Raw genomic sequence first — 42,388 nt, forward strand, 5'->3', positions numbered from 1 at the left:
CAACCGTTTATTTTCGCGGTCATCATCATTTTTAATTCTTTCCGACTCGTTCACACCGCGTTGCTGCTGCGTTGTCCCCTGTCGATGGAGCGGCATTATAGGGAGTTTCTGAGGAGCCGCAACCCTTTATTTTAAAAAACTTTCTGACCGTCTCTTTTTTCGACAAATGCGCCATAAACGCACAATAAAACGACGTTTTTACCCGTAAACTCCCCCTTTACTCTGTAATTACTGGAGTAAACTAGTTTGAATAATGAAGACTTTAAATCGCACAGGACGTAATTCATGTCACTCAACGCGCAACAACAGGCTGCTCAGCGAAACCTTTCTTATGTTCTGGCGGAGAATATCGCTCAAAGAGTGTTATCCGGCGAGTATGCCGAGGGAAGTATCCTGCCCGGAGAGATTGAATTGGGTGAATTGTTCGGTGTGAGCCGCACCGCGGTAAGGGAAGCGGTAAAAACGTTAACCGCAAAAGGCATGCTTCTCCCACGCCCTAGAATTGGTACGCGGGTCATGCCGCAGAGCAACTGGAACTTTCTCGACAGCGAACTGCTGACCTGGTGGATGACGCGAGATAACTTTGACGAGGTGATGTCACACTTTGTTCTGCTGCGTAAGGCACTAGAACCCCAGGCCTGTTCGCTCGCCGCCGTTCAGGCAAGCACAGAGCAGAAGCAACAGCTCTCTCTATATATGTCGGAGATGCGCGAGCTGCATGAGAACTTCGATCGCGAACGTTGGATAAACGTCGATGCCCAGTTTCATCAGCTTATCTACGAGGCCGGCAAAAACCCGTTCCTGACCTCTTTCGCTAATTTGTTCAGCTCGGTTTACCAGAGCTACTTCCGCGCAATTACCAATAATGAGGTGATCAAGCTCGAGCACCACCAGCGAATCGTTGATGCGATTCTGGCAAGCGACGCGGATGCGGCGCTTGAGGCCTGTACCATTTTACTGCGCGACCCGATTTGAGATTCTCTTCTTCTATATAAAGAAGGAGAGAATTAAGGTTTTCTCCCCACAGAACCTCGAACCACCAGCTCAGGCGTTAGCACCAGAACCTGGGCTTCGGCCTCAGGGTCTTTTAGTCGATGCAACAAGGTATCGATGGCCAGCTCTCCCAGCTCGTCCTTCGGCTGATGAATGGTCGTCAGTGGCGGGGTGAGATACTGCGCCAGTTGAATATCATCGTATCCCATGACGGCGATGTCCTGCGGGATACGCAGACCCTGCTGGTAAATCGCCTGATAAACGCCAACCGCCATTGCATCGTTTCCGGCAAAGACCGCGTCTGGCCGCTGCGGTAGCGCCAGCAGTTGCTGCATTGCCGTTAATCCGCCAGAAAATTCGAAATCCCCAGTCACCTCATAACCTTCGGGAATGACCAACCCCGCCTCTTTCATTGCCTGCCGATAACCGTCCTGGCGCTGAGTCGAGGTCGTTTTATCCGTCGGACCGATAATACAGGCGATACGCCGATAGCCTTGCTCAATCAGATGCTCCGTCGCCATCTTGCCGCCGATGAATGCGTTATCCTGAATAATGTCGTTTAGACCGGCGAAAGGGGCCCAGTCCATCATCACCGCGGGAATAGAGGGATAACGGCTCAGCGTATCCTGCGACGGACAATGATGTTCGGTAAACATCATGATTAGCCCATCGACCCGCTTTTGCAGCAGCGTTTCGATGCTGCGATTCATCCGCTCTTCGTCGCCGTCGGTATTGCAGAGAATAAGGCTGTAACCACGTTCGTAGCAGCTGCGTTCCACGCCTTGTACGACCTCGGAATAAAACGGGTTGCTGCTCGAGGTAATCAACATGCCAATTGTGCGGGTTTGATTTATCTTGAGGCTGCGGGCCAACGCGGAAGGGGCGTAGTTAAGCTCGCCTATTGCCGCGTTGACTTTTTCACGGATAGAGTCGCTCACGAAGCGATTATTGTTAATCACGTGTGAGACGGTCGAGGTGGAGACGCCCGCGAGGCGGGCGACATCTTTCATGGTCGGCAACTAGGACTCCTGATGCGCGAGGAAATCATCAATTTCATGACGCCATGGAACGGAAGACTGCGCGCCAGCACGTGTAACGGCAATAGCCGCGGCGGCATGAGCAAAGCGCACGGACTGGTCCATCGGTGTGCCCTCGAGTAATGCCGTCACTAATGCACCATTAAAGGTATCACCGGCGGCGATGGTGTCGACCGCTTTCACCTTGAATCCAGGCACATTCTTGCCTTGACCCTGTTGGCTCAGCCAGACGCCTTTGCTGCCGAGCGTAATGATAACGGTCGCAATACCCTTGTCGTGCAGAACCTGTGCGGCGCGTGCGGCGTCCTCGCTGCTACTGACCTTCACACCGGTCAGCTTTTCCGCCTCGGTTTCGTTAGGCGTAATCATATCCACCAGCGAAAGCAGCTCATCGGGCAACTCACAGGCCGGCGCGGGATTGAGGATAACCTGAGTTTGATGGTCTTTAGCAATGCGGGCGGCAGCGATCACCGATTCAAGCGGTGATTCGAGCTGCATTAAGAGAGCCGAAGCCTCAATTATCTGCTGCTTATAACGTTCGAGATATTCAGGCGTCAACGCCTTGTTGGCTCCCGCATCGATGCCAATCACATTTTCCGCCTCTTCATTGACGAAGATAAGCGCCACGCCCGTGGTGGTATCGGCGATAGCCTCAATCGGACGCGTATCGATCTGGTCGCTGGCTAACTGTTTACGCACGCGTTCGCCAATATCGTCACTTCCCACACAGGCAATAAATGAAACATCGGCTCCGCTTCTTCCCGCTGCAACGGCCTGATTTGCCCCCTTGCCGCCGAAGGCCACGTTATAGTGCGACCCCATCACGGTTTCGCCCGGCTGCGGGAATTGCCTGATATTCAGGACGTGGTCAGCGTTGATGCTGCCCAGTACCACCAGTTTACCTTTATCCATTGCATTTATTCCTGAGTCTGTTGCGCCACCCGTCGCGGTGGCGCCGTGTCCATTAAGGTTGTGCGACCAGATTGAGAGCAACCGGGTTAATGGCTGGAACGGTCTGACCTTTCAGCACCTTGTCCGCCGTCTCTACGCCGATAATACCAATTTGATCAGGACGTTGAGCGACTGTAGCACCCAGCTTGCCGCCTTTCACCGCTTTGATACCGTCTTCAGTGCCGTCAAAGCCCACCACCAGCACGCCGGTTTTGCCTGCGGTCTGCAACGCACGCAGCGCGCCCAGCGCCATTTCGTCATTTTGGGCAAACACGGCCTGAACGTCTGGGTGTGCGGTCAGCAGGTTCTGCATCACGTTAAGACCTTTGGTGCGGTCGAAGTCAGCCGGCTGGCTCGCCAGTACGTTGAAGTGATGGGCATCAACGGCCTCTTTGAAGCCGGCGCCGCGCTCACGGGCCACCGAGGTACCCGCTATTCCTTCCAGTTCGATAACTTTGGCGTTATCACTCAATTTTTTGGCGATATAGTCACCGGCCATTTTACCACCGACCTTGTTGTCCGAGGCAACGTGGCTGACCACCTGTCCCTTGCTCGCCTGACGGTCCAGCGTAATAACCGGGATTTTCGCCTGATTGGCCATTGCGACGGCGTTGCCCACCGCGTCGGAGTCGGTCGGGTTAATTAACAATACCTTGGTGCCACGCACCATCAGGTCCTGAACGTTGGCCAGCTCTTTGGCCGGGTTATTCTGTGAATCCAGCACCACCAGGTTGTAACCCAGCTTGTCGGCTTCCTGCTGAGCACCTTGTTTCATCGAAACGAAGAACGGATTATTCAGCGTGGAAACCACCAGTGCGATAGTGTCTTTCGCCAGCACGTTGGCACTGAATGACGCGGTAAGCGCGGCGGCAGAAACCCATAATGCAACTTTCTTCATAGACATTGTCATTGTATTTATTCCTGTAGGGGAGGTTATTTATTGCTTTTGTTATCGACCAGAACGGCGAGCAGTATCACGACCGCCTTCACAATCATCTGGTAATAGGAAGAAACGCCCAGCAGATTCAGACCGTTATTCAGGAAACCGAGGATCAGCGCACCAATAAGCGTGCCGATGATGCGTCCCTTGCCGCCTGAAAGGCTGGTTCCGCCCAGCACGACGGCGGCAATAGCGTCTAACTCATAGCCGGTACCGGCAGTTGGCTGGGCCGATGACAGACGTGCAACCTCAATAATTCCCGCCAGCGCCGCCAACAGTCCGCACAGCGAGTAAACGATGATTTTGACCTTATCAACGCTGATGCCCGAAAGGCGCGTTGCCGCTTCGTTGCCGCCCAGCGCATAGATATAACGGCCCAGACGGGTGTGATGCAGCATGTACCAGGCGGCAATAAACACGATAGCCATGATCCAGACTGGCGTCGGTACGCCGAGCGGGCGGCCAATCCCGAACCAGCCGAAGGCGTCAGCGACGTCGTTAAATCCGGTACTGATCGGGCTGCCGTCGGTATAGACCATCGTCACGCCGCGCAGCAGCAGCATCATGACCAGTGTGGCAATAAACGCCTGTACTTTACCTTTCGCCACAATCGCCCCGGTAATACCGCCCACCGCTGCGCCAAGCGCCAGTGAGGCCACGACGGCCAGCAACGCGCTGGACTCGTGCCCAACCACGGAAGCGGCAACCGCACCGGTCAACGCCAGCAGAGAACCGACCGACAGGTCGATACCCGCCGTCAGGATAACCAGCGTCATCCCGACCGCCATAATGGCGTTCACCGAGGTTTGCTGCAGGATATTGAACAGGTTATTCAGGGTGAAGAAGTTCGGGCTCATCGAAGACACCACCGCAATCAGCACCAGCAGCGCAATGAGCGACTTCTGCTCTAATAACCACTCTTTACTGATCCAGCGTTTTTTATTGGCCGGTAAAATTTGAGAACTCATCGTTGTTTACTCCTGCTTTACGCCGTATTGCTTGCCAACGGCGGCAGCCATCAGTGCTTCTTGCGTCGCCTGTTCAATGGGGAATTCAGCGCTTAGCTGTCCTTCGTGCATCACCAGAATGCGGTCACTCATTCCAATAACTTCCGGCATCTCGGAAGAGACCAGAATGATGCTCAGACCTTCGCGCTTGAACTGATTAATTAACTGGTAAATCTCTTTCTTGGCCCCGACGTCGACGCCGCGCGTCGGCTCATCGAGGATCAATACTTTCGGACGCGTCATCAGCCCACGGGCAATGGCGACTTTCTGTTGATTACCGCCGGAGAGCAGGCCGATCGGCTGCATCATCGACGGTGTCTTGATATTGAACAGGCGGATAAAGTCGCCCACCGTCTGCTGCTCTTCGCCGTGTTTGAGGCCGCCGCCCAAACGGCTGAAATAGCGCAGCGCGGTCAACGACATGTTTTCCTTCACCGACATGCCGAGCACCAGGCCGTCGCGCTTACGGTCCTCTGAGATATAAACGATGCCGTTGGCCAGACCGTCCTGCGGCGTGCGCGGATTGATCTCTTTGCCATCGAGAGTGATAGTACCGGCGGTTTTCTTGCACGCACCGTAGAGGATCTTCATCAGTTCGGTGCGTCCAGCGCCCATCAGCCCGGAAACGCCCAGGATCTCACCGGCATACAGATTGAAGCTGGCATGCTTCACCCCCGGTCCAGAAACCTGGTTCACCGAGAGACGCAGCGCACCGCTGTCGTGATTAATGCGGGGATATTGCTCATCGAGGCGACGACCAACCATCATCTCGATCAGCGTGTCTTCCTGTAGCTCGCTAACGGGGCGCTCAGCGATAAACTGCCCGTCGCGAAATACCGTTACGTCGTCGCAAATCTCGAAGATCTCTTTCAGGCGATGCGAGATATATACCACGCCGCAGCCGGCGGCCTTCAGTTCGCGGATCACGCTAAATAAGGAGGCCGTTTCGGTATCGGTCAGCGCATCGGTCGGTTCGTCCATGATGATGACGCGCGATTCGAAGCTCAGCACCTTGGCGATTTCGACCATCTGCTGGTCACCAATGGAAAGGTCACCCACCAGGCGCTGACTGCTGTAACGCAAATTAAGGCGCGCCAACAGTTTGTCGGCTTCGGCGATGGTTTTTTTCCACTGAATGCGGCCTATCCCGTTGACGAACTCACGCCCCAGGAAAATATTCTCGGCGATGGTCAACTGCGGGATCAGGTTTAGCTCCTGATGGATAATGCCGATCCCGGCTTCCTGCGAATCTTTCGGGCCGCTGAAGCTGGCTTCCTTACCCAAAAATTGCAGCTGACCGGCGTCTTTTTGATAGATGCCGGTCAGCACTTTCATCATCGTGGACTTGCCTGCACCGTTTTCACCGACCAGCGCCATGACTTTTCCCGGATACACGCTGAGCGCAGCGCCAGACAGCGCTTTTACGCCGGGAAAGGCTTTATCAATCCCTGAGAGTTGCAGCAAAGGTTGCATAGAGACCTCAGAAGGTGACGCCAGCGAACAGGATGATGTTGGCGTATGGCGAACATTCCCCGCTGCGGATCACTGCACGAGTGGTTTGAGTCTGTTGTTTGAAAGCCTGATGGCTGACATATTCCAGCGTAATGGTGTTTCCCTGCTGTTGCTCAAGCTGTTTCAACTGACCGATCAGCGTTTCATGCAGCGCAGGGTTCTGCCGCTTAATCTCTTCGGCAAGCACGGCACGCTCTACCTGCATTTCGTCGGTAACCACCGAGAACACCTGCAAAAAACTCGGTACACCCTGAGTCAACGCAAGGTCGATGCGCCGGGAGGTAGCGGGAATAGGTAAACCGGCATCGGCAATCGTCAGGCTGTCGGTATGACCCAGACTGGCAATAACCTGTGAAACTTCGGCGTTCAACAACTTGGCTTTTTTCATTATCAGCTCCGACAGCGAAACGTTTCGCTCGCGGTTGATTCTAGAAAATTCGTACGCGCTGGCAATGAGCAGAAGGTGAATTTGTGATCGCCGTCGAAACGTTTCGATGGCAGGTAAACAGCGGTTTAACTTAAGTGGAATAAAACAGATGGGCGAGCGTAACGCGGAGGAAAACAAAAACGCCGCAGGTTTGTGGACTGCGGCGTTTTCTCTTTATTTGATGATGAAACCCTATATCTCGACCTGAGTTCCGAGCTCAATCACGCGGTTAGGGGGGATTTCGAACTGGTCCGGTGCACGCAGGGCGTTACGGCTCAGGGCGATAAACAGTTTGCCGCGGAAGTAGAGATACCAGGGACGCTTGGTCAGAATCAGCGACTCATGCGACATGAAAAACGAGGTTTCCATCATGCGGCACGACAGGCCTTCGAGGCCACAGCGGTGGAACACTTCTTCAACGTTCGGGGTCTCTTTGAAGCCGTAGCTTGCCACCACGCGCCAGAAGGTCGGCGACATCTGCTCGATGGTCACGCGGCGAACGTTATGCACATAGGGCGCATCTTCAGTGCGCAGCGTCAGCAACACCACGCGCTCGTGCAACACTTTGTTATGCTTGAGGTTGTGCAACAGCGCAAAAGGAATGACGTTTATAGCGCGAGACATATAAACCGCAGTCCCCGGCACACGTACCGGCGGCGATTTCTCGAGTGAGGCTATCATCGCCTCGAGAGAGTTACCGTGCTCATGCATGCGGCGCATAAGGCGGAAACGCTCGCTCTTCCAGGTGGTCATCACCACAAACATCATCAGCGCCAGCACCAGCGGCAGCCAACCACCGGAGAGGATCTTGGTAGCGTTGGCGGCGAACAGCGGCACGTCGATAAACAGAAGCACCACGGCCAGCACGGCCACGATGAAGCCTTTCCAATGCCAGTTTTTGTACGCCACGGTGCACGACAAGATAGTGGTCAGTACCATGGTTCCAGTTACCGCGATACCGTAGGCCGCGGCCAGATTACTCGAATGTTCGAAGCCGAGGATAACCACCACCACAGCGAAATAGAGCATCCAGTTGATGACCGGCACGTAAATCTGACCGGCTTCCATTTCGGAGGTGTGGATGATGCGCATCGGCGGCAGATAACCCAGGCGAACCGCCTGACGCGTCAGTGAGAACACGCCTGAGATAACGGCCTGCGAAGCGATGATGGTAGCCAAGGTCGCCAGGATAAGCATCGGCAGCAGCGCCCAGTCTGGCGCCAAAAGGAAGAACGGGTTTTTAATCGCTTCGGGATTCTTGAGCAATAGCGCGCCCTGACCGAAGTAATTCAATACCAGCGAAGGCAGAACGACGCTAAACCACGCCAGGCGAATCGGCATTTTTCCGAAGTGGCCCATATCGGCATACAGCGCTTCAACCCCGGTAATCGACAGTACCACCGCTCCCAGTGCCAGGAAGGCGAAAGACTTATGGTCCAGGAAGAAGTTGAACGCCCACACAGGATTGATGGCGCGCAGGACTTCAGGGTTATGAATGATGCTGTTAAGGCCGAGTACGGCCAGCACCATGAACCACAGCAGCATAACGGGCGCAAAAAGCTTGCCCACCAGCCCGGTACCGTGTTTTTGAATACAGAACAGCAGGGTCAGAACGGCGATAGACAGGGGAACGATATAGGCATCAAGATTGGGCGCGGCAATTTCGAGACCTTCCATCGCGGAAAGCACCGACATCGCAGGGGTAATCACCACCTCGCCGTAGAAGAAACTGCCGCCTATCAGGCCTAGAATAACCAGTATCGCCGTGGCTCTTGCCGAGGTATTTCTACCGGCCAAAGACATCAGGGTAAGGATACCGCCTTCACCGGCGTTGTCTGCACGTAAAACGAAAGAGAGATACTTGGCCGATACGACAATGACCAGCAGCCAGAAAATCAGGGAGAGGAAACCATAAACCACGCTGGGTTCGACACTAAATCCGTAGTGACCCGAAAAACACTCTCGCAGTGTATAAAGAGGGCTGGTACCTATGTCACCGTAAACCACACCGATAGCGGCCAAGGTTACTGCGGGGAGTGACCGTTTATGTTCTGTGCTCATAATTGGTTTCTTTTATGCTTTGTCATTTGGCTGACTTGAGTATTTGGCTAAAAATCCGTTGCCCAAAATTCGTAAGCTACGTGGGTTGGCAGTTCCTTTAAACCCACCAAAAGGCGCACAGTATGCACGAATAAATAAGATTGCCTACCCTTTAATACAAAGACAAGTGAACAATTCATCCGAGACGATCACATTTCAGCAAATAGAAAGATTTTAAGAATCAACAAGCTATATCGCCAAAAAAAATCATGGTTTATTATCGGCTTGCAGTCCACTATTCCATCACTTAAGTCACTATTTGGGGCAGTTCAAAACACATTATGGCGCAATCACCTCTCTTGGCAGAACGAATCACCCGACTGGCTAATGCGTTAGAAAACGGCCTTTACGAGCGGCAGGAAGCTATACGACTTTGCCTGCTGGCTGCGCTGTGTGGTGAAAGCGTATTTTTACTGGGTCCGCCCGGGATAGCAAAAAGCCTGATAGCTCGCCGCCTGAAATATGCGTTTCGTGACGCTCGCGCATTCGAATACCTGATGACCCGCTTTTCCACCCCTGAAGAGGTGTTCGGCCCGCTTTCCATCCAAGCATTAAAGGATGAAGGCCGCTACCTGCGCCTCACGCAGGGCTATCTACCCGAAGCAGAAATTGTGTTTCTCGACGAAATCTGGAAAGCCGGACCGGCTATCCTCAACACGCTGCTGACCGCCATCAATGAAAGGCGTTTTCGCAACGGCGATATAGAAGAAGCTATCCCGATGCGTTTGCTGATAAGCGCCTCCAACGAACTGCCTGAAGCGGATGGCGGTCTTGAGGCCTTGTATGACCGCATGCTCATCCGCCTGTGGCTCGACCGCGTTCAGGACAAACAGAACTTCCGTTCCTTGCTGACCAGCCGCCATTCTGAAAACACGCATCCCGTTGCCGAAGGTCTCAGCATCAGCAACGAAGAGTACCAACAATGGCAGCATGAGATTGAAAAAGTCAATTTGACTGAACACGGCTTTGAACTGATTTTCCAACTGCGTCAACGGCTCGGTGCACTCGATTCTGCCCCCTACGTTTCGGACCGTCGTTGGAAGAAAGCCCTGAGATTGCTACAGGCGTGCGCGTTTTTCAGCGGCAGGCAGTCGGTGTCGCCGGTAGACCTTATCTTGCTCAAAGATTGCCTGTGGCATGACATGAGTACTTATCATTTGTTACAAACGCAGATAGAACAAAGCATTACCGAACAGGCCTATCAGCAGCAAACCTTAAGTTTGAAAATTCAGCAACTCAATCAGCAGTGGAACCAGTATCAACAGCAGCAGAGCACGCGTCAGGCGCTAAAAGTCAGTAAAAAATCAGGTATGTTCAGCCGCAGGCCTCAGTATCAACTTCCTGAAGCGCTTTCCGCCACCAGCCTGACGCTGTTCCTGCAACAGCCGCTGCATCTGCATGATATTCAGGTGACCCACGTGCTGGTGGAGCGAGACATGATTGCTGAATGGCTTAATAAAGGAGGCCAATTAAAAGCCAAGCTCAACGGCATCGGTTTTGCTCAGGCAGTAGACGTAGAGGTTGATGAGAAGCTGCAGCTGGTGATTTTCGACAGGAGCCGCCAGGCAAGCTTCCTGACGCTGCCGGGCAACGAGCACATCAGCGTACCCCAAGAGATGAAGAATACGCTGTCGGCGATAGGCGAGATGCTGACTCAACAGCGCCAGCAGTTTAACCAGCATCATCCGTGCCTGTTTGTGCCGCTAGAATGGACGGCAAAAATCGAGGCCAGCCTGATTCGCGTCAACGAGCAACTGATGCAGCAGCAGCAGTTGTTTAGCAGAGGGTAAATATGTTTACTCTCGAAACGCTGGACGTGATGCTGGCTATCCAGGAAGCCGAGATAATAGATGAACTGATCATCGCGCTGCTGGCAACGCCTGAGCTGCAGATTTTCTTCGAGAAATTCCCGCGCCTCAAACGAGCGCTGACCAAAGATCTTCCCGAGTGGCGCTTTCGACTCCAGCAAAGGATCCACGAAACGGAAGTGCCTAACGATCTGGCGAAAGAGTTCTACCTTTATCAGCACTGTCAGCAGAGCAGCCAGTCCACCTTTCACACCGAGCTGGAAGAGACCGTAAGTCAGCTCGAGCAGCTCAATTCTCCCTTTGCCACCGAGGCGCGTTCGCTCGCAGGCAACGTGTCTTCCTCCGATAGCGTCAGCTTTCAAGGGCTGTTTATGCAGCGCTGGCGGCTGAATATCACCTTCCAGACCGTCACGCTGCATCATCACCTTCTGGAGCAGGAACAGGAACAGCTACAAAACGAACTCGAGCAGCGGCTGGAGCTCAGCGGCGAACTCTCCCCTTTATTAGCAGAAAACGACGCGGCGGCGGGGCGTCTTTGGGACATGAGTAAAGGAAGGCGCCAGCGCGGCGATTATCAGTCGCTGGTACGCTATGGCACCTTTTTGCAGCAGCAGCCGGAACTGCAACAGCTGGCCGAACAGCTGGGCCGCAGTCAGACCGCGAAAGCCAATCCCCATGAGGAAACGATCCTCGAGCCACATCGTTTAATGGTGCGCGAACCGGCGACGGTGCCGGAAGAGGTCAACGGCATTCATCAGAGCGACGACATTCTTCGCCTATTGCCGCCTGAATTGGCCACCCTCGGCATTCCCGAGCTTGAGATAGAGTTCTACCGCCGCCTGCTGGAGAAACGGCTGATGACCTATCGGCTGCAGGGCGACGTGTGGCGAGAGAAGGTGGTCATGAAGCCGGTGGTTTATCAACAGGTCGAACCCCAGCCGCGTGGGCCGTTTGTGGTCTGCGTCGATACCTCAGGGTCGATGGGTGGATTCAACGAGCAGTGCGCAAAAGCCTTCTGTCTGGCATTGCTGCGCATAGCGCTGGCCGATAACCGCCGCTGCTACATCATGTTATTCGCCAGCGAAGTTATCCACTATGAGCTGACCTCCTCCAGCGGACTCGATCAGGCGATGCGTTTCCTGGGGCAGCATTTCCGCGGCGGCACCGATCTTTCAGCCTGCCTGAGCGCAACGCTAGACAAACTGGCCACGCCGGAGTGGCACGATGCCGATGCGGTGATAATCTCTGACTTTATTGCCCAGCGTTTACCGGATGACATTCAGCAGCGGGTCAGGAAACAGCAAACCGACCATCGTCATCGTTTTCATGCGCTGGCGATGTCACACTATGGTAAACCGGCAATTATGCGTATCTTTGACCATATTTGGCGCTTTGATACTGGAATGAAAAGCCGTGTACAACGACGATGGAAGCGTCCTTAATTGAGAAACTAATCGATGTCCGAAACCTATCTGATAGACGCCCTAGACCGTGGGATACTCAACGCGTTGATGGAAAACGCCCGCATAGCCTATGCCGAACTGGCAAAATCGTTCAACGTCAGCCCCGGCACCATTCACGTTCGCGTCGAGAAGATGAAGCAGGCGGGGATCATCACGGGGACCCGCGTTAACGTCGATCCCAAGCGTCTGGGCTACGACGTATGTTGTTTTATCGGTATTATTCTTAAGAGCGCCAAAGACTATCCCTCGGCCCTCAAACGCCTGGAAAGCCTCGAAGAAGTGGTGGAAGCCTACTACACCACCGGCCATTACAGCATTTTTATCAAGGTCATGTGCCGATCGATAGATGCGCTGCAACAGGTACTTATCAACAAGATCCAGACGATTGAAGAGATTCAGTCAACCGAAACCTTAATCTCCTTACAGAACCCGATCATGCGTACGATCCAGCCCTGAGTAATAAATTTTAATACCTTATTATCCACAGGTAGATCCCAGCTGATTCACAGCGTACAATAGCCATTCTTTTTTCGGGTAAGAGCCTTATGTCTGACATCACCCTGATCAGTGGCAGTACGCTTGGCAGCGCTGAATATGTCGCTGAACATGTAGAAGAGAAGCTTAAAGAAGCGGGGTTTTCTACTGAACTGTTCCACGGACCTGAGCTGTATGAACTTCCAACCGAAGGTATTTGGCTGGTGGTCTGTTCAACGCACGGTGCCGGAGAGCTTCCTGACAATCTTCAGCCTCTTCTTGAGCAAATAGAAGAACAGCAGCCCGATCTTTCTAATGTCCGCTTTGGCGCGCTCGGTTTAGGCAGCAGTGAATATGACACTTTCTGTGGTGCTATCCGTACTCTGGATCAAAAATTGACGGCATTAGGTGCTCAAAGAATTGGCGATCGCCTTGAGATCGACGTCACTCAGCACGAAATTCCTGAAGATCCGGCTGAGGTTTGGGCACTAAATTGGATTAATTTGCTCAGATAAGTGTAAATTTTACGCGATCAGATGTGGATAACTAGGCTTTAAACCGGTGTAAAACCGGTAGTTATCCCTCTAACAACCCTAGACCGCTTTCGGTGCTGTGCATAACTTGCCATTTAGATCCCAGCTTATACTGGCTAGGATCACCGATCATTCACAGCATTAGATCCTCTATAGCATATTGATCTAAATAGACAATAATGACTTATACACAGAGGATCGCGATCCTAATAAGAGTTAGTAGTAAGAGATCTTTAAATAAAAAGATCTTCTTTTAATTAGTGACGATCCCCTGGGGCTTGTGGAACCTCTAAACTCGCGTAGAATCCGTTTTCCCAACGCAATACGATCGTTCGTTGAACTTCGAGGTGCAGTACCATGTTTTATCCGGATCAATTTGACGTCATCATCATCGGTGGCGGCCATGCAGGCACTGAAGCGGCCATGGCTTCAGCCAGAATGGGACGTCAAACTCTGTTATTGACCCATAATATCGACACGCTGGGACAGATGTCGTGTAACCCTGCCATTGGCGGGATCGGGAAAGGACATCTGGTTAAAGAAGTGGACGCACTCGGTGGTTTGATGGCAACGGCAATCGATCACGCAGGCATCCAGTTTAGGATACTAAACGCGAGCAAAGGACCCGCTGTTCGAGCCACTCGTGCTCAGGCAGACCGCGTACTTTACCGCCAAGCCGTGCGTACCGCGCTTGAAAACCAGCCTAATCTGATGATCTTCCAGCAGCCTGTTGAAGACCTGATCGTCGAAAACGATCGTGTGGTCGGCGCTGTGACCCAGATGGGCCTTAAATTCCGTGCCAAAGCCGTGGTGTTGACCGTGGGTACCTTCCTTGACGGGAAAATCCACATCGGTCTCGAAAACTACAGCGGTGGCCGTGCTGGCGATCCGCCGGCAATCTCACTTTCACAACGTCTGCGTGAACTGCCTTTGCGCGTTAATCGCCTGAAAACCGGGACTCCGCCGCGTATCGACGCGCGTACCATCGATTTCAGCGTACTTGGTCAGCAGCACGGCGACGACGTGGCACCGGTGTTCTCGTTCATGGGTAATGCGGCGCAACATCCACGCCAAATACCTTGCTATATCACGCACACTAACGAAAAAACGCATGACGTGATCCGCAATAATCTGGATCGCAGCCCGATGTATGCCGGGATCATCGAAGGGATCGGCCCACGCTATTGCCCATCTATCGAAGACAAAGTCATGCGCTTTGCAGATCGGAACGCACACCAGATCTTCCTTGAACCTGAAGGCCTGACCAGCAACGAAATTTATCCTAACGGCATCTCCACCAGCCTGCCGTTTGACGTTCAGATGCAGATCGTTCGTTCAATGCAGGGGATGGAAAACGCGGTTATCGTTCGTCCTGGCTACGCCATCGAGTACGATTTCTTCGACCCGCGTGATTTGAAACCGACGCTGGAAAGCAAATTTATCCCTGGTCTGTTCTTTGCTGGACAAATCAATGGCACGACCGGTTACGAAGAAGCTGCGGCGCAGGGCCTGCTTGCGGGTCTCAATGCGGCACGCCACGCGACCGAACAGGAAGGTTGGGCACCACGTCGTGACCAGGCCTATCTGGGCGTGCTGGTCGACGACCTGTGCACGCTGGGTACCAAAGAACCGTACCGCATGTTTACCTCACGTGCCGAATACCGTCTGATGCTGCGCGAAGACAACGCCGACCTGCGCCTGACCGAAAAAGGCCGCGAACTGGGTCTGGTTGATGACGCACGTTGGGCACGCTTCAGCGAAAAACTCGAAATGATTGAGCTTGAGCGCCAACGCCTGCGCGGGATCTGGGTCAACCCAAATCACGCACAGGTTGCAGAGATCAACGCCAACCTGTCTGCGCCATTGTCCAAAGAAGCCAGCGCGGAAGAGCTGCTGCGTCGCCCAGAGATGACGTACGACCTGCTGACCCGTCTTGAAGCCTTTGCTCCAGCGGTAAGCGACCCTCAGGCAGCCGAACAGGTCGAGATTCAGGTCAAGTACGAAGGCTACATCGCGCGTCAGCAGGAAGAGATCGAAAAGCAACAGCGTAACGAAAACACGCTGCTGCCTGAAACACTGGATTATCGTCAGGTTAACGGCCTGTCGAACGAAGTTATTGCCAAGCTGAACGATCATCGCCCAACCTCGATCGGGCAGGCTACTCGCATTTCGGGTATTACCCCGGCTGCAATCTCGATACTTCTTGTTTGGCTGAAGAAACAGGGGCTGCTGCGTCGCAGCGCCTGATTTGGCCACGCCGCAGGTCCTGTCATTGCGACAGGGCCTGCGGGTTTTGATTTCGTCAAGGATAACCCATGCAAAAGAAATTGGACTCGCTGCTTGCCGCGGCAGGAATAGCGCTACCCGATCAACAAAAACATCAGCTGATTGGCTATGTCGAGTTACTGCATAAGTGGAACAAAGCCTACAATCTCACCTCGGTACGTGACCCGATGCAAATGCTGGTGCGTCATATCCTCGATAGCATCGTGGTGAACCCGCATCTGGAAGGCTCACGCTTCATCGACGTGGGAACCGGTCCAGGACTGCCAGGCATTCCGTTGGCGATTATCCGTCCAGACTCTCATTTCACATTGCTCGATAGCCTGGGAAAGCGCGTGCGCTTCCTGCGTCAGGTACAGCACGAGCTTGGCCTGAAAAACGTCGAGCCGGTGCAGAGCAGGGTGGAGGAGTTCATTCCTGAGCCTGCTTTTGACGGTGTCATCAGCCGTGCGTTTGCGTCGCTGCAGGACATGTTGTCCTGGTGCCATCATTTGCCGGTGAAAGGGGAGGGCCGTTTTTATGCGCTGAAGGGGCTGCGTCCTGATGACGAATTAGCCACGCTACCGCAGGGTATCCAGCTGCAAGAGATTATAAAACTGCGTGTGCCGGAATTGGATGGCGAAAGGCATCTGGTGATTTTGAAGGCAAACTAAGTTTGTTTTACGTCAATAAAATCTTCAAAAGTCAGATGTTTAATAAAGGTAAAAATAAGCAAGCTAAGTAGTTTGTACATTTATTCGCTTTTTACCTGTGTTTTACAGACTAGCATCAGCTGATTGACGTTTTAGCTTTAATCCAAGGCGAAATAATCACTTTTGAAATTGAATTTGTCTTAAGTGGTCAATATTCGAATTGTGATCAAATTGTTGTTATTTGTTGTGGGTATGTATAAAAAGCAAACTTTTAATTTAGATTTGATTTTTTATGAAAAGCTGAATCAATTAAGCTACTGTTTTTAATGATTTTTTAAAATATCTATTAGATAATAGCAATCCCAACGCGGCAGAGAAAATGGCGTGGAAAACGGTTTTTTGTGATCCCGCGCACGCTTCTTTGTCGGTTAATGGAATAACTCGACAGCCGATTTGTAGTTAATTAGCGCTATAGTTTCCTTATGAAAATAGCTCTAAAAAGGTCAATTTAAATAATTGTTCACCTTTTCGCTACTTATCCATTGAATTCGTTTGAGTGGCCCGTATAATTTGCACGTTTTTTGCTGCTTGACTCCTTTGGGTAAAGGCAGTGTTATACGGCATTCAGCATACCTCCAGTTAGGTACGAGAGAATAAACGTCATGTCTGTGTCTTACTCCTTATACGATAAGAACGGCGGGAAAGTAGCGAGAAAGCTGTTAATACTGCAGCTATTGACGTTTGTCCTTCTCAGTGCAGCGTTGGGTTTTAAAAGCCTGTCGTGGTCGACTTCTGCTCTTATGGGGGGAATGGCCGCCTGGTTACCTAATGCACTGTTTATGCTGTATGCGTGGCGCCAACAGGCGCAAACAACGGTCTCTGGACGAGTTGCCTGGTCTTTTGCCATTGGAGAAGCGCTGAAAGTTGTGGTTACCATAACTTTGCTGGTTATCGCGCTGGGCCTGTTCAAGGCTGCTTTTGCTCCGTTGGGTTTGGCCTATTTATCTGTGCTAATCACGCAGATAGTAGCTCCGGCCGTAATTAATCGGTCGTAACCGTAGATAACCGTACTTAACTACTAAAGGGTAAGAGGCATCATGTCTGCATCAGGAGAAATCTCTACTCCACAAGAGTATATCGGTCACCATCTGACACAGCTTCAGGTTGGGACGGGATTCTGGTCGATTAACATCGATTCGATGTTTTTCTCCGTGGTCCTCGGGGTACTCTTTTTGGTTATTTTCCATCGCGTCGCCAAAAACGCCACCAGTGGTGTTCCCGGTAAACTGCAAACGGCTGTAGAGCTGGTTGTTGGTTTCGTCGACGGCAGCGTGCGTGACATGTATCACGGCAAAAGCAAAGTGATCGCGCCTCTCGCACTGACTGTGTTCGTCTGGGTGTTCTTGATGAACCTGATGGATTTGCTGCCTATCGACTTGCTGCCATACATTGGCGAGCATGTTCTCGGTTTGCCAGCTCTGCGAGTTGTGCCTACCGCCGACGTAAACATTACGTTGTCGATGGCTCTTGGCGTATTCATTTTGATTCTTTTCTATAGCATTAAGATGAAAGGCGTTGGCGGTTTCGTTAAGGAACTAACAATGCAACCCTTCAATCATCCGGTTTTCATTCCGATTAACCTGATTCTTGAGGGCGTCAGCCTGCTGTCCAAACCAGTTTCACTGGGTCTGCGACTGTTTGGCAATATGTATGCGGGTGAGTTGATCTTCATCCTTATTGCTGGCCTGCTGCCGTGGTGGTCACAGTGGATTCTAAGTGTGCCTTGGGCCATTTTCCACATCCTGATCATTACACTGCAAGCCTTTATCTTCATGGTTCTGACGATTGTCTATCTGTCGATGGCATCTGAAAAACACTGATTTTTCTTTCAACAATACTGCGTTTTAACTGAAACAAACTGGAGACTGTCATGGAAAACCTGAGTATGGATCTGCTGTACATGGCTGCCGCTGTGATGATGGGCCTGGCGGCAATCGGTGCTGCGATCGGTATCGGCATCCTGGGTGGTAAATTCTTGGAAGGCGCTGCTCGTCAGCCTGACCTGATTCCTCTGCTGCGTACACAGTTCTTTATCGTTATGGGTCTGGTCGACGCCATCCCGATGATCGCTGTTGGTCTGGGTCTGTACGTGATGTTTGCTGTCGCCTAACACAGAGTTCGCTCTGAGTTAAACGACTGACATCAACTAATTCACTTTGAAAGAGGCATTGTGCTGTGAATCTTAACGCAACAATCCTCGGCCAGGCTATCGCGTTCGTCCTGTTTGTCTGGTTCTGCATGAAGTACGTATGGCCGCCAATTATGGCTGCCATCGAAAAGCGTCAGAAAGAAATTGCTGACGGTTTATCTTCCGCAGAACAAGCCAAAAAAGAGCTGGATTTAGCGCAAGCCGATGCGACCGACCAACTGATTAAAGCCAAAGCGGAAGCCCAGGTGATCATTGAGCAAGCCAACAAGCGCAGAACTCAGATCATCGACGAAGCTAAAACTGAAGCTGAGCAGGAACGTAACAGAATCGTGACGCAAGCGAAGGCAGAGATCGACGCAGAACGTCAACGTGCTCGTGAAGAGTTACGTAAACAAGTCGGTATTTTGGCCATTGCTGGCGCCGAGAAAATCATCGAACGTTCCGTGGATGAAGCTGCTAACAGCGACATCGTTGATAAACTGGTCGCTGAACTGTAAGGAGGGAGGGGCTGATGTCACAATTTACTACGGTAGCTCGCCCCTACGCCAAAGCAGCTTTTGACTTTGCCGTTGAGCACCAAAGCTTGGATCGCTGGCAGTCAATGCTCGCGTTCACGGCTGAAGTCACACGCGATAAACAGATTGCAGAATTGCTTACCGGTGCATTAGCGCCTGAAGCTCTTTCTAAAACGTTTATCGGCGTATGTGGTGAACAACTCGACGAAGCGGGTCAGAACCTGATTAAGGTTATGGCTGACAACAAACGTTTACGCGTTCTTCCTGAAGTGCTGGAACAGTTCATCGAACTGCGTGCAGCACTGGAGTCGACCGTTGAAGTAGAAGTCACTTCTGCCAACGTTCTGTCTGAAGAACAGCAGGCGAAAATCGCTGCTGCGATGGAAAAACGTTTGTCTCGCAAAGTTAAGCTGAATTGCAAAATTGACAAGTCTGTTCTTGCCGGGATCGTAATCCGTGCAGGTGATATGGTGATTGATGGCAGCGTTCGCAGTCGTCTTGAACGCCTGGCAGACGTCTTGCAGTCTTAAGGGGACTGGAGCATGCAACTGAATTCCACCGAAATCAGCGAACTGATCAAGCAGCGCATTGCTCAGTTCAATGTGGTGAGCGAAGCTCACAATGAAGGTACTATCGTTTCCGTCTCTGACGGGATCATCCGCGTGAACGGCCTGGCCGAAGTCATGCAAGGCGAAATGATTGCGCTGCCGGGTAACCGCTACGCTATCGCCCTGAACCTGGAGCGCGACTCCGTAGGTGCCGTTGTAATGGGCCCTTACGCTGACCTCGCCGAAGGCATGAAAGTAAAATGTACGGGTCGTATCCTGGAAGTTCCAGTTGGCCGTGGCCTGCTGGGCCGTGTGGTTAACACCCTGGGTGCCCCAATTGATGGTAAAGGTCCGGTTGATAACGACGGTTTCTCTCCTGTAGAAGCTATCGCACCGGGCGTTATCGATCGTCAATCCGTTGACGAACCTGTTCAGACTGGCTACAAGTCAGTAGATGCCATGATCCCAATCGGTCGTGGCCAGCGTGAACTGGTAATCGGTGACCGTCAAACCGGTAAAACCGCTCTGGCAATTGATGCCATCATCAACCAGCGCGATTCCGGTATTAAATGTATTTACGTCGCTATCGGTCAGAAAGCTTCCACCGTTTCCAACGTGGTTCGCAAACTGGAAGAGCACGGCGCACTGGCTAACACCATCGTTGTTGTTGCAACTGCATCTGAATCAGCTGCGCTGCAATACCTGGCACCATACTCTGGTTGCGCGATGGGTGAATACTTCCGTGACCGCGGTGAAGATGCACTGATCGTATACGATGACTTGTCTAAACAGGCTGTTGCTTACCGTCAGATCTCCCTGCTGTTGCGTCGTCCGCCAGGCCGTGAAGCGTACCCAGGTGACGTGTTCTACCTCCACTCCCGTTTGCTGGAGCGTGCATCTCGCGTTAGCGCAGATTACGTTGAAGCATTCACCAAAGGTGAAGTGAAAGGTAAAACCGGCTCTCTGACTGCACTGCCGATTATCGAGACTCAAGCTGGCGACGTTTCCGCGTTCGTTCCGACCAACGTAATTTCTATTACCGATGGTCAGATCTTCCTGGAATCAAGCCTGTTCAACTCCGGTATTCGTCCAGCCGTTAACCCGGGTATCTCCGTATCCCGTGTTGGTGGTGCTGCTCAGACCAAGATCATGAAAAAACTGTCCGGTGGTATCCGTACCGCTCTGGCACAGTATCGTGAACTGGCTGCGTTCTCTCAGTTTGCATCCGACCTGGATGAAGCTACACGTAAACAGCTGAACCACGGTCAGAAAGTGACCGAACTGCTGAAACAGAAACAGTACGCGCCAATGTCTATCGTTGCGCAGTCTCTGATTCTGTTCGCTGCAGAACGTGGTTTCCTGGAAGACGTTGAGCTGTCCAAAGTGGGTAGCTTCGAAGCTGCGCTGTTGGCTTACGCTGACCGCGAGCACGGCGAGCTGATGCAACAAATCAACCAAACTGGTGCGTACGACAAGGAAATCGAGGGTAAATTCCAATCTATCCTCGAAACCTTCAAAGCAACCCAGTCCTGGTAATACTGAACTGTCCTACTGCTAACGCGGTAGGACAGTTAGTAATGAGGAGAAGCAGAGATGGCCGGCGGAAAAGAGATACGTAGTAAGATCGGTAGCGTACAAAATACGCAAAAGATCACTAAAGCGATGGAAATGGTCGCCGCCTCCAAAATGCGTAAAACGCAGGAACGCATGGCGGCCAGCCGTCCTTATGCAGATACCATTCGTAAAGTGATAGGTCACCTTGCGTTAGGCAATCTGGAATATAAGCACCCATACCTGGACGAGCGTAAAATTAAGCGCGTTGGGTATTTGGTCGTGTCTACCGATCGCGGTCTCTGTGGTGGTTTGAACACTAACCTGTTCAAGAAACTGCTGACAGAGATGAAAGGTTTGAGCGAGCAAGGCGTCGAGGTTGACTTGGCCCTGATCGGTTCAAAAGCCGCATCTTTCTTCGGTTCCGTGGGTGGCAACGTGGTTGCCCAAGTGACTGGCATGGGGGATAACCCTTCCCTGTCAGAACTGATCGGTCCGGTAGCAGTGATGCTGCAAGCCTACGATGAAGGTCGTTTAGACAAGCTGTGCATTGTTAGCAACAAATTCGTCAATACCATGTCTCAGGAACCAAGAATCGTGCAACTGCTGCCACTTCCGCCTGCGGAAGAAACCGGCGAGTTGGCGAAGAAGTCCTGGGATTACCTGTATGAGCCAGACCCTAAAGCGCTGTTGGATACCCTTCTGCGTCGCTATGTAGAGTCTCAGGTTTATCAGGGCGTCGTAGAAAACCTGGCCAGCGAACAGGCCGCGCGAATGGTAGCGATGAAAGCCGCCACCGATAACGGCGGCAGCCTGATCAAAGAGCTGCAGTTGGTATACAACAAAGCTCGTCAGGCCAGCATCACTCAGGAACTCACCGAGATCGTCGGGGGAGCCTCCGCGGTTTAAGCTAGGTTTACGAATTACGTAGAGGATTCAAGATGGCTACTGGAAAGATTATCCAGGTAATCGGCGCCGTGGTGGACGTCGAGTTCCCTCAGGATGCAGTACCGAAAGTGTACACTGCTCTTGAGGTAGAAAACGGTACCTCCAAGCTGGTGCTTGAAGTTCAGCAACAGATCGGCGGTGGCGTTGTTCGCTGTATCGCAATGGGTACCTCAGACGGCCTGCGTCGCGGTCTGAAAGTGAACAACCTGCAACACCCAATCGAAGTACCAGTAGGTACTGCGACTCTGGGTCGCATCATGAACGTATTGGGTGAACCAATCGACATGAAAGGTGAAATCGGCGAAGAAGAACGCCGTGGTATTCACCGTGCTGCTCCTTCTTACGAAGAGCTGGCAAACTCCCAGGAACTGCTGGAAACCGGTATCAAGGTAATGGACCTGATGTGTCCGTTCGCCAAGGGCGGTAAAGTCGGCCTGTTCGGTGGTGCTGGTGTAGGTAAAACTGTAAACATGATGGAGCTTATCCGTAACATCGCGGCTGAGCACTCAGGTTTCTCTGTGTTTGCAGGCGTGGGTGAACGTACTCGTGAGGGTAACGACTTCTACCACGAGATGACTGACTCCAACGTTATCGACAAAGTTGCACTGGTTTACGGTCAGATGAACGAGCCACCGGGTAACCGTCTGCGCGTAGCACTGACTGGCCTGACCATGGCGGAGAAATTCCGTGATGAAGGTCGTGACGTTCTGCTGTTCATCGATAACATCTACCGTTACACCTTGGCCGGTACCGAAGTGTCTGCACTTCTGGGCCGTATGCCATCAGCGGTAGGTTATCAGCCAACGCTGGCGGAAGAGATGGGTGCTCTGCAAGAGCGTATCACCTCTACCAAAGACGGTTCAATCACCTCTGTTCAGGCCGTTTACGTTCCTGCGGATGACTTGACTGACCCATCTCCAGCCACCACCTTCGCCCACTTGGATGCGACCGTGGTACTGAGCCGTCAGATAGCCTCTCTGGGTATCTACCCAGCGGTAGATCCCCTTGACTCAACCAGCCGTCAGCTTGATCCGCTGGTCGTAGGTCAAGAGCACTATGACGTGGCGCGTGGCGTGCAGTCTATTCTGCAACGTTACCAGGAGCTGAAAGATATCATCGCGATTCTGGGTATGGACGAGCTGTCTGAAGAAGACAAGCTGGTTGTATCTCGCGCGCGTAAAATCCAGCGCTTCCTGTCACAGCCATTCTTCGTTGCTGAAGTATTTACCGGCGCTCCAGGCAAATTCGTACCGCTGAAAGACACCATTCGTGGTTTCAAAGGCATTATCGAAGGCGACTACGACCACCTGCCAGAACAAGCGTTCTACATGGTTGGCGCAATCGAAGAAGCCGTGGAAAAAGCCAAAAAACTGTAATGTTCTCCCTTAGGGGATAACGATCGTTACAGTATTAAGAGAGGAAGGTGACATGGCTGAAAAAACTTACCATCTGGATGTTGTCAGCGCGGAAAAGAGAATGTTCTCTGGCCTGGTGCAGAAAATCCAGGTGACGGGTAGCGAAGGTGAGCTGGGTATTTTCCCTGGCCACGCCCCGCTGCTCACCGCCATCAAGCCTGGCATGGTGCGCATTGTTAAAGAACACGGCGAAGAAGAGTATATCTATCTCTCCGGAGGCATCCTTGAGGTGCAACCGAACGCGTCGACCGTGTTGGCTGACACTGCAATCCGTGGGGTAGACCTCGACGAAGCGCGCGCGCTTGAAGCTAAGCGCAAAGCGGAAGAACACATCAACGGTTCTCACGGCGACGTCGACTATGCTCAGGCGTCGGCAGAACTGGCTAAAGCGATCGCGAAACTTCGCGTTATCGAACTGACCAGGAAAGCGGGTTACTGATCGGCGAACGCCGCATTAGTCACAAAAGCACTGCCAATTGAAAAGCGACCTTCGGGTCGCTTTTTTTTTACCTTTAAAAAAGCCCATTTTTCGGCATCTTCTTCATTCAATTCATGCCGTTTCAATGGAATACTGTCTACTAATGATGACAGTTTTGAGGCGTTTCTTTTCGCGTCGCTTACAGAGTGTTCAACCCTTGCCCCGTGCGGCTTGTGGGTAGTTTTTATTGAAAAATATGTAGTAATCTGACCGGCTAACGGGTTACTTTTATCAATCAAACTGGATTTGTCAGGTTGCCTATGTCTAACAGCGCACTAAGTGTCGTGATCCTCGCCGCAGGCAAGGGCACACGTATGTACTCCAATCTTCCCAAGGTACTGCATCCGCTCGCCGGAAAATCGATGGTTCAGCACGTTATCGATGCTGCAACCCGCGTCGGCGCCAACAACGTTTACCTGGTTTACGGCCACGGCGGTGAGTTGCTCAAGCAGAGCCTCGCAGCCAGCGAGCTGAACTGGGTGTTGCAGGCCGAGCAGTTGGGTACCGGGCACGCCATGCAGCAGGCAGCACTGCATTTCTCCGATGACGAAGACGTATTGATGCTTTACGGCGACGTGCCGCTTATCTCCGTCGATACGCTGAAAAAGCTGTTGGCCGCGAAGCCCGAAGGCGGTATTGGTCTGCTGACCGTCAAGCTTGACGATCCGACCGGATATGGCCGTATCGTGCGCGAAAATGGCGAAGTCGTCGGTATCATCGAACAGAAAGATGCCTCGGCCGAGCAGCTGAAAATCAATGAAATCAACACCGGCATTCTGGTTGCCAACGGGGCCTCGTTCAAGCGCTGGTTGAACAAACTCTCGAACAACAATGCGCAGGGTGAATATTACATCACCGACATCATCGCGATGGCGCACGCCGAAGGCCACAAGATTGCCACCGTGCATCCCGCTCGACTGAGTGAGGTCGAAGGCGTAAACAATCGTCTTCAGCTTTCCCGCCTTGAGCGTGTTTATCAGCAGGAACAGGCCGAGCGTCTGCTGCTGGAAGGCGTGATGCTGATGGACCCCGCTCGCTTTGATCTGCGCGGCGAGCTGTCGCATGGTATCGACGTGAGCATTGACGTCAACGTGGTCATTGAAGGTAGGGTCAAGCTGGGGGACCGCGTGGTGATTGGCGCAGGCTGTGTGCTGAAAGACTGCGTCATCGGTGACGACTGTGTCATTAGCCCTTACAGCGTGTTCGAAGGCGCTACCTTACAGGCAGACTGCACCGTCGGTCCTTTCGCACGTTTGCGTCCAGGGGCCGAACTGGGCCAGGCTGCGCACGTCGGCAACTTCGTCGAGATTAAGAAAGCCAGCCTCGGCGCAGGCACCAAGGCCGGTCACCTCAGCTATTTGGGCGACGCGACGATTGGCGATAACGTGAATATTGGCGCAGGCACCATTACCTGCAACTATGACGGCGTGAACAAGTCGCAGACTATTATTGGTGATAACGTCTTCGTGGGGTCCGATACCCAGCTTATCGCGCCGGTCCGCGTTGGCAACGACGTGACCATTGCGGCGGGCACTACCCTCGCCCGCGATGTGCCTGAAGGCGGTTTGGTTATCAGTCGCGTCACTCAGGTACACAAGCCTGATTGGAAACGTCCGGTGAAAAGAAAGGCTTAAGCTAGAATCTTAAGTGAGAATAAAACGGGTGCAGTTCGCTGCACCTGATTTATTGAGGCTTACAATTGTGTTTTGCACTGTTCGTCGCCACGTCATGGCCAGTGCAAAACATAATAATCCCCAACTCTCTACAAGGCTCGGGGAACCCGCGCGGCACGACCGTAGCGGATATCAATCAGGTTAAGGCATCAAAAAAGGTCTGTGAACAGACCTTCTATAGGAATAAAACCGATGTGTGGAATTGTTGGCGCAGTAGCGCAACGCGATATTGCTGAAATTCTGTTGGAAGGATTACGCCGTCTGGAATACCGCGGCTATGACTCTGCCGGTCTGGCCGTTGTGGATAACGAAGGCCATATGGGACGCCTGCGTCGCCTGGGCAAAGTACAGGTGCTGGCAGACGCACTGGACGCGCATCCGCTGCACGGCGGCACCGGTATTGCCCACACCCGTTGGGCAACGCACGGCGAACCGTCCGAGGCAAATGCCCACCCGCACGTGTCTGACTACATCGCCGTGGTGCATAACGGTATTATCGAAAACTTTGAGCCGCTGCGCGTTCTGCTGATCGAGCGTGGTTACCGTTTCGAGTCTCAGACCGATACCGAAGTTATCGCGCACCTGGTGCACTGGGAACTGCTGCAGGGCGGTACGCTGCTCGAAGCCGTACTTCGCGTCATTCCTCAACTGCGTGGCGCTTACGGCACCGTGGTGATGGACCAGCGCGATCCCTCGGTGCTGGTGGCCGCACGCTCTGGCAGTCCGCTGGTGATTGGTCGTGGTGTGGGTGAAAACTTTATCGCTTCCGACCAGCTGGCGCTGCTGCCCGTGACTCGTCGTTTCATGTTCCTTGAAGAAGGTGACGTGGCCGAAATCAAACGCCGTGAAGTCAATGTGTTCGACAAACACGGCAAGGCGGTTGAGCGCCCAGAAATTGAATCTAAGGTGCAGTACGACGCTGGCGATAAAGGCGCGTACCGTCACTACATGCAAAAAGAGATCTACGAACAGCCGCAGGCGATTAAAAACACCCTCGAAGGGCGTTTTAACCACGGCCAGATCAACCTGAGCGAACTGGGTCCTGACGCCGACGCGCTGCTGGCTAAAGTGCAGCACGTGCAGATTATTGCCTGCGGGACGTCCTATCACTCGGGTATGGTCGCGCGCTACTGGTTCGAAGCTCTGGCCGGTGTGCCGTGCGACGTCGAGATAGCCTCCGAATTCCGCTATCGTAAATCCGCCGTCCGCCCAGGCAGCCTCATCATCACGCTGTCTCAGTCGGGTGAAACTGCGGATACGCTGGCTGCGCTGCGTCTTTCCAAAGAGCTGGGCTATTTAGGGTCGCTGGCCGTGTGTAACGTAGCCGGCTCTTCACTGGTGCGTGAATCTGACCTCGCGCTGATGACTAAGGCTGGCACGGAAATCGGCGTGGCATCGACCAAGGCTTTCACCACTCAGCTGACCGTTCTGCTGATGCTGGTGGCGCGCGTTGGCCGTTTGAAAGGCATGAGCGAGCAGGTTGAGCATGAAATCGTTCACGGGCTGCAGGCGCTTCCTGCGCGCATTGAACAGATGCTGTCGCTGGATAAAACCATTGAATCGCTGGCCGAAGGATTCTCAGACAAGCACCATGCGCTGTTCCTCGGTCGCGGCGATCAGTATCCGATAGCGATGGAAGGTGCGCTGAAGCTGAAGGAAGTTTCCTACATTCACGCAGAAGCCTATGCCGCCGGTGAACTGAAGCACGGACCACTGGCGCTGATCGATGCCGATATGCCGGTCATCGTGGTTGCACCAAATAATGAACTTCTGGAAAAACTGAAGTCCAATATCGAAGAAGTGCGCGCACGCGGCGGTCAGCTGTACGTGTTCGCCGATCAGGACGCCGGTTTCACCGATAGCGAGGGTATGAAGATCATTCAGCTGCCGCACGTTGAAGAGATTGTGGCCCCGATTTTTTACACCGTTCCGCTACAGTTGCTGTCGTATCATGTCGCGCTTATCAAAGGCACGGATGTCGATCAGCCGCGTAACCTGGCGAAATCCGTTACCGTAGAGTAACAGGCCCTCGGTCAGTAAAAAGTCCGGTTATGCTCTCGTAGCGTGCCGGACTTTTTTATGACTGCGCTCCTTAAAAATCGCTGGAATAAGAATTTATAATTTTTAGTCAGGGATAATATGAACGTTTATTTTTTCAACTGGTCAACGAGTTACGAACAAACGATGGTTCGTTATTTGGTTAAAAACTATGGAGTTAAAAACGTTTTTACACCAAGAAAGATCCATAGACTACATCAGAAATTTAAATTTTTAGGCCTTACGTCCTCGCGGATTGCTAAATCCCACATTGCTAAAAAATTAAATGACATCAAAAGCGATGACCTGCTTATCACGCATGACAGCAATATTTTCTTTGGGGTTAACAAGGACGTCATTAAGCACCTGGATTGCAAAAAAATCCTCTTGTTACGCAACCCGGTTTCTCGCGAATTCGTAGACAGTGCCGCCTCGTTATTTGATAAAATTTATACTTTTGAAGAGGGTAGGTCCCTGGAACTGGGCGTTGACTATCTCCCGCAGTTTCTTCCCGTGGGCTACAAAGAGGCCAAAACCTATGATGCGTTTAAATTAGAAGCCCGGCAGCCAAGATGTTTCTTCCTCGGACGCGATAAGGGTCGCATAGCCTATCTCACCCAGCTGGCTGAGCGTTTAGAAAAGGCAGGGTGCGAAATCGACTTTTCAATTGTTAAAGACAAGACCTCACAGGGTGAATCCCCTTATTACGTCGATCAGGAGTTTGAGTATTCCTACAGTTTCTTAAAAACGGTGATGTCGGATGTGGTGGTCGATATTGTTCAGCAGGGACAAACCGGTTTTACGCTGCGCATACTGGAGGCCATTTTCCTTAACAAGAAAGTGATCACCAATAACGCCGAGCTAGCCCATTCCGAGTTTTATTCTCCTGAGCGTGTTTTTATTCTGGGTAGTAGAGAGTGGCAGGAAATCTCGGCATTTTTAGCCGGTAACCCGGTGCCGCTGGACCCTGACCTGCTCTATAAATACAGCCCGGACAATATGCTAAACACCATCACCGAATCTCTGGGGGATGCCGCACTCGCGCATTAACTCAGTCTGACCCACCTGCGGCCCGCAAGCACGGTGAGAATGATGATGCTCAAACCCGCCGTGAGATGCATAGCGAAGTCAAACCGGTGAAGATGGACCTCGTGGCACAGCGACAGCAGCATTGAGCACATGAAGGCGATCCCGCACCCCGCCAGGGCCAGCGTTTTACCGGGGTAAAGCGAACGCGTGCGGTGCAGGCTGGCTATCGAGATAACGATCATCGGCAGGCTGGCCAGCAGCATAAACAGATAACAGTGCACGCCTTCGCCCACTTTTAACGTGCTGGAGGGGGACATGTTGAGCAGATTGACCCCCAGCCAGAGCACGGCGAGCAGCGCTGCCCATTTTAGCCTCAGTGGCTGACGCCCGGCGATGCTGAGAGTAAAGGCGGCGGCCATGGCGCTGGCTCCGATGATAAAAGACAGCAGCAGCGCGACCAGCGCCGGAACGGCGCCCGCCTGTGACCAGTCGGTAAATCTATTGTGCAGTGCCCAGCTGGTGAGCGTACCGCAGGGCAGCACGGCAATAATCCAGGCGGCGACGCGCCAGCGGGTAGGCCAGACGCGTTTCACCGGCTTTGCCGTGTCGCTGAGTTTGTCGATCAACAGGTCATGATTTCTCACGATTACCGTTCCCATATTGACGAAGGTTGAGCATCGCGCGATGCAATAGAGACTTGACCGCCGAGACGGAGAGATTACTTTCTGCGGCCGTCTGCGCGAGGCTCTGTTCGCGCAGGTGCACAAACTCCACCATCTCGCGCTGACGCGGCGGCAGACTGCCTAAATAGCCGGTTAATTCTTCGTGCTCCTCCCGTCCATTGGCGTCCGAACCTTCTCGTACAGCCGGGTAATGCAGCAGCGCGTCTTCATCCTGCACTTCCTGTCGACGTCCTCGCTGGCGCAGTGCATCAATCGCCCGCGCCGAAGCTATGGCGGCAACCCAGGGCAGGATAGGCCGCTGTGGATCATAGGTATGGCGCACACGATGAATTGCCAGCAGCGCTTCTTGAATCACGTCTTCCACCAGGGCTTCATCACGGATTTTTTTGCGCACAAAACCTCGGATGGCAGGAACCATCTCTTTCAATAGCTGGTTGTAGGCCGCTCTGTCGCCCGACTGAGCGCGAGCCATTAGAGCAGGCCACTTCAGCGCGCGGACGTCAGTTTCCGCCATTGCCTGCGTTTATTTCATGGGGGCGGTGCATCTGGATGGCGTTCACTCATCAATGTGTTCACGTTTTTTTACCGCTTTCTGCTGCGTTATCGAGCGCGGTGATGACAATCCCTGGTGTCAGCACCTGAGGCAGAATGACGGGTTTGCCGCCGTCCGCCGGATAGACCACGTAAAGCGGTAGGCCGCCGCGGCCAAAATCACTGAGCGCTTGTTCGACGTCTGGATTGTACTTGGTCGAATCTGCGATCATATAAATAGTATTGGTGCGTGCCATCGCGGCTTTGACCGCCTGAGTCGACAGCGAGGTGCGTTCATTCACCTGGCAGGTGATACACCATGAGGCGGTGAAATCGACAAAAATGGGTTTGCCCTGTCCTTTTATCGCATCGACGTTTTGCGGTGACCATGCCACCGCGGCGGCCGCCTGTGAGGCCTCTGCCGAGTCTAGCGGACCGGACGATGTTTTCAGATTAGCCAGCGGCGGCACCACTAACAAAAGGAAGACGGCGGTGGCGATGTGCAGCGCCCAGTGGCGTTTTCCCATCATTCTGCGCTTCTGAGCCATGCCATACAGCCAGGCTGCAAAACTGAGCAGGATACAGCAGGCCAGAATAGCAGCCAGCGCTATCGAGCCGGCCTGACGCTCCAGCACCCAGATGAGCCAGGCGACGGCACCGAGCATCGGAAACGCCAGGCCGTGTTTCAGCGTCACCATCCAGGCGCCGGGCGCAGGTAATATTCGTGCCAGCACCGGGAAGAAAGAGATAAGGGTAAAAGGTGCCGCGAAGCCAAGGGCCAGTGCGATAAAGATAACCAGGCTGACCCTCGGCGGCTGCGTTAACGCATAGCCGATAGCGCTGGCCATAAACGGCGCGCTGCACGGCGTCGCGACAATAATTGCCAGCGCGCCGGTCAGCGCAGAACCGGTCAGACCGCCGCGCCCACCGCCCACCTCACCCACCTTTTGGACCGAGAGTCCGACTTCAAACAGCCCGAACAGGTTCAGCGCCGACGCCAGCATCACCAACACCAACAGCGCAATCACCAGCGGCGACTGGAGCTGGAATCCCCAGCCGACTGCCGCACCGCCGGAACGGGCCAGCAACAGCACGCCCGCGAGTGCGAACATGGTGACGACCACGCCGAACAGGAACGCCAAACCTTCAGCTCTGGCCTGTGCGGGTTTATCGTGGTGGCGAATCAGGCTCAGCGCTTTGAGCGAGATAACCGGGAACACGCACGGCATTAGGTTGAGAATAATGCCACCCAGGAAGGCGGCGGCGAGGGCAGTCAGCATAATGAACCCACTTAAGTCTGAAAGTTAAGCCGGATTGGCCTGACGATATTTTTTAACTGCGTCGAGCGCTTTCTGAATGTGCGCGTCCGGGTTTTTATCGGTGTAACTCAGCAGGATTTTACCGTCTGGCGCAATCACATAAGAGGTGCGGTCAGACAGCGTTTTGCCCAATATATTCATGGTGTTCTTGTATTCTGCGGCCACTTTCGCCCCTGGATCGGCGGCGACGGTGAATTTGTCGCGGCATTCCAGCTGGGAGAATTTGGCAATCTGCTCAGTGTTACCGGCAGTTACACCAATCACCGTGGCACCCTGTTTGGCGAAGTCAGCGGTGGCTTCGGCGAAGTCGTGTGCTTCCAGTGTACAGCCTGCGGTGAAGGCGGCCGGGAAGAAGTACAGAACCACAGGCCCTTTCTTCAGTGCCTGCTGCAACGAGAAGGTGGTTGGCTTACCGGCCAGCGCGGCACTAAGCTTGAAGTCAGGGGCTTTCTCACCTACCTGCAGGGCGGCAAATGCGGAAGTCACGGGGAGGGACAGTCCAAGAACCGCAGCGACAGCCAACGTGCTAAAGGTACTTTTCATACGCATTATATTTTCTCCATTGTGAGGCAGGCGTTCGCGCCTGATGACCTTAACCATAGGTTCGCTGGTCGAAAAGGAAAGGTTGCGGTCGGGAAAAATATTTTTTAAAAGATTTTCCAATCAATATGCCGCTCTGCACAATTCGGCCGCGACAGGCTTCGCAACCCAACGTGGATAAGGTATAGTCCGCTTTTTTTTACGAAGGTATCAAGTTGACCAGCTCATCTATTCGTCTTAACAAATACATTAGCGAGAGCGGCATCTGTTCTCGTCGCGATGCCGATCGTTACGTCGAGCAGGGCAACGTTTTCATCAACGGCAAACGCGCTGCCGTGGGCGATCAGGTTTTCGCCGGGGACGTCGTCAAAGTTAACGGTCAGCTTATCGAGCCGCGTGATGAAGAAGATCTGGTGCTGATTGCGCTGAACAAGCCGGTTGGCATCATCACTACCATGGAAGAGGGCGAGCGGGATAACATTAGTGATTTCGTTAACCACAGCAAGCGCGTCTTCCCAATAGGTCGTCTGGATAAGGACTCTCAGGGGCTGATTTTCCTGACCAACCATGGCGATCTGGTCAACAAGATCCTCCGCGCCGGCAACAACCACGAAAAAGAGTACGTGGTAACCGTGAACAAACCGGTGACCGACGAATTCATTCAGGGCATGAGCGCCGGTGTGCCGATGCTTGGCACCGTGACCAAAAAGTGCAAAGTGAAGAGAGAAGCGCCTTTCGTGTTTCGTATCACGCTGGTGCAGGGCCTTAATCGCCAGATTCGCCGCATGTGTAAACACTTTGGTTTTGAAGTCACCAAACTCGAGCGTACCCGCATCATGAACGTCAATCTGAAAGGGTTACCGCTGGGTGAATGGCGTGACTTAACGGACGACGAGCTTATCGAGTTGTTCAAACTGATTGAAAACTCCTCTTCCGAGGACAACAAGCCGGCGAAAAAAGCGCCATCAAAAGCGGCGGCGGTTAAGAAACCTTCGGTGAACGGGCCAAAAAATGGACATAAAACTGCTGAAAAATCAGACGGAAATGGTGCCTCCCGTAAGCGTTTTGTTCAACCCGGTCGTAAAAAGAAAGGCCGATAAGCCTGCATGATTTTTAGCCGTTTAAACCGTCTAATCCGCATGATTAGACGGTTTTAAACCAATACCCGCCTGATACCGCCCATAATTTGCCCTCTGTCACAAAACTGTCATATAACCTACATTTTACTGTCACCAAACTGTCCTATTTTGCTCCTGTGCTAAACACTTTACTCAGCTTCGACATGAGTCGAATCAAATAATAACCACCAGGAGTGGAACATGAAACTGATGCGTACCACCGTCGCCGGTATTGTGGCAGCGACTTTTTCTTTAACAGCAATGTCTGCATTCTCAGCAACTAATCTGACCGGTGCAGGCGGTACATTCCCGGCGCCAGTTTATGCAAAATGGGCTGACTCCTATCAAAAAGCAACGGGCGCTCAGGTTAACTATCAGGGCATCGGTTCTTCAGGTGGCATCAAGCAGATCATCGCTAAAACCGTAGACTTCGGTGCATCAGACGCGCCAATGAGCGACGCTGACCTCGAGAAAAACGGTCTGTTCCAGTTCCCAACCGTGATCGGTGGCGTTGTGCTGGCCGTTAACATCCCGGGCATTAAATCCGGTGAGTTGACGCTGGACGGTAAATCGCTGGGTGACATCTACCTGGGTAAAATCAAGAAGTGGAACGATCCGGAAATCACTAAGCTGAACCCAGGCGTGAAACTGCCTGATACCAATATCGCTGTCGTTCGTCGTGCAGACGGTTCAGGTACCTCTTTCGTGTTCACCAGCTACCTGTCCAAAGCTAACGCCGACTGGAAAAAAGAGATTGGCGTAGGCACCACCGTTAACTGGCCAACCGGCCTGGGCGGCAAAGGTAACGACGGCGTAGCCGCGTTTGTACAGCGTCTGCCTGGCTCAATTGGCTACGTTGAATACGCTTACGCCAAACAGAACAACCTGACTTACACCAAGCTGGTGGATGCGAGCGGCAAGGCAATTTCCCCTTCTGAAGAGTCGTTCAGCGCAGCGGCGAAAGGCGCAGACTGGAGCAAGACCTTTGCTCAGGACTTGACCTTCCAGAAGGGTGACAACGCATGGCCAATCTCTTCTACCACCTTCATTCTGGTCTACAAGCAGCAGCAGGATGCCACCAAGGGCGCAGAAGTTCTGAAGTTCTTCGACTGGGCCTATAAAAATGGTGACAAGCTGACGACCGGTCTGGATTACGCCTCCCTGCCGCAGTCTGTTATTTCTCAAATCCAGACAGCGTGGAAGACCAACGTTAAAGACAGCAGCGGTAAATCCCTCTACTAAGCCTCTGTTTCTGGCGCCGTAGCCCCGCTACGGCGCCAATTACTTTGGTTTGAGATAGCAGGTGATATAAAGTACCGGTCTTCTGTCTCATTCTCTGCCGATAACCCCTTGTCGAAAGAGAAATAAATCTGAATAAGAAGAGAGTGTTATGGCTGAAAAAACGCCGTCCTTCAAAGCACCAAGCAAAAACGGTGACATTATCTTCGGCGCGCTGGTAAAACTGGCTGCGCTGATTACGCTATTGCTGCTCGGCGGTATCATCGTTTCGCTGTTTATTTCTTCCCTGCCTAGCATGGAAAAGTTTGGTTTCTCTTTCCTGTGGAATAAAACCTGGGACGTTCCCAACGAGCAGTTCGGCGCACTGGTTCCGATTTACGGAACGATCGTGACCTCGATTATTGCGCTGTTGATTGCCGTTCCCGTCAGCTTTGGTATCTCGCTGTTTCTGACCGAACTGGCACCTAACTGGCTCAAACGTCCACTGGGTATCGCCATCGAACTGCTGGCCGCTATCCCGAGTATCGTTTACGGCATGTGGGGCCTGTTCGTCTTCGCACCTTTGTTTGCGACCTACTTCCAGCAGCCGGTCGGTGATGTGCTTTCCGGTATTCCTATTGTTGGCGCGCTGTTTGCCGGCCCGGGATTTGGTATTGGTATTCTGGCGGCGGGCGTTATCCTTGCCATCATGATTATCCCTTACATCGCTTCCGTTATGCGTGACGTGTTTGAGCAGACGCCGGTGATGATGAAAGAGTCGGCCTACGGCATCGGCTGTACCACCTGGGAAGTTATCTGGCGCATCGTTCTGCCGTTTACTAAGAACGGCGTCATCGGTGGCATTATGCTCGGTCTGGGGCGTGCGCTGGGTGAGACGATGGCGGTAACCTTTATCATCGGTAACACCTACCAGCTCGACAGTGCCTCGCTATACATGCCGGGCAACAGTATTACCTCGGCGCTGGCGAACGAGTTTGCCGAAGCGTCTTCCGGCCTGCATACCTCGGCGCTGATGGAGCTTGGCCTGATTCTGTTTGTCATCACCTTTATCGTGTTGGCGCTTTCCAAGCTGATGATTCTGCGTCTGGCCAAGAATGAGGGACGTTAAGATGGCAACTCTCGAAATGCAAAGCAACGCAGCGTTGTTTGAATCACGCCGTAAGCGTCAGGCATGGCGCAGAACCAAGAACCGTATCGCGCTGCTGCTGTCGATGGCGACCATGGTTTTCGGCCTGTTCTGGCTGGTGTGGATCCTGTTTACTACGGTGACCAAAGGCATCGACGGCATGTCGCTGGCGCTGTTTACCCAAAATACTCCGCCGCCCAACACCGACGGCGGTGGCCTGGCAAATGCCATCGCGGGCAGCGGCCTGTTGATTCTGTGGTCTACCGTTATCGGTACGCCGCTGGGCATTATGGCAGGGGTGTATCTGGCCGAATACGGACGTAAATCCGCGTTGGCCGAGGTTATCCGCTTCATCAACGATATCCTGCTGTCGGCACCCTCTATCGTCGTAGGTCTGTTTGTTTACACCATCGTGGTTGCAAAAATGGGACACTTTTCCGGCTGGGCGGGCATTGTCGCGCTGGCGTTGTTGCAGATTCCTATCGTTATCCGCACCACGGAAAACATGCTCAAACTGGTGCCGGACAGCCTGCGTGAGGCGGCCTATGCGCTGGGTACCCCGAAATGGAAGATGATTTCTGCGATTACGCTTAAGGCGTCGGTATCGGGGATTATCACCGGTGTGCTGCTGGCCGTTGCGCGTATCGCCGGTGAAACCGCGCCGCTGCTGTTCACGTCGCTCTCCAACCAGTTCTGGAGCACGGACCTGATGCAGCCTATCGCCAACCTCCCGGTCACCATATTTAAATTCGCCATGAGCCCGTTTGTGCAATGGCAGCAAATGGCCTGGGCCGGCGTTTTGCTGATTACTGTGTGCGTACTGCTGCTGAATATCATTGCTCGCGTGATTTTCGCCAAGAAAAAGCAGTGATTACAAAAAATATTGATTAAAGAGAGATGTCTTAATGAGTCGAATGACCGATGCATCCAACAGTAAAATCCAGGTCCGCGATCTGAATTTCTATTACGGCAAATTCCATGCGTTGAAAAACATCTCCCTGGATATTGCGAAAAATGAAGTGACGGCGTTTATCGGCCCGTCTGGCTGTGGTAAATCCACGCTTCTGCGTACCTTTAACAAGATGTATCAGCTGTATCCAGAACAGAGAGCCGAGGGTGAGATTCTGCTCGACGGCGAAAATATCCTGGTGGATAAGCAGGACATCGCACTGCTGCGCGCTAAGGTCGGCATGGTGTTCCAGAAGCCAACGCCGTTCCCGATGTCGATTTACGACAACATCGCCTTCGGCGTGCGTCTGTTCGAAAAGCTGTCGCGTACCGACATGGACGAGCGCGTGCAGTGGGCGCTGACCAAAGCGGCGCTGTGGAATGAGTCAAAAGACAAGCTGCACCAGAGCGGTTACAGCCTCTCCGGGGGGCAGCAACAGCGTCTGTGTATCGCGCGTGGGATTGCGATTCGCCCCGACGTTCTGTTGCTGGATGAACCCTGCTCGGCGCTGGACCCTATCTCTACCGGTCGTATCGAAGAGTTGATTACCGAGTTAAAATCCGACTATACGGTGGTTATCGTTACCCATAACATGCAGCAGGCGGCACGCTGCTCGGACCGTACGGCGTTTATGTATCTCGGCGAACTGATTGAATACAGCGACACTGACTCATTGTTCACCTCACCTGCCCGCAAGCAGACTGAGGACTACATTACTGGCCGCTATGGTTGATTGCCCTTCGAGGCAGAGAGGAAAGCACGATGGACAATCTGAATCTCAATAAGCACATTTCTGCCCAGTTCAACGCAGAGCTCGAGCACATCCGTACTCAGGTTCTGGTGATGGGCGGCCTGGTGGAGCAGCAGCTTACCGATGCTATCACCGCGATGCACAATCAGGACGGCGAGCTGGCCGAGCGCGTTATTAAAGGTGATGACAAGGTCAATATGATGGAAGTGGCTATTGATGAAGCCTGCGTGCGCATCATCGCCAAACGTCAGCCGACTGCCAGCGATTTACGCATGGTGATGGCCATCATCAAGACTATTTCCGAGCTTGAACGTATCGGTGACGTGGCGGATAAAATCTGTCGTACGGCACTTGAGAAGTTCTCGCACCTGCACCAGCCGCTGCTGGTCAGCCTCGAGTCGCTGGGGCGCCACACCGTGCAGATGCTGCACGACGTGCTCGATGCCTTTGCCCGTATGGATCTCGATGAAGCGATTAGAATTTATCGCGAAGACAGGAAGGTCGATCAGGAATATGAGGGCATCGTGCGTCAGCTGATGACCTATATGATGGAAGATCCACGTCAAATTCCGAGTATTTTGACCGCGTTGTTCTGCGCCCGTTCTATCGAGCGCATCGGCGACCGTTGTCAGAATATCTGCGAAATCATTTTCTACTTCGTCAAAGGTCAGGACTTCCGTCACGTCGGGGGCGACGCGCTGGATAAACTGCTGGCGGGCGACAAGAATGGTAAAGCGGACAAGTCAGACAAGAGCTAATTTCATCGCGCAAAGCCCCGAGGGCCGAGCGCATTAAAACAAACGCCCGATAAGCTGCTTATCGGGCGTTTGCATTTCTACCGCTGGTATCACTAAATCATCAGATATCGCAGCGCGACCATGACCGCCAGTTGGCGATAGTGCGCATTCTGCGTGTCAAACTCGTCCGGATTTTCAAACAGCGCCCCGAAGGTGTACTGGTTGGCAACCTGGTGAACGCAGAGACTGCTTATCAGTCTGTGAACGTCGCGGGCCTGCGCATCTTCTTTGAACAGATGGCCTTTCTTCCCGCGTTCGAGAATATCGTCCAGCAGAGTGAGCGCCGTCTGGTTCAATGCCCGAATGCTGGTGGATTGACGAATAAAGCGTCCACGAAGCATGTTTTCGGTTGAAACTATTCGAATAAATTCCGGGTGCGATACGTGAAAATCAAAACTGGCTTCAACCAGTTTAACAATAGCTTCGGCAGGAGGATAAGCGGAAAGGTCCAGCTCAAGCTCATGTTTTCGCAGGCAGCGATAAACATGCTCCAACACCTGCATATAGAGCGCTTCTTTTGATTTATAGTGATAAACCACCATACGTTTGGTGGTATCCGCGTTTGAGGCGATGTTTTCCATCCGTGCGCCCATTAATCCGGACTCGGCAAACTCGTTCAGCGCACTGTCGAATATGCGCTGCTTGAGGCCTATTGGATCGTTTTTTCGCCCCGTTGTCTGGGGACTTTGGCTAGTCAGCGTCTTCTCCTTAAGGAACCTTGTCGTCTTCTAAAGAGTAACTATTGCGAAGTACAGTTACAAATCAAATTACTGCGTCCTGTTCGACGATATTGTAGCCTTTCTCTCGCCAGATAGCGGCAAGCTGATGCATATCTGTGAAAGCGGTAACCAGAGGATGGTCGATGGCCGGGTTGTGAATATCTGCGCAGTAATAATAAACCGGGATGTTGGCCGCAATCCCCGCCTGAACGCCCGCTACGGAGTCTTCTACCAATATGCATGACGCGATAGGCACCTGCATTTCCTGAGCCGCATGGTAAAGCAAAGCAGGATCGGGTTTCCAGCGTTGCAGATCATATCCGCTGTAAAGTCGGCCTTCCATAAAGGGTAACAGGCCGGTTAATCCGAGTGAATGCTGCATTTTTTTCACCGGACCGTTGGAAACCACGCACATCGGCACGGTTATCGCCGAGAGCAAGGCCTTCGCGCCGTCGATTGGCTCAAGTTTTTCATCGAAAAGACGCGCAACGTGCTCGCGGAAAACCACTTCCATCTCTTCTTTGCTTTTTTCGAGCCCATGCTGACGGTTGATGATGTCGATAATTTCGTAGAGCTTTACGCCCTTGTATTTCTTGAACATCTCGTCATAGGAGACGGTAATGCCGAAGTGGGCAAACATCAGCACATAGGCCTCGCAGCACAGCCTTTCGCTATCTACCAGCGTGCCATCGCAGTCAAAAAAAACGCATTCTATCCGGGGCATATTTCATCCTTTTTCTGAACTTATCGCCTTGTTTATGACATGACGCCAACCCTCATCTTACAGAAGATACGCGCCAGTTCCGACCACCTTATTGCCTCCGTTGCGCGATAAAGTGTGACCAAATAAGGGTTAAAAAACGTCAGTTGGTCCGAAATGTCGTCAAAAGATTGTAAAAATGCAATAAAAAGCAGCAGATTCATCTCATTCAACGGATTAATTGGGGTAGGATAGCGGCCGACTGTTTTTCCCCTCTTTGGAACTCACTAATGAGCACACCACAAAATAATGCTGGCGCTGGGCAAGGGCTGTTAGAGCGTCTGTTTAAATTGACTCAGCATGGAACGACGCTGAAAACCGAAACGGTTGCCGGATTCACCACCTTCCTGACCATGGTGTATATCGTCTTCGTTAACCCGCAGATTCTTGGCGTAGCGGGCATGGACAAACAGGCGGTGTTTGTGACCACCTGTCTGATTGCCGCGTTCGGCAGCATTTTGATGGGGCTGATCGCCAATCTGCCGGTCGCACTGGCGCCGGCAATGGGCCTCAATGCCTTCTTCGCCTTTGTGGTGGTTGGTGCAATGGGGATTTCCTGGCAGACCGGCATGGGCGCGATTTTCTGGGGAGCGGTCGGACTGTTCCTGCTGACCATTTTCCGCGTGCGCTACTGGATGATAGCCAATATTCCGTCCAGTTTGCGGGTCGGCATCACCGCCGGTATCGGACTGTTTATTGGCATGATGGGGCTGAAAAATGCCGGCATCGTGGTGGCCAATCCCGACACGTTGGTGACTATCGGTAAACTGACCTCGCATTCGGTGCTGCTGGGCGCCCTGGGCTTCTTCATTATCGCCATTCTGGCAGCGCGTAACATTCATGCCGCCGTGCTTATCTCCATCGTCATTACTACGCTGATTGGCTGGGCAATGGGGGACGTGCACTACGCGGGCGTGTGGTCTATGCCGCCGAGCGTGACGTCGGTGGTGGGCCAGGTTGATATCAAAGGGTCACTGAATCTTGGCCTATCAGGCGTTATCTTCTCCTTTATGCTGGTTAACCTGTTCGACTCCTCGGGCACGCTGATTGGCGTCACCGACAAGGCCGGTCTGGCCGACAGCGAGGGTAAATTCCCGCAGATGAAGCAGGCGCTGTTTGTCGACAGCCTCAGCTCGGTAGCGGGTTCCTTTATCGGTACTTCGGCTATCAGCACCTACATCGAAAGCTGTTCCGGCGTGGCCATCGGTGGGCGTACCGGCCTCACCGCCGTCGTTACCGGACTGCTGTTCTTGTTGGTTATCTTTATTTCCCCGCTGGCCGGAATGGTGCCGGCCTACGCGGCGGCCGGGGCGCTTATCTACGTCGGCGTGCTGATGACTTCAAGCCTGGCACGCGTCACCTGGGACGACCTCACTGAAGCGGTTCCTGCGTTTGTGACCGCCGTGATGATGCCGTTCAGCTTCTCGATTACCGAGGGAATAGCCTTAGGGTTTATCTCTTACGTGGTGATGAAACTGGGCAGTGGGCGCTTTAAAGACATCAGCGCCTGCGTGTGGGTTGTCACGCTGCTGTTCGTGCTAAAAATCGCGTTTATTGATAACAAATAAAATCGCCTAAATATCGTCCCCTACTTTTCGGTGGGGGACGAGTCGAATCAGGCCGGTTTTTTCCCGCTAAATTATTTCTTAAATCGACGCGTAAAGTCTGAAAACGCGCTGAGTTGGCCGGTAAGGTGATCCAGCGTGCTTTGATCGATAACCTCTCCAAGCTGTGCATCCACCTTGCTTTGAATTACACCGCCCATAAACTCCGGTTTGTTAAGCACCATGGCGTCGAGGAACACCAGAATCTGACGCAGATGATACTGACAGCGTGCGCCGCCAATTGCCCCCATTGAGCTGGTTTCAATCAGCACCGGTTTCCCCGCCATCGGCTGCTCAGGCACGCGTGAAAGCCAGTCGATGGCATTCTTCAGTCCGCCCGGCACCGAATAGTTGTATTCCGGCGTCACGATGATGACGCCGTCAGCCTGGCGAATGTGCTCGGCAATTTTTTCGATGGTCGGCGGAAAGCCCGACTCCTGCTGGATATCGGCATCGTAAAGCGGAATGTCGCCAATCGAAGGCAGAGCCTCAATGGTGACGCCTTCAGGCGCCAGCTTCGGCAGCGTGCGCGCAACCATCGCGTTAAAAGACCCTTTACGCAAGCTGCCTAACAGGGTGACAAACTTCAGGGGTTGAGCTGACATTAACGACTCCTGGCTTATTGAGTAGGGGGAAGATAGCTACAATGCTGGCTACTTGGCCGGCGGTAGACTGGTTAATTTCATAAAGTGTAGCGAATCGACCTGCTGTTGGGGGGAAAATGTCGCGGTGCGGATGAATCCCTCATCGGGATCGTAGCACCAGCAGATCAGCCGCTGAATGGCCGGGCTGTGTGCGCACGACCAGACGATGGGGCCTTCAATATCGCTCATGACCTGCACGTCTGAGGTTACGCTCGAGCGTAAACGTCCTGAAGAAGGGTGCAGGCTCAGCGTATCGGCGGTGAACTCGCTCTGGCCCGACAGTTTGTGCACGCTCTGGCGGATGCATTCGAGCTGCGAGGCTGACTCTTCGGGATCGGACTGGAGGGTGACCCAGTTTTTTTCTGCGACAGTGAATGCAGACCGGCGGGGATGATGGCTAGCCCCGAGGGCGTGAAGAATCTCTAAATCAAGGCCCGCTTTACCTTCGCCGCTCAGCATCACGCCCAGCTGGTTCCCTGCATAGGCCAGGCTGAAATCGGGCAAACCGCTGGCGGAAAAACTTGGGCGACCGCTGGGCTGAATGATTATCTGCGGCAGTCGAGCGATTCCGTAAAGATAAAACATCAGCTCTGCAAGCAGGACACGTCCGTGGATAAATCGTCTGGCAGGCTTCGGGGAAAGGGTGTTGGCGAAAGTTAATACTTCCGCGGGTAAACGGTGGATGTCCGGCTCGCTTTCCGTGATGGTCCATCGGGCAAAGTGGCACGCCATTGATCACTCCCTGAGTAATGGTTCGTACATGGCTTAGCTTGAGGTCTGTCCATAGTACTGTCTTAGTGTAAATTATATAAATATTTATACCTGGAGCGTATAAAGGTGAATAAGAATAACCTGTTAGTTGCCTGGGTTCTTTTTGCTGTTTTATAAAGGAAAATTTGTCCTTTTTGCGTGTTAACCGCCGAAGGCCTGGGTCGTAGCGGGTAGGGTTCGAGGTGAAGGACGAGGGGGAATATTCCCTCCTGGCAAAATTTTTTTTAATTTAATAGAGTCGGGAGGGGCAAGGTAATTAAGAAAAGAACATTTA

The 42,388-nt window shown here is 52.9% G+C and carries 42 protein-coding genes; 26 read left to right on the forward strand and 16 right to left on the reverse strand.

Annotated features, from left to right (window positions below; genetic code table 11):
- Positions 1 to 285 precede the first annotated feature (285 nt).
- Positions 286 to 975 carry a FadR/GntR family transcriptional regulator gene (locus tag BS640_RS19330; RefSeq protein WP_017490454.1) on the forward strand — a complete coding sequence of 230 codons (690 nt, stop codon included), beginning with the start codon at positions 286 to 288 and terminating at the stop codon, positions 973 to 975.
- Between the two features lie 32 nt (positions 976 to 1,007).
- Here BS640_RS19330 and rbsR read toward each other — a convergent pair whose 3' ends face one another.
- The 7 genes from rbsR to kup form a co-directional block, all read right to left on the reverse strand.
- Complete coding sequence (gene rbsR / locus BS640_RS19335; RefSeq protein WP_017490453.1) at positions 1,008 to 2,012, reverse strand: ribose operon transcriptional repressor RbsR; 1,005 nt, start codon at positions 2,010 to 2,012, stop codon at positions 1,008 to 1,010.
- Positions 2,013 to 2,942 carry a ribokinase gene (gene rbsK / locus BS640_RS19340; RefSeq protein ID WP_017490452.1) on the reverse strand — a complete coding sequence of 310 codons (930 nt, stop codon included), beginning with the start codon at positions 2,940 to 2,942 and terminating at the stop codon, positions 2,013 to 2,015. It lies immediately after the preceding gene.
- A 52-nt stretch (positions 2,943 to 2,994) separates the two neighbouring features.
- Positions 2,995 to 3,885, reverse strand: a complete 891-nt coding sequence (gene rbsB, locus BS640_RS19345; protein WP_084913176.1) for a ribose ABC transporter substrate-binding protein RbsB — start codon at positions 3,883 to 3,885, stop codon at positions 2,995 to 2,997.
- A 29-nt stretch (positions 3,886 to 3,914) separates the two neighbouring features.
- On the reverse strand, positions 3,915 to 4,889 hold the full coding sequence (gene rbsC / locus BS640_RS19350) for a ribose ABC transporter permease (RefSeq protein WP_017490450.1): 975 nt from the start codon (positions 4,887 to 4,889) through the stop codon (positions 3,915 to 3,917).
- Between the two features lie 6 nt (positions 4,890 to 4,895).
- Positions 4,896 to 6,401, reverse strand: coding sequence for a ribose ABC transporter ATP-binding protein RbsA (gene rbsA / locus BS640_RS19355; protein ID WP_017490449.1), 1,506 nt, complete (start codon positions 6,399 to 6,401; stop codon positions 4,896 to 4,898).
- Between the two features lie 7 nt (positions 6,402 to 6,408).
- Complete coding sequence (rbsD, locus tag BS640_RS19360; RefSeq protein ID WP_017490448.1) at positions 6,409 to 6,828, reverse strand: D-ribose pyranase; 420 nt, start codon at positions 6,826 to 6,828, stop codon at positions 6,409 to 6,411.
- A gap of 231 nt (positions 6,829 to 7,059) precedes the next feature.
- Entirely contained in the window at positions 7,060 to 8,928 is a 1,869-nt protein-coding gene (kup, locus tag BS640_RS19365) for a low affinity potassium transporter Kup (protein ID WP_017490446.1), read from the reverse strand.
- Between the two features lie 320 nt (positions 8,929 to 9,248).
- Here kup and ravA point away from each other — a divergent pair, with 320 nt between their 5' ends.
- From ravA to BS640_RS19445, 15 genes are all read left to right on the forward strand, one after another.
- Entirely contained in the window at positions 9,249 to 10,757 is a 1,509-nt protein-coding gene (ravA, locus tag BS640_RS19370; protein ID WP_084913166.1) for an ATPase RavA, read from the forward strand.
- A gap of 2 nt (positions 10,758 to 10,759) precedes the next feature.
- Positions 10,760 to 12,217 carry an ATPase RavA stimulator ViaA gene (gene viaA / locus BS640_RS19375; RefSeq protein WP_084913167.1) on the forward strand — a complete coding sequence of 486 codons (1,458 nt, stop codon included), beginning with the start codon at positions 10,760 to 10,762 and terminating at the stop codon, positions 12,215 to 12,217.
- Between the two features lie 15 nt (positions 12,218 to 12,232).
- The gene (gene asnC, locus BS640_RS19380) at positions 12,233 to 12,694 is read left to right on the forward strand and encodes a transcriptional regulator AsnC (RefSeq protein WP_084913168.1); all 462 of its coding nucleotides are present in this window, start codon (positions 12,233 to 12,235) and stop codon (positions 12,692 to 12,694) included.
- A gap of 89 nt (positions 12,695 to 12,783) precedes the next feature.
- Positions 12,784 to 13,227, forward strand: a complete 444-nt coding sequence (gene mioC, locus BS640_RS19385; RefSeq protein WP_017490442.1) for an FMN-binding protein MioC — start codon at positions 12,784 to 12,786, stop codon at positions 13,225 to 13,227.
- A gap of 375 nt (positions 13,228 to 13,602) precedes the next feature.
- The gene (mnmG, locus tag BS640_RS19395) at positions 13,603 to 15,492 is read left to right on the forward strand and encodes a tRNA uridine-5-carboxymethylaminomethyl(34) synthesis enzyme MnmG (RefSeq protein WP_017490441.1); all 1,890 of its coding nucleotides are present in this window, start codon (positions 13,603 to 13,605) and stop codon (positions 15,490 to 15,492) included.
- Between the two features lie 68 nt (positions 15,493 to 15,560).
- Entirely contained in the window at positions 15,561 to 16,181 is a 621-nt protein-coding gene (gene rsmG / locus BS640_RS19400; protein WP_017490440.1) for a 16S rRNA (guanine(527)-N(7))-methyltransferase RsmG, read from the forward strand.
- A gap of 641 nt (positions 16,182 to 16,822) precedes the next feature.
- Positions 16,823 to 17,215 (forward strand): F0F1 ATP synthase subunit I, encoded by a 393-nt coding sequence (gene atpI, locus BS640_RS19405; RefSeq protein WP_017490438.1) that lies wholly within the window; start codon positions 16,823 to 16,825, stop codon positions 17,213 to 17,215.
- Between the two features lie 42 nt (positions 17,216 to 17,257).
- Positions 17,258 to 18,040: a F0F1 ATP synthase subunit A gene (atpB, locus tag BS640_RS19410; protein ID WP_017490437.1), complete on the forward strand. Its 783-nt coding sequence runs from the start codon at positions 17,258 to 17,260 to the stop codon at positions 18,038 to 18,040.
- A 50-nt stretch (positions 18,041 to 18,090) separates the two neighbouring features.
- Positions 18,091 to 18,330 (forward strand): F0F1 ATP synthase subunit C, encoded by a 240-nt coding sequence (atpE, locus tag BS640_RS19415; RefSeq protein ID WP_004093904.1) that lies wholly within the window; start codon positions 18,091 to 18,093, stop codon positions 18,328 to 18,330.
- 65 nt (positions 18,331 to 18,395) lie between these two features.
- Entirely contained in the window at positions 18,396 to 18,866 is a 471-nt protein-coding gene (atpF, locus tag BS640_RS19420; protein WP_017490436.1) for a F0F1 ATP synthase subunit B, read from the forward strand.
- A gap of 14 nt (positions 18,867 to 18,880) precedes the next feature.
- Positions 18,881 to 19,414: a F0F1 ATP synthase subunit delta gene (gene atpH / locus BS640_RS19425; protein ID WP_017490435.1), complete on the forward strand. Its 534-nt coding sequence runs from the start codon at positions 18,881 to 18,883 to the stop codon at positions 19,412 to 19,414.
- Positions 19,415 to 19,426: 12 nt separating this feature from the next.
- The gene (atpA, locus tag BS640_RS19430; RefSeq protein ID WP_017490434.1) at positions 19,427 to 20,968 is read left to right on the forward strand and encodes a F0F1 ATP synthase subunit alpha; all 1,542 of its coding nucleotides are present in this window, start codon (positions 19,427 to 19,429) and stop codon (positions 20,966 to 20,968) included.
- 57 nt (positions 20,969 to 21,025) lie between these two features.
- Positions 21,026 to 21,892, forward strand: a complete 867-nt coding sequence (gene atpG / locus BS640_RS19435) for a F0F1 ATP synthase subunit gamma (RefSeq protein WP_017490433.1) — start codon at positions 21,026 to 21,028, stop codon at positions 21,890 to 21,892.
- Between the two features lie 32 nt (positions 21,893 to 21,924).
- Positions 21,925 to 23,307, forward strand: coding sequence for a F0F1 ATP synthase subunit beta (gene atpD / locus BS640_RS19440; protein WP_017490432.1), 1,383 nt, complete (start codon positions 21,925 to 21,927; stop codon positions 23,305 to 23,307).
- 52 nt (positions 23,308 to 23,359) lie between these two features.
- Complete coding sequence (locus BS640_RS19445; RefSeq protein ID WP_017490431.1) at positions 23,360 to 23,785, forward strand: F0F1 ATP synthase subunit epsilon; 426 nt, start codon at positions 23,360 to 23,362, stop codon at positions 23,783 to 23,785.
- Here BS640_RS19445 and BS640_RS22010 read toward each other — a convergent pair.
- Positions 23,779 to 24,063 (reverse strand): hypothetical protein, encoded by a 285-nt coding sequence (locus tag BS640_RS22010; protein ID WP_139802846.1) that lies wholly within the window; start codon positions 24,061 to 24,063, stop codon positions 23,779 to 23,781. The genes BS640_RS19445 and BS640_RS22010 overlap by 7 nt on opposite strands.
- A gap of 21 nt (positions 24,064 to 24,084) precedes the next feature.
- Between BS640_RS22010 and glmU the strand changes: the two genes are divergently transcribed.
- From glmU to BS640_RS19460, 3 genes are all read left to right on the forward strand, one after another.
- Entirely contained in the window at positions 24,085 to 25,458 is a 1,374-nt protein-coding gene (glmU, locus tag BS640_RS19450) for a bifunctional UDP-N-acetylglucosamine diphosphorylase/glucosamine-1-phosphate N-acetyltransferase GlmU (RefSeq protein ID WP_084913169.1), read from the forward strand.
- A gap of 231 nt (positions 25,459 to 25,689) precedes the next feature.
- Positions 25,690 to 27,519 carry a glutamine--fructose-6-phosphate transaminase (isomerizing) gene (gene glmS, locus BS640_RS19455; protein ID WP_017490428.1) on the forward strand — a complete coding sequence of 610 codons (1,830 nt, stop codon included), beginning with the start codon at positions 25,690 to 25,692 and terminating at the stop codon, positions 27,517 to 27,519.
- A gap of 117 nt (positions 27,520 to 27,636) precedes the next feature.
- Positions 27,637 to 28,584 carry a WaaS/CpsH family glycosyltransferase gene (locus tag BS640_RS19460; protein WP_017490427.1) on the forward strand — a complete coding sequence of 316 codons (948 nt, stop codon included), beginning with the start codon at positions 27,637 to 27,639 and terminating at the stop codon, positions 28,582 to 28,584.
- Here BS640_RS19460 and BS640_RS19465 read toward each other — a convergent pair.
- From BS640_RS19465 to BS640_RS19480, 4 genes are read right to left on the reverse strand one after another with little or no spacing between them, the layout of a single operon-like run.
- Complete coding sequence (locus BS640_RS19465; protein ID WP_084913170.1) at positions 28,581 to 29,207, reverse strand: NrsF family protein; 627 nt, start codon at positions 29,205 to 29,207, stop codon at positions 28,581 to 28,583. The two genes, BS640_RS19460 and BS640_RS19465, sit on opposite strands and share 4 nt — an antisense overlap.
- Positions 29,194 to 29,760, reverse strand: a complete 567-nt coding sequence (locus tag BS640_RS19470) for a sigma-70 family RNA polymerase sigma factor (RefSeq protein ID WP_084913171.1) — start codon at positions 29,758 to 29,760, stop codon at positions 29,194 to 29,196. The genes BS640_RS19465 and BS640_RS19470 overlap by 14 nt, the downstream gene beginning before the upstream one ends.
- Positions 29,761 to 29,818: 58 nt before the next feature.
- The gene (locus BS640_RS19475) at positions 29,819 to 31,057 is read right to left on the reverse strand and encodes a protein-disulfide reductase DsbD family protein (protein ID WP_084913172.1); all 1,239 of its coding nucleotides are present in this window, start codon (positions 31,055 to 31,057) and stop codon (positions 29,819 to 29,821) included.
- Positions 31,058 to 31,081: 24 nt separating this feature from the next.
- Positions 31,082 to 31,645 (reverse strand): peroxiredoxin, encoded by a 564-nt coding sequence (locus BS640_RS19480; RefSeq protein ID WP_026110332.1) that lies wholly within the window; start codon positions 31,643 to 31,645, stop codon positions 31,082 to 31,084.
- Between the two features lie 200 nt (positions 31,646 to 31,845).
- Here BS640_RS19480 and rluF point away from each other — a divergent pair, with 200 nt between their 5' ends.
- The 6 genes from rluF to phoU all read left to right on the forward strand — a co-directional run bounded on the left by rluF (position 31,846) and on the right by phoU (position 37,577).
- A complete protein-coding gene (gene rluF / locus BS640_RS19485; protein WP_420916435.1) occupies positions 31,846 to 32,736 on the forward strand; it encodes a 23S rRNA pseudouridine(2604) synthase RluF in 891 nt (296 codons plus the stop codon).
- Positions 32,737 to 32,955: 219 nt separating this feature from the next.
- On the forward strand, positions 32,956 to 33,996 hold the full coding sequence (gene pstS / locus BS640_RS19490) for a phosphate ABC transporter substrate-binding protein PstS (protein ID WP_017490421.1): 1,041 nt from the start codon (positions 32,956 to 32,958) through the stop codon (positions 33,994 to 33,996).
- Between the two features lie 148 nt (positions 33,997 to 34,144).
- Entirely contained in the window at positions 34,145 to 35,101 is a 957-nt protein-coding gene (gene pstC / locus BS640_RS19495) for a phosphate ABC transporter permease PstC (RefSeq protein ID WP_017490420.1), read from the forward strand.
- A gap of 1 nt (position 35,102) precedes the next feature.
- Positions 35,103 to 35,990 (forward strand): phosphate ABC transporter permease PstA, encoded by an 888-nt coding sequence (gene pstA / locus BS640_RS19500; RefSeq protein WP_017490419.1) that lies wholly within the window; start codon positions 35,103 to 35,105, stop codon positions 35,988 to 35,990.
- A 43-nt stretch (positions 35,991 to 36,033) separates the two neighbouring features.
- Positions 36,034 to 36,801 (forward strand): phosphate ABC transporter ATP-binding protein PstB, encoded by a 768-nt coding sequence (pstB, locus tag BS640_RS19505; RefSeq protein ID WP_017490418.1) that lies wholly within the window; start codon positions 36,034 to 36,036, stop codon positions 36,799 to 36,801.
- A gap of 29 nt (positions 36,802 to 36,830) precedes the next feature.
- On the forward strand, positions 36,831 to 37,577 hold the full coding sequence (gene phoU / locus BS640_RS19510) for a phosphate signaling complex protein PhoU (protein WP_017490417.1): 747 nt from the start codon (positions 36,831 to 36,833) through the stop codon (positions 37,575 to 37,577).
- 92 nt (positions 37,578 to 37,669) lie between these two features.
- Here phoU and BS640_RS19515 read toward each other — a convergent pair whose 3' ends face one another.
- Both BS640_RS19515 and yieH read right to left on the reverse strand, forming a co-directional pair.
- Positions 37,670 to 38,251 carry a TetR/AcrR family transcriptional regulator gene (locus BS640_RS19515; protein WP_263973739.1) on the reverse strand — a complete coding sequence of 194 codons (582 nt, stop codon included), beginning with the start codon at positions 38,249 to 38,251 and terminating at the stop codon, positions 37,670 to 37,672.
- 127 nt (positions 38,252 to 38,378) lie between these two features.
- On the reverse strand, positions 38,379 to 39,059 hold the full coding sequence (yieH, locus tag BS640_RS19520; protein WP_084913174.1) for a 6-phosphogluconate phosphatase: 681 nt from the start codon (positions 39,057 to 39,059) through the stop codon (positions 38,379 to 38,381).
- Between the two features lie 266 nt (positions 39,060 to 39,325).
- On the opposite strand from yieH, the gene BS640_RS19525 reads away from it, so the two are divergent.
- Positions 39,326 to 40,663 carry an NCS2 family permease gene (locus BS640_RS19525; RefSeq protein WP_017490414.1) on the forward strand — a complete coding sequence of 446 codons (1,338 nt, stop codon included), beginning with the start codon at positions 39,326 to 39,328 and terminating at the stop codon, positions 40,661 to 40,663.
- Between the two features lie 71 nt (positions 40,664 to 40,734).
- On the opposite strand, the gene BS640_RS19530 is transcribed toward BS640_RS19525, so the two are convergent.
- Together BS640_RS19530 and BS640_RS19535 are read right to left on the reverse strand one after the other, a co-directional pair.
- Positions 40,735 to 41,304, reverse strand: coding sequence for an NADPH-dependent FMN reductase (locus BS640_RS19530; RefSeq protein WP_017490413.1), 570 nt, complete (start codon positions 41,302 to 41,304; stop codon positions 40,735 to 40,737).
- A gap of 48 nt (positions 41,305 to 41,352) precedes the next feature.
- Positions 41,353 to 42,075 (reverse strand): 4'-phosphopantetheinyl transferase family protein, encoded by a 723-nt coding sequence (locus BS640_RS19535; RefSeq protein WP_084913175.1) that lies wholly within the window; start codon positions 42,073 to 42,075, stop codon positions 41,353 to 41,355.
- Positions 42,076 to 42,388: the final 313 nt, after the last annotated feature.

The organism is Rouxiella badensis (assembly GCF_002093665.1).
Taxonomy (GTDB): Bacteria; Pseudomonadota; Gammaproteobacteria; order Enterobacterales; family Enterobacteriaceae; genus Rouxiella; species Rouxiella badensis.

Excerpts from the sequence above, each read along its gene's own strand:
- yieH (WP_084913174.1), bottom strand. The coding sequence starts at position 39,059 with ATGCCCCGGATAGAATGCGTTTTTTTTGACTGCGATGGCACGCTGGTA.
- atpG (WP_017490433.1), top strand. The coding sequence starts at position 21,026 with ATGGCCGGCGGAAAAGAGATACGTAGTAAGATCGGTAGCGTACAAAAT.
- BS640_RS19530 (WP_017490413.1), bottom strand. The coding sequence starts at position 41,304 with ATGTCAGCTCAACCCCTGAAGTTTGTCACCCTGTTAGGCAGCTTGCGT.
- mnmG (WP_017490441.1), top strand. The coding sequence starts at position 13,603 with ATGTTTTATCCGGATCAATTTGACGTCATCATCATCGGTGGCGGCCAT.
- BS640_RS19475 (WP_084913172.1), bottom strand. The coding sequence starts at position 31,057 with ATGCTGACTGCCCTCGCCGCCGCCTTCCTGGGTGGCATTATTCTCAAC.
- rsmG (WP_017490440.1), top strand. The coding sequence starts at position 15,561 with ATGCAAAAGAAATTGGACTCGCTGCTTGCCGCGGCAGGAATAGCGCTA.
- pstB (WP_017490418.1), top strand. The coding sequence starts at position 36,034 with ATGACCGATGCATCCAACAGTAAAATCCAGGTCCGCGATCTGAATTTC.
- rbsB (WP_084913176.1), bottom strand. The coding sequence starts at position 3,885 with ATGTCTATGAAGAAAGTTGCATTATGGGTTTCTGCCGCCGCGCTTACC.
- phoU (WP_017490417.1), top strand. The coding sequence starts at position 36,831 with ATGGACAATCTGAATCTCAATAAGCACATTTCTGCCCAGTTCAACGCA.
- atpB (WP_017490437.1), top strand. The coding sequence starts at position 17,258 with ATGTCTGCATCAGGAGAAATCTCTACTCCACAAGAGTATATCGGTCAC.
- BS640_RS19535 (WP_084913175.1), bottom strand. The coding sequence starts at position 42,075 with ATGGCGTGCCACTTTGCCCGATGGACCATCACGGAAAGCGAGCCGGAC.
- ravA (WP_084913166.1), top strand. The coding sequence starts at position 9,249 with ATGGCGCAATCACCTCTCTTGGCAGAACGAATCACCCGACTGGCTAAT.
- asnC (WP_084913168.1), top strand. The coding sequence starts at position 12,233 with ATGTCCGAAACCTATCTGATAGACGCCCTAGACCGTGGGATACTCAAC.
- atpI (WP_017490438.1), top strand. The coding sequence starts at position 16,823 with ATGTCTGTGTCTTACTCCTTATACGATAAGAACGGCGGGAAAGTAGCG.
- BS640_RS19470 (WP_084913171.1), bottom strand. The coding sequence starts at position 29,760 with ATGGCGGAAACTGACGTCCGCGCGCTGAAGTGGCCTGCTCTAATGGCT.
- glmS (WP_017490428.1), top strand. The coding sequence starts at position 25,690 with ATGTGTGGAATTGTTGGCGCAGTAGCGCAACGCGATATTGCTGAAATT.
- mioC (WP_017490442.1), top strand. The coding sequence starts at position 12,784 with ATGTCTGACATCACCCTGATCAGTGGCAGTACGCTTGGCAGCGCTGAA.
- glmU (WP_084913169.1), top strand. The coding sequence starts at position 24,085 with ATGTCTAACAGCGCACTAAGTGTCGTGATCCTCGCCGCAGGCAAGGGC.
- rbsD (WP_017490448.1), bottom strand. The coding sequence starts at position 6,828 with ATGAAAAAAGCCAAGTTGTTGAACGCCGAAGTTTCACAGGTTATTGCC.
- pstA (WP_017490419.1), top strand. The coding sequence starts at position 35,103 with ATGGCAACTCTCGAAATGCAAAGCAACGCAGCGTTGTTTGAATCACGC.
- rbsA (WP_017490449.1), bottom strand. The coding sequence starts at position 6,401 with ATGCAACCTTTGCTGCAACTCTCAGGGATTGATAAAGCCTTTCCCGGC.
- BS640_RS19480 (WP_026110332.1), bottom strand. The coding sequence starts at position 31,645 with ATGCGTATGAAAAGTACCTTTAGCACGTTGGCTGTCGCTGCGGTTCTT.
- kup (WP_017490446.1), bottom strand. The coding sequence starts at position 8,928 with ATGAGCACAGAACATAAACGGTCACTCCCCGCAGTAACCTTGGCCGCT.
- BS640_RS19460 (WP_017490427.1), top strand. The coding sequence starts at position 27,637 with ATGAACGTTTATTTTTTCAACTGGTCAACGAGTTACGAACAAACGATG.
- BS640_RS19525 (WP_017490414.1), top strand. The coding sequence starts at position 39,326 with ATGAGCACACCACAAAATAATGCTGGCGCTGGGCAAGGGCTGTTAGAG.
- atpD (WP_017490432.1), top strand. The coding sequence starts at position 21,925 with ATGGCTACTGGAAAGATTATCCAGGTAATCGGCGCCGTGGTGGACGTC.
- BS640_RS19445 (WP_017490431.1), top strand. The coding sequence starts at position 23,360 with ATGGCTGAAAAAACTTACCATCTGGATGTTGTCAGCGCGGAAAAGAGA.
- rbsC (WP_017490450.1), bottom strand. The coding sequence starts at position 4,889 with ATGAGTTCTCAAATTTTACCGGCCAATAAAAAACGCTGGATCAGTAAA.
- pstC (WP_017490420.1), top strand. The coding sequence starts at position 34,145 with ATGGCTGAAAAAACGCCGTCCTTCAAAGCACCAAGCAAAAACGGTGAC.
- atpE (WP_004093904.1), top strand. The coding sequence starts at position 18,091 with ATGGAAAACCTGAGTATGGATCTGCTGTACATGGCTGCCGCTGTGATG.
- pstS (WP_017490421.1), top strand. The coding sequence starts at position 32,956 with ATGAAACTGATGCGTACCACCGTCGCCGGTATTGTGGCAGCGACTTTT.
- atpA (WP_017490434.1), top strand. The coding sequence starts at position 19,427 with ATGCAACTGAATTCCACCGAAATCAGCGAACTGATCAAGCAGCGCATT.
- BS640_RS19330 (WP_017490454.1), top strand. The coding sequence starts at position 286 with ATGTCACTCAACGCGCAACAACAGGCTGCTCAGCGAAACCTTTCTTAT.
- atpH (WP_017490435.1), top strand. The coding sequence starts at position 18,881 with ATGTCACAATTTACTACGGTAGCTCGCCCCTACGCCAAAGCAGCTTTT.
- rbsK (WP_017490452.1), bottom strand. The coding sequence starts at position 2,942 with ATGGATAAAGGTAAACTGGTGGTACTGGGCAGCATCAACGCTGACCAC.
- viaA (WP_084913167.1), top strand. The coding sequence starts at position 10,760 with ATGTTTACTCTCGAAACGCTGGACGTGATGCTGGCTATCCAGGAAGCC.